Origin of the sequence: Corynebacterium sp. MSK032 (assembly GCF_030232065.1) — a bacterium.
GTDB classification, from domain to species: Bacteria; Actinomycetota; Actinomycetes; order Mycobacteriales; family Mycobacteriaceae; genus Corynebacterium; species Corynebacterium jeikeium_D.
In genome coordinates, this window is sequence record NZ_JASPJR010000017.1 from 1 (window position 1) to 57671 (window position 57671).

Sequence of the window (57671 nt, forward strand, 5' to 3'; positions counted from 1 at the left end):
ACGCAATCCATCACCCGCAAGCACAAAAGGACCCAAAACAAACAAAGGCCCCCGGCACCCACCAGCAACACACACGCGCAAACGACAACCAAACAAGCACTTTCCCAAAAAAGTATTAGTTAGTACATCGGCACACTATTGAGTTCTCACACAACACACACCCACGAAGACAACCACCCCAACCAGGGCAACCACCACGTGAGCAGCGAGAGAAAACATTAACAAACAATTAACCAGAAAGTCAAACCAACGACTCCCAGCGGCTAACCGCACGAAAACATTTCCCCCACATCAACCAACCAAACACATAAACTGCCTGGCCACGCTGACCTCCAGATACATTACACACATGCCCCTATTTAAGCGAATCCGCTGGTAGAACCTGGAAAACGAATCACTTTAGTTAACTCTGTACGCCAGATTTGAGCCTTCCTACGGCTCGGGCGCTACTTTTCAGCAACTCAGCAATCGACCAATTACTTAGTCAGAGCCGCCTTGTCACCTGCGAGTCGTCGCCAAGCAGTGGCAGACGCGACCCCCATCAGCGCACCCGCACCCAGAAACACGCTGCCTGCACCCATCGCGGTAGCACCCAAACCAGCAACCGGCGGCAGGATGACCTGCGCCAAGCGGTTACCCATCAGTCGGATGGATAGCGCCTGAGCGCGCACCTCGGCATCCACCAGGGAGCTCACCCACGTCATTGACATGGGCATGACAAAACCCCACGCCAAGCCACAGATACCAACTGCGACAACCATCAGCCACGCACTCTGTAGCCACGGCATTGCCAAAAGCGGCAGGACACCGGCACAAACTGCAATGATAAGGACTCGATTGCGATTAGCTCGGTTCAAAACAGTCGGCATGAGGGCTCGGGAAATAATCGCGAGGCCACTACGCGCACCAAGGATTGCCGTCACCTCGGCAACACTAAAGCCCAGTTCGCGTCCCAGCACCGGCACATATGCCGTCAACAGGTCAATGGCTACGATGACCGCAATTGATACAGCCATGGCGCTGGACATGCCGTCGATACGCAGGATGCTTAGGACCGATGCGCCGCTGGCTTCGGCCTGCGCCGGCCGCCTCTTGTCCATCCGGCTGCGGTCGCTAACAGTCGACGCCGGGGATTGCTCAGTTGAGCTAGCAGCTTGCACTTCGGCGGCTGCATTCGCTTCGTGCCGTCGATAAGCAGTTGCGACCGGCCAGCCGATGACCAGGGCGACCGCGCCGATTCCCGTCATCGCCCAGAGCGCAGAAGTGGTGGCGGTCATGGCGCTGCCGTCGTGGTTGGGAGTGAGCAGACCTGCACCGACAATGCCGAGGAACTGCCCGACGGAAATTCCGAGCGTGAAATAAGCAAAGAGGCTATCGAGCCCGGCGACGCCGCCACGCAGGTGCGAAACCATGCCTTGAGCGGCGATGAGCGTGGTCATGTGGGCAAAACCCAGGGCCACGTAGCCGAGCAGAAGAATAGGTAGGTTCGGCGAGAGCGCCATTACTGCTGCCGCGATGACGGTGGCGACGAGACCGGAGTACATGACTTCGGTGGCGCGATGACTGTCGACAAGCTTGCCGGCGGGAAGCGCAATAATAAGAGGTACAAGTGAAAATGCGGCAGTGAACCAGCCGACGGTGGCGGCGGAACCGCCAAAATCGAGGACTCGCCAAGAAAGCAGCACGCGACCGCCGTTGAAAACCGCTTGTCCCAACACAGTAATGAGAACCAATAGGCCGAACCAGCGTCTCATACCTGTTTGTAACTCCCCTTCTCCTGTGTGGTCGTACTCTTCGCGGGGCGATTTCTTTGCACGTCAATACCTAAATTGATCGGTGCCTTCTCGTCGACTCGCACTCCTGCCAACCCGCGAAGGGCGGTCAAAGTGATGCGGCTTATTAAGAATAGTCCCTGAAGTTAAACATGTTTAGCGCATAGAATGAATTATTCGGGCATCCTTGTCGATGTAACCGGTTTGCTTATTTAGTTAATAAAGAATCAGGAATTAGGAGCCATGCTTGAACGCACATTGGTGTTCGTCGATACGTCATATTTATTGGCGAGCTTTTACAACTCGTGGGAAACCGGAGCCCGCGGGCAATTAGAAATCGACCTTAGAGAAGTAGTTAGTGTCCTTGACCGAATGATTAACCAGCAGCTGAACCAGCCAGTTCAGCGGCAACTTTGGTACGACGGCATCCCGGAGTCGGGGCCGCATCGTTACCAGCGCTCACTGCGCACGATTGATGGTGTGCAGCTGCGCGCAGGTCAGCTCATTGAATGGGGTGACCGACGGACTCAGAAGGCCGTCGATACGCGACTCGTCGCAGACATGGTCGTCGCCGGCCTGCGCAACCAAGTTTCCGATATCGTGCTGGTCTCGGGCGATGCGGACATGCTGCCCGGCGTCGCTGAGGCTTCGGCTGCCGGTGTGCGTGTGCATCTCTACGGCTTCGGCTGGGACTCCATGTCCGGTGCACTTCGCCATGCCTGCGATTCGACGACAATCCTCGATCCCCGCGAGGACTTCGCCGACGCCATGCAGCTCAACGTCCTTGAAGGCCCAATCCCACCGGTCGTCCGCACGAATAAGCCGCTGGGCGATGCCGAACCAATCGAGGATCTCGGCGCCACCTGCGTGCCGGATACGCGCATCACTCCTCCGGGCGAGGGCTCGCTTGACGACGGCACGGAGAACACTCCCTCCGCTGCCGACGGTGACGCTGCTTCGCCGGAGGCCGGCACTCCGGAGGTTCCGCAGGACCAGCGCGTTGTGCCATCCCCCACGGCTGACAGCGACTCCGACTGTCGCAGCGAAGACAATGCCGCAGCCACGCCGACGGCCAAGGCCGACTCGCCGAAGTTCAACGAGGTCGAGCACGCGGCCAAGATGGGTGCCCGGGAAATCCCGGCGCAGGCTGAGCACCGCGCTGAGGTAGAGCGCACCGGCGGTTCGGAAGCTACACGGGTGGATTCCGCTGCTTCGGGCGTTTCGGCTGCCTCACCAACGCAGCCAACGCAGCCAGCACAGCCTTCTCCAGCGACCATGCCCGGCGCGACAGTCAACACTGGCAGTGGGGCTGGTAACGACACTGTGAACAACACCGGAGCCGAGCATGCAGGCGCGTCTGCCTCCGATTCCGCGTCGTCGACTGCAACCGGCAGTGGGGAGTCGGCGACGGAGTCGTCGACAAGCGAAGACGGTGCCAACACGAGTACGCCGAAACCAAGCCCGCGGCCGAATCCTTCGATGATGGCGCCAAGGAGGAAGCTGCGTAGTCGATACGTGCCCCTGCCGAACGAGGTGTGGGCATCCGCGGGTTTTCAGACGCCGTTCGATGTGGGACAGCAGTACGCGAACTGGTGGTACGAGAATATTGCAAACGAGCAGGCGCGCGATAGTGCCCACTTGCTCTCTGGTGGTGGGCTGCCACCGGACATTGATCGTCCGCTGCTGCAGTTTGCGTGCGAAACCCTGCACGAATACACGCTGACGGAGACGCAGCGCGTCAATCTGCGCGATGGTTTCCACGCCGGTATCCGCGGAGTGCTGCTCGCGCGGAAGAACGGCGAATTGGAGTAATAGCGCGCCTCACGGATTCGGCAGTTTCGGTGGCTTCAGCACTGCTGGCGCTACTGTCGCTGCTGGCGCTGCTGGTGCGAGAAAGTGTCGGGGTTTATGTCAGTTTAGGGTGGTTTTTCCCGCTCAAACTGACATAAACCCCGACACTTTCTTGTTGACGATTGTTGGCAACTGGTGAACGCTACTTCGCTTCGTCTGCGTCCGTTGTGGTGTCCTCAACGGCCTCAACGGACTCGGCGGACTCGGCGGCCTCCAGCTCGCCGGCGTTATCCTTCGCGGCAGAACCGGATTCGAGAGCAGCGTTTTCATTATTCATCTGGGCACGAATTTCGGCCAGACGCATGTCAGCAGCGGCATCGCGAGTCGAAGTCTCGATCTCAGCCATACGACCTGCCTGTGAGGATTCCGCGAGCTCCTGAGCGCCCAACGCATTGGCGTAGCGGCCTTCAATCTTCTCACGGACCGAATCCAAAGTCGGCACATTCGGATCCTCGGAAATACCCTGCATGCTCTGGAGAGTCTTCGACGCGGTCTCTTGCATCTTGGCCTGATCGGCCTGCGACTCCAGCTTGCGGATATCCTGCTTAATCTGCTCGTAGCGAGCCTGCGACTGCTGCGCCTGACGCTGTGCCTCCTCAGCAGCAGATACGGCCTGCTGGTGGAGCTGCGTAGTATTTTCCAGCTCCTTTTCAACATTCACCAGCTGGGTGGCAAACACCTCAGCAGTGCTTTCCATCTTCTGTGCAGTGGCCTCATCGCCCTTGGCACGAGCTTGATCCGCATTGGCGAGTGCCTGCCGGGTGTTCTCGGTAATCTTGTCACGCTCAGAGGTCAACCGCCCCAGCTGCATTTCCAGTTGATTGCGGTTGCCGATGATAGCCGCAGCCTGACGCTGAATCTCCTGATGGCGCTGACGCTCGGCCTCAGCTGCCTGTGCAATCTGAACCTTAGGATCCGCATTGTCCTCGATCTTCTTATCGAACGAAGACATCATGTACTTCCAGCCCTTGGCAAATGGATTAGCCATGCAAATCCAACCTTCCTCAACATATGCGGAATAACTAATCGGAACCGAGAAGATTCCATCTCTTAAAAAATTGTACGTGAGCTAGCTCGCTCTCTCTCGGCAAACGGAAAGAGCTGGTTACCGACAAGCAAGACTCCCCCAGAGTTGTAAACTCTCTAAACATGGTTCATTGCCCTCAACGCACGTACCGCGGACTGGCCGCGAGTCTCGCCGCGGTAATTACTCTGTCAGCAACTGCGCCGCTGGCTAACGCGACAGTCACCGCAACTGCTGACTCCACCGATACCGGTGCATTTTCGCAGGTAGTCGTAGCAGCTCCATCGTCAACGGAGCCGGCTAAGCCCTCCGACGCAAAAACCAAGAAGACCACCGAAAAGCCAACTGAAAAGGCTCCCGAGAAGAGCACAGGGCGAACCGCAGAGAAGTCGGCGGAACAGTCGGCTGAGAAGTCGACCGAGAAAACCTCTTCACCGACATCGGAAACGTCCTCGACGGAGCCGTCGGAAAGCACTGTGAAAAGTGAGCCGAAGGAGTTTCCCCCACTTGTGCCAGGGGCGAAGACCCAGTGGGGCCTTGGCGTGCAAACTCGTCTCGACGAAGTGACTGAGAAGTTCGACGCTAAGGGCGGCATGCTCGGCATGGGCATTCTGGATCGCCAGACCGGTGAGTTCATCTGCAACTCACACTGTGATGATGTTTTTCGCCTTGCCAGCCTGATGAAGGTATTCGTCGCCGATGTTGTGGCCTATTCCAACTACACGCAGCCGAAGAAGGGCGAGATCGTCGCTGGCCAGGGTGATATGCCGGTTGAGGGCAATCCCGACGCCATGCTGCGCGACGACATGATTCGATACTCCAACAACGAAGCAACTGACGAGCTGTGGGATTCCTACGGCGGTGTACGAATCGTTGACAATGTCCGGCAGCGCTACGGTCTCTCGGATAAGACCGTCGGCTCGCCTATGTGGGGAGCCACCACCAGTACGCCAGCCGACATGGTCGCCTACTTTGACCGCATGCTGAGCGAAGAAGGCGGGCTGAGCGACACGGAGACCAAATACATGCGTCAGCTGATGTACTCACTGCCGCGCTACTCCTACGGCGATGCAGACCAGAACTTCGGTCTGCGTGCAGCGCTACCGAAGGAAACGATTGCCAACAAGTCCGGTTGGTACGAAGAGCAGCACACCACTGCCGGATTCCTTGGCGACGATGACCGTTACGCTATCGCGGTTCTGGGCAAAAACCTGACCGCCAACGAACTCACCGAAGCTGTCAAGCACGTGTTCCCAGACGGGCAGGTTCTGCCAACAGGTGAGAAGGAGACAAAGCACGCCCGCACCAGCGCACCACTGTCGATTGAGGAGGACTCAAACAAAGTCGCTCCAGCCCTGTGGGCGCTAGTAGCAGCACTCGCTGGCTTTGGTATTGGCTGGCTCATTCGTGGCCAGCGCGCGGACTAGATACAAAAAGCCCCCGCGCGCTTGAGGGCTAGTTCAGGCGCGGGGGCTTACGCGGAAGTGCTCCAAGTCGGAAAACGCACAGTATGCGGGCTGAACCGCAGAGTTTACTCGGTAGCGCTATCCTGTGCGGCCTGCTCGGCAATTTGCGCACGGACATCATCCATGTTCAGCTCCGAAGCCTGGCCAACCAGATCGCTCAGGGCGGCCTCCGGCAGCACACCAGAGTGCTGGAACAGCAGGATTCCCTCGCGGAAAACAAACAGCGTCGGAATCGACTGAATGCCCAGGGCCGCCGAAACCTCCTGGTTGGCATCGGTGTCCAGCTTTGCGAACACTACCTCTGAGTGCTTCTCGGAAGCCTTCTCATAAATCGGGGCGAACTGGCGGCACGGACCGCACCAGGATGCCCAGGCATCAACGAGCACAATGTCGTTGTTCTGAATAGTCTCAGCGAAAGTCTCGTTCGTAATATCAACAGTTGCCATGGGTCTAACTCCTCTTACTCTTTAACGTTGTGTTCTAACTTCACGTTCTTTACGTAGGTTTTTACCCGTTAGTCTCCCACAACGCACGCGGGGGTCAATTCATTCCCGCCGGGTTCGCGGGGACGTCGTAAAGCGGCGCGTGCTAGTGGTTGATGCGGACGGTATTGGCCTGTTTACCCAGGCCATCGATGGTGATGATCATTTCCTGACCATCCTGAAGGTAGGTCTGCGGGCTTATGCCGTGGCCAACACCCGCCGGCGTTCCCGTGGAGATGACATCGCCCGGGTTCAGCTGCACGAACTGTGAGATGTAGGCGATTAACTTCGCCGGGGAGAAAACAAGGTCCGCAATCGGGGCATCCTGGCGCAACTCTCCGTCGACGTATGTGCGCACCCGTGCGGAGTCCGCATCGAAAGCATCGGCTGTGAGCATCCACGGCCCGAAAGCACTGGCGCGCTGCAACGTCTTCCCCTGTAGCCACTGCGCGGTGGCGTATTGGAAATCGCGCTGGGTGAAGTCATTCATAATCGCGTACCCAGCGATAGCGTCCTGCGCCTGCTCCTCCGACACCTGCAAGCAGGTCTCGCCAACGATAACCGCGAGCTCGCCTTCATAATCGAGCTTTTCCGCGCAGGCCTCCGGCACTCGGATGTCATCCTTGGCGCCAGCGACGGCGTCGGCAAACTTCGCGAATAACGTCGGCACCTCTGGGCGCTCGTGCCCCATCTCATCGATGTGCGCGGCATAGTTCAGGCCGACGCAGACAATCTTGCCCGGCCGCGTGATCAGCGGCGCGAACGCCCACGTGCTCTCCGCCATGACGTTGTCAGGGTTGTTCCCCGCCTCCGCTAAGAGTTCTTCCGCTTCACGACGCCACGTTGGCCGCGCTAACACATCTCCGAGACAGTGGTCATCAAAAAGGACCGCTACGCCGTCGCCGAGAACAGCGGCGCGGGTTGCACCCTGGTATCGCAACGTTGCTAGACGCATGGCTTTCTCATTTCTTCATGGCTATTCTCTGTGTCACTTCTGCCGCCTAATCGGCTCTCGGTTCCACGCTACCGCCTTGTTGAGCTGAATTAGGAAGCAGGTTCGCTCTTCAGCTGATGCGGAGCCTCGCCTTCAGGCTGGGAGGGAGGATTCTGGCTGCGCTGAAGAGCACGCTGTCCCGGCGTAGTCATGCGCACTACCCACGCAGGACGGACGAAGAGCCACCCGGCACCGATGGCAAGCAGCAACCTGTGCAGACCGAGACACAGCATTGCCGCGATGATGGCCACCAGTGGAGTCATGATGACCAAGTGTGGGTCCTTCGGCAGGATGAGGTCGCAAATAATCATGACCACAACCAACATTGGAATGTGCATGAGGAAGATAGGCAGCGTTCGACCGCCAATCTTTTCAAAGGGCACAACTAGGCGAGTGTTCTGCAGCATCGCCATGACATTGATTGCAGCCAGTGCGCCAGTGGTGGACAGGTACACGCGGGTGAAGCCGACGTTGCCTTCGTTAAAGCTCGAGTAGGTCGCCTGCACCCAGATTGCCACCGACAGGAACGCCGTCAGCGTCACTAACAGTGAGAGGCCGCTGCGACGCTGTGCCATCCGGAAGATCCAGGGCGCACCGTACATGCCCAGCACATAGAAGAACAGCATCTTGCTGACAAAGTCCCACGACCAGCTGGATGAGGCAAAAGGCGCCCATGCACTAATGAGGCCTGAAACGATGAGCTGAATCACCGGATGTACCCAGCGGAATGCTCGTGTGAGAATTGCAAATAGCGCCAGCGCCCACAGGAACCACAGGTAAGAAGTTGGCTCGATGCCCGCGTGAAGCGTGTTGTAAATTCGCGGCCCCCACGCGCTGTGGTCCGTAATCGGCGGCGGAGACACAATGCCATCGGCATCCACGTGCGTATATGGCATGAGGAAAAGCACGAAGTCACGCAGTGGAACCCAAATCACGTAGAGATAGACCATCACCCAGATTCGGCGATTGGCCAACTTATGCCACGACTCCTTGAGTGCCTTGCCGGCGAACAGACCAGATAGCAGGAAAAACAGCGGCATACGGATTGGTCCGAGGAAGAAGTTAATCCCCGCCCACTGCGCCGTGTAGTAACCGTGCGCTTGCAGCTCTGTGATGGCATGGCCAAGCACAACTAATAGAATGCACAGCCCCTTGGCCGCATCTACCCAGCCGACGCGCTGTTTCGGCGCACTCTTATGCCTTTTAGCTTTGGTCTCCGCTGCCACGGGAGCGGCAGTTGGTGACATAGTGCTTCCCCGCTTCCCGACGACTCCGCGTAACCCTCAAAACCTTCAAAACAGTCAACGCACGAAAACTCGCCCCATTGACTGTCACTCACCTTACCTAGCCACCCGGATTGCACTAATTCTGGGTGGCTAGGCCAGGCACCTAGAGAGAACCGCTGGGCTCCTCCGCCAGGTTGGCGAACCTGGAGTAATGCAGCTGGTGGGCCACAGCAATGCTTCCGGTCGGTCCACCACGGTGCTTTGCGACGATAATATCCGCCTCACCAGCACGTTCATGGTCAGCCTCCTGCGAGTCCGGCCGGTAAATCAGCATGACAATATCGGCATCCTGCTCCAGCGAACCCGACTCACGCAGGTCCGAGACCTGTGGCTTCTTATCTGTGCGAGCTTCCGGACCACGATTCAGCTGCGAAATTGCAATCAGCGGTACCTCGAGCTCCTTCGCCAACAACTTGAGCTGACGGGAGAACTCCGAGACCTCTTGCTGCCTGGACTCGACTTTTTTACCCGAGCTCATCAGCTGCAGGTAGTCGACCACGATCATCTTCAGATCGTGCTTCTGCTTCAGCTGACGTGCCTTCGCGCGAATTTCCATCATGGTCAGGTTCGGCGAGTCATCAATAAACAGCGGAGCATCACGAATCTTGTCGCCGACCTCGACCAGCTTTGTCCAGTCCCGCTCATCCAGGTCACCGGAGCGCAAAGATGCCATGTTGATCTTCGCCTCTGCGGACATGATGCGCATCATGATTTCGTTGCGCGACATTTCCAACGAGAAAATTGCGCTGGTCATGCCGTTGCGAATCGATGCCGAACGCATGAAGTCCATTGCAAGCGTGGACTTACCCACACCCGGACGAGCCGCAATAATCACCATCTGACCTGGGTGAAGACCGTTCGTCAGCTTGTCCAGGTTGGTAATCCCCGTCGGTACACCCTGCGCCAGACCGCCGTTTTGGGTAATAAGATCCAGTTCCTCCAGCGTGTCATCCAAGACATCGGCGATGGGAACGTAGTCATTCTTCGTGTTCTCACGTCCAACGCTGAAGATGAGCTGCTGCGCCTCATCCACCAGCTGCTCCGGCTCCGTGTCCTCCGCGCCCGCATAGCCAATCTGGGCGATTTTCGTGCCGGCCTCTACCAGGCGACGGATTGTCGCCTTCTCCGCAACAATGCGGGCATAGAACTGCGCATTCGCCGCCGTTGGCACCAGGGAGGCCAAGGTGTGCAGGTACAGCGGACCACCGATACGCTCCAGGTCTCCAGTTCGATCCAGACGACCTGCCAGCAAAATGGGGTCAATTTCCGAGGACTCACCGTAGAGGTGCAAAATCGCCGAGTAAATCGTCTGGTGCGCTGGCCGGTAGAAATCCTCCGGCGTCAGCTGCTCGTACACATCCGCGACGACCTCTGAGTTCAGCAGCATCGCGCCGAGCACACTCTGCTCCGCCTCGATATTGTGCGGCGGCGTGCGCTCAAAAGTCGCGCCCGCGACCGCACTCGCACGAGCGCCACGACCACGGTCGCGCTCCCAGTCCCGCGCCCCAGATCCGCTTGCCGACGATCCGTTGCCCGAGCTCTGAGAGAAGGAATACTCCTCCGGTGGCGCATCCTCTACCGGCGGTTCCGGGGGCAGCGGAACGTCATCGAAGGAATCATCGTGGGAATTCACCGAGTAGGACGACGCCTCGTCCCCTGCTCCTGAATGACCACCATCACCTACAGGCTGACTCATCGTGAGCAGCTCCTCCCCTTCTGGACCACTTAGGTGCCTTTTCAACCCTGTTGCTGACTGACCGTCACACTCAATATGCCTGTTCCGCCCGCCAGCATTGGACACCTGACTACCTACCGCAGTTATACCTGCTCGAGCGGATTGACGGACCTGTAAAAGTACCCTTTAAGGCCCCAGAAAACAATCCTCGACAGGGGTTATCCCCGAAGTTATCCACAGCACCTGTGGATAAGCCTGGGGAGAACATGTGCACAATCAAGAAAAGTCCAGGTGAACGGTCCGTAACCCTAAACCGCCGCTTGAATGTTAACGGGGGTAGCGGAGTTTCAACCCGAAAATATTCTATCTACGCAGGTCAGTGCGTATTTGCCTTAATCCTGCACAAATGTAATCCTCTGTTACCCCTTTAGCATCGATGCTGCTCATGCGGAGATTATTAACGATGAATTAATAAAAATCTCGTGCACTCCAGAAGAGTTATCCACGGCAGCCAGGCAAGTTACCCACAGGTTTATCCACAGAAATCATTGTTAGCCTGTGGACAAGTCGTAGACGCTCTTTCCAGCACCTGCGTAAAAGGCTTTAAACCAGCCTTAAACCACGAAAAGCCCTGACCTTTCACTACGAAAGATCAGAGCTTCACGTGTGCTGTTGTCATTGGGCCTCAGAGCCCGCGCAGTCTTTAAACGCGGTGCTCGTCAGCCGCCGTCAAAGTAAAAACTCTAAACCGCGAACTTACGCGGCGACGACCTGTACGGAAACATGCGCGGTAATCTGCGGGTGCAGCGCGATGTCAACGGTGTGCTTACCAAGGGACTTGATCTGGCTCGGAGCAAGCACGACTGCGCGCTTGTCGATAGCCTGACCGGAAGCCTTACGAACTGCATCGGCGATGTCACCCTTGGTGACAGAACCGAACAGCTTGCCATTTTCCGAAGCCTTCACAGCAACGGAGACGTTGTCGAGCGAATCAATCTTCTGCTTGACTTCACGTGCATGGTCGAGGTCGCGGATAGCGCGAGCCTCCTGGGCACGACGAATGCCCTCGATCTGCTTTTCTGCGCCGCGGGTGGCAACAATTGCCAGTCCGCGAGGAAGCAGGTAGTTACGTCCGTAGCCGGCCTTGACCTCAACGATGTCGCCTGCGACACCGAGCTTGTCAACGTCGGCGGTGAGGATCAGCTTCATGATCCCTGCCTTTCGCTGGATATGTCTTTAAAAGATTATGAGAATTGTGGATGCTAAATCTGCTGCAAACTAGTCACGTAGTGCCGTGGCTGGAAGGAGCTTAGAACGGAGGCTCATCGCCGCCGAAGCCGCCACCGGCCGGAGGAGCTGAGTTCCACGGATCTTCCGCAGGAGCTCCGCCACCAAAACCGCGATCGCCCTGTCCACCCTGGTTGCCCTGGTTTCCACCAAAGCCACCGCCGAAACCACCACCGGCATTTCCGCCCTGGCTGCGGTTGCCGCCGCCAAAGTTTCCACCGCCGTTGCGTGGAGTGCGCGTGACCTGAGCTCGAGCGAACTTCAGGGACGGGCCCACCTCATCGACCTCAACCTCAAAGACGGTACGACGCTCGCCCTCGCGGGTCTCGTAACTGCGCTGGCGCAGACGACCCTGGACGATGACGCGCATGCCCTTGGAGAGACTTTCGACAGCGTTCTCCGCCGCCTCACGCCACAGGCTGCAGGTGAGGAACATGCCCTCGCCGTCAACCCACTGGCCATCTCGGTACACCCGCGGAGTCGACGCAACGCGGAAGTTCGCGACGGCGGTGCCGTTCTGGGTGTACTTAAGCTCCGGGTCAGCAACCAGGTTGCCAACCACTGTGATTTGTACGTCTCCCTGAGCCATGCTTCTTCTCCTCGGTTGTATTCTGTCGAGCTGATGATGGGGCTTTCGCCCGCTATCCTACGGCTTTCGCTTTACCGGTGTGCCCCATTCGAGCACTCTGGCTACGCAAATATGACGCAGATTAACGATCAACCCGCAGCACCTTGGTGCGCAGGATGCTGTCGTTCAGATTCAGACGACGGTCGAGTTCCAGCACGGTTGCGGACTCGCAGGTGAGGTCGACGACAACGTAGATGCCGTCTTCCTTCTTCTCGATCGGGTAGGCGAGGTGGCGCTTACCCCAGATGTCCACCTTCTCCACCTTGCCGTTCTCCTTGCGGACAACGTCGAGGTACTTCTCCAGGGACGGGCCTACGGTGCGCTCATCCTGAGACGGATCGATAATAATCATTACTTCGTAGTGACGCACGGACCTCATCACCTCCTATGGTCTAGTTCTTGTATTTCGGCTACACAGCGTGGTGCGCTGGCACTGTCTTTCATGCCAACCGCTATGCAGCAGGAGGATCGTTGCGTCAAGCAACCCTGCCAGGGTACCGCAGGCAGAGGTATATGTCCTAATCGCAGGCGCCGTCGGCAAGCAGTACTGGCAAGCGGTGTCAGGGCGCCGAATAAAAAGAGACGCACACAGAGCTACTGCGTGCGTCTCTTTGAATTGTGAAGTTGTCGCGTGCTTGGTGGGCAGTTAACGCTCTAGCAACTGACTACCTGGCCTGCGTCCTACATTGATGTCGAGGAAGCATGTGCCAACGCAATAATCACCGGAATGACTGTCGCGAATAGGAAAGCTGCCAGGCACAGAGCCCAAATGATTGCCGGTTTCCACTTCTGCATGAAGCCCCAAAAGGCCGTGCCGAACATCAGGAAGCCAATCGCGACGCAGACGATGGTGAAAATCACCCACGTGTCCACTTACTGTCCACCTCCAGGGTTACCGGGGTCTCCGCCGCCTTCATTGCCACCGCCGAAACCACCGCCTCCCGGAATCGGGATGGGCAGTAGGTCAGCGATTCCGCCGCCACCGCCTCCGCCATCGCCACCCGGAACCGGAAGCGGTGCAGGCTGCTCCTCGGAGGACTCAGAGGTCGACTCCTCGGCCGACTCCTCTTCTGTGGTCTCCGGGGCATAGCCCTGGTCATAGCCAGAGTCAGAGGTCGACGGCGCCTGGTACTGCGGCGCACCTGCGACACCACCGATTGGCTCCGGCTTGGTGAAGTACTCAAAGTCCTCGTTAGACAGTGCGTTATCCATGGTGTACTTCCACAGATCACCCGGGGTTTGCGAGCCGTACATGATGCCACCATAGGAGTTGTAGAGCGCCGAACCATCGACGTTGCCAACCCACACTGCAGTCGACAGCTGCGGTGTCGAACCGATCATCCACGCATCCTTGTTCTGGCCGGTGTCACCCAACTGCGTAGTACCGGTCTTGGCGGCCGACGGGCGACCACCACTCAAGGGCTTGTTGCTGTAACCGGCAATAGGCTCCATGGCCGATATCATATTGGTGGCCACTGCCTTGGAAACTCGACGGTCGCCCTTGTCAGCGTTGGACTCGTAAACAATCTCGCCCTTGGAGTTTTCGACCTTCTCTACGAAGTGAGTCTGCTGATAGACGCCATCGTTAGTCAGGGTAGCCAGACCAACGGCCATATCCAGCGGACGTGAGAGGTACTGACCCAGGGCGATACCGTCCTGCGAGTGACCGTTGTCGTCCATCAGAGTCTTTTCAATACCCGGGATGGACTCAGCCACGCCCAGACGATGAGCCATTTTGGCGGTGTCATCCGGACCATTCTTCAGGTCGCGCTGCAGGCGAATAAACGGGGTGTTCAGCGACTGCTTCAGGGACTCATAAAGCGGAAGCACGCCACCGCCGGCACCGCCGTCGTTGTGCAGAGTGACGTTACCGGACTGCACAGGTGCCGAAGAGTACTGCGCGGTCAGTGGAATACCTTGATCGAGAGCTGCTGCCAGCGCAAAAATCTTGAAAGTAGAGCCGGTCTGCAGACCGCTGTTTGCGTAGTCCCAACCAGTCGGATCGTCGCCACCGTAGTAGGCGCGGACAGCACCGGTCTTCGGCTCCACCGAAACGATGGCGGCACGCAAACCCGTTGACTGATCGACGTAGTTTTCCATCGCATCCAGGGCAGCCTGCTGCACCGTCGGGTCAATGGTCGTCGTAATGCGTAGACCGCCAGTGTTGACCTCCTGCTCGGAGATACCTTCGCGCTCCAACTCAGCCAGAACCTGATTCTTAATCATGGCAGCCGGGCCGGGCTCCGGAGCCTGCTTCGGCGCCAACGCCGGATCGATGGTCTCCGGGTACTGCATTCCCGCGCGGTCCTGCGGCGAGACGATGTTCATCTCCACCAGGCCATCGAGGACGTAGTTCCAACGCTGCTCAGCCTCCGGGCGGTTAGTCCACGGATCCAGTGCAGATGGACGCTGAATCGAGGCTGCCAGCACAGCACCCTCTTCGGCATTCAGCTCACCGACTTCCTTACCGAAGTAGGCCTTCGACGCTGCCGCGATACCGTATGCGTTACGACCAAAGTAAATCGTGTTGAGGTAGGCCTCAAGGATTTCGTCCTTAGTCCACTCCCGCGCCATCTTCGCCGACATGACCAGCTCCTTGGCCTTACGGGTCAGCGTGCGCTCGTTGCCCACCACAGCATTCTTGACGTACTGCTGCGTAATGGTCGAGCCGCCACCGGCACTGGAATTACCAGTCACGACTCCCAGAGCCGCACGGGCATAACCAGTCAAGGAAAAACCCGGGTTGGTATAGAAATCACGATCCTCAGCTGCCAGCACTGCATTGCGTACAGCATCCGGCACCTTGTCGATAGTGATGTTGCTTCGGTTACCGCCCTCCGGGACGATGCGCGTGATTTCCTTTTCACCAGAACGGTCATAAATCACCGCAATCTGGCTATTGGCCAACTCCTCTGGCTCCGGCACGTCCGTTGTCGCATAAGCAACACCGAACACAACTACCGGCAACAGCACGACCAGCGCCACGGCTAGACCGAGCCACGCTAAAATTCGCCGCTTATTATCAGTCGGCTGTTCTTCTTGCGCCATCGAGCTTTCCTCTTCATGGTCATCTGGTTCAAGGTCATCTGGGGCGTACTGCCCCTTCTCCGGGTCCGGCTCGCTTGCCGACGTCATCTCTGAACCGGTAGCCAGACCCTCGTCATTGCCACCGACCGAAACAGCATCAATGCTGTCGCTGGAATCGTCGTCAAGCGATGCGTCATCGGAGCGTGCGTGCGTATTGAAGGAATCAGCATCCGGCTGATCCCACCACTCGCCTGATGAATTAGAACCCTGGCCCTCGTGAGGGCTGTTAGGACCGCCTGGGCTATCGGGTCGATCATTGCTCACGGGTGCTCTCCCTAGTTTTCTGACTCTTCTCGAGCTGCCTGAAGTGTCCGGGTCAGGAAACTCCACTTGCAGTCGGGGCACACCTCAACTTCTTTGACGGTGCACGAACCATATTCATTAACTATTGCGGATAATTCGTTTTCAGTACAAGCAGAGCCGGAACGACGGCCCAAGTTTTCTCCGAACACCCAGAATACGAGTCGGAGGTCGAATTTGCGACATACTGGGCACTCTTCCTGGGACTTTCTGCCGTGAAAACGCGCGGCAGCGACCAGCCGAGCATCGGCATCACAGAGTGATTTCCGTGAAATCTCCCCTACACGCCACTGCTCCAATAACTGCTTCTTGAACAAGGAGTGATCAATCTCGCCCTGCCATGTCATCACGAAGACAGATTAGCAGGCTCGTGCGGGCTGGTTTCACCCCCGCTTTATCGGTAAACACATGCCCCCTCACGGTTCGGGCATCGGCAAACAACGCATAAAGGTATAACGTCACGCTCGTTACCTCAATGCGCGCACCCACTCACGGCCGCACCGCTGGCGCAAGGCCCTGGTGCGGGGTTCTGATGCTAGGTCTTGATGCGAGTTCCCGGTGTGAGTTCCCGGCGCGAGGTCAAAGCCTCCGAGCACATAGTTTCAAGGAGAATTACTAAATGAGTTCAATTCGCGTCGCTATCGTCGGCGTCGGCAACTGCGCCTCTTCCCTGGTGCAGGGTGTCGAGTTCTACCGCGATGCAAAGCCCGATGAGACCATTCCTGGCCTCATGCACGTCGTCTTCGGCGACTACCACGTCTCCGATGTCGAGTTCGTCGCAGCTTTCGACGTTGACGACAAGAAGGTCGGCAAGGACCTCTCCGAGGCCATTGTTTCCTCCGAAAACTGCACCATCAAGATTGCCGATGTCCCGACTCTCGGCGTTGAGGTTCAGCGCGGCCCGACCCTGGATGGCGTTGGCAAGTACTACGCGGACACCATCGACGAATCCCCGGCTGAACCGGTCGACGTTGTTCAGGCGCTGAAGGATGCCAAGGTCGATGTACTGGTCTCCTACCTGCCGGTCGGTTCAGAACAGGCTGACAAGTTCTACGCACAGTGCGCCATTGACGCTGGTGTAGCTTTCGTCAATGCCCTGCCGGTCTTCATCGCTTCCGACCCTGAGTGGGCCAAGAAGTTCGAAGACGCAGGGGTTCCGATTGTCGGCGACGACATCAAGAGCCAGGTCGGCGCAACCATCACCCACCGCGTCATGGCCAAGCTATTTGAGGACCGCGGTGTTCGCCTCGAGCGCACCCTGCAGCTCAACGTCGGCGGCAACATGGACTTCAAGAACATGCTCGAGCGCGACCGCCTCGAGTCCAAGAAGATCTCCAAGACCCAGGCCGTCACCTCCAATCTCACCGGTCCGCTGGCCGGCAAGATCGACGACCGCAACGTCCACATCGGCCCGTCGGACTGGGTGGACTGGCTGGATGACCGCAAGTGGGCCTACGTCCGACTCGAGGGCAAGGCCTTCGGCGAGGTGCCGCTGAACCTTGAGTACAAGCTCGAGGTCTGGGACTCCCCGAACTCCGCTGGCATCATCATCGATGCTGTTCGCGCTGCCAAGATCGCCAAGGATCGCGGCATCGGCGGCCCGGTCTACGCCGCTTCTTCCTACCTGATGAAGTCCCCGCCGAAGCAGCTTGCCGACGATGTTGCGCGAGCACAGCTCGAAGCATTCATCAAGGGCGAAGACTAAAAGGTACAAGCACTCAAAAGTACAAGCGAGCAGCTCCGAGAGCATGTGCCTTGAAAAGTGCCAGCCGGTTACCCATGCGGTAGCCGCTGGCGCTTTTGTGCTTCTCTCTCCCCTATCCTCCCCGCGTCTCTTCCACGCCTTCTCGCCCTACTCGCTGCTGCGCCCATCTCGTCCCCGCCATGGATGCGTGCGCTGCAGTCGTCGTAAAGCAGACAGCAATACACCCGCGAGGATGAATCTGCGAGACATATCACAAGCCAAAAGCATTCGCGAAAGTAGCCGTATGGCTACCTCCAACCCAACGTTCTAAGTACAGAAGAAGTGACACTTTAGGGGGTTTCTGCCAGCACCGAAAAACCTTATACGCAGATAGGTTTAATGTTTTGTACTGGGGTTTTAGATGTTTGGTGGAAAATTCCTGGTGATTTCATCGCCGAAATCACCAGTTGTAGAAAAATAAATAGCACCCCAAATAAATTTCGTATTGGCAACTAGCACTGTTCGCATATAACATCGTCGCTATGACATTATCTTCGGGCTCGATTGGCAATCCTGATGCCGTTACTCCTCTGTCGCTCGCTAAGCGCATTCGCCCTCTCCTGACTCGCGCTGAGCTGCTCTACAGCCGCCGCTCCTCGGAGTCCCAGCTCAGCCGCGCGCAGCTGTCCATCATGATGACCCTGGAGGCACTGGGCGCCTGCCGTATCAGCCAGTTGGCTGAGGCCGAGGCCATCCGCATGCCCACCGCCTCCAACGCCGTGCACCACTTGGAGGTCGCCGGCATGGTGGAGCGCGTCCGCGACAGCAAAGACCGCCGTGGCGTCCGCGTTGAACTGACCGACCGTGGCCGTGAAGAGCTGCACCGTGTTTCTGAAGAGCGCAATCAGCAGATGGCGGAGATGTTCAGCACGCTGACCCAGGAAGAGCTGGAATTTGGTGCTGGTCTTGAGACGATTCTGTCCAAGATTCTCGAAAACTACCCGGAGCACCCAAAGACAAACCCAAACGTCTAGTCTCTTTTCCAGCTAGCCCTGCCCTCTTTAAGCCCACAGGCAGGATACATAGCTTTTACACTTCCTCGGTGCCGTTTTAAATATGCCCGCCTATCCACGTAGGCTATTACCCAGAAGCACCACTTGGATATTTCTGAGTAATCACAGGAGGATTAGCGATGGCTTCCCGCCCGCTTCGTATCATGATTGCGTGGCGTCCAGGCGAGTACGGCACCGAAACGCTTGCTTACGCCGCTTGGTTAGCTCGCACCACGAAGGTGCAGATTCGCGTTGTCAGCGCACTGTCGCGTGGCTGGCCGCTGACCTCACTGGCTCGGTTGAGCACCAATGACTCCTGGGTTTCCCACGAAACCGAGTCTCTTGAAAAAATCATCAAGGATGAGCTAAAGCTCGCTGGCCTGCGCAAGGGCATGCTTGACGACGATGCCGTACGGATCATCGAATCCTCCAGCGAATCCACAACTATCTGCAACGAAGCCGAAGAATTCGAAGCCGATGTGGTTTTGCTTGGCACCCGCCGAAGCAATACCAAGGACTGGACCGCCAAGAACCGCAGTCGCTTTACTGCGGGATCAACCTCGGATGCGCTGCTGCATTACTCGCCAATCCCGCTGGGATTGGCGATCCCCGGCGCGAAGCTTTCTAAGCACGGTGTGACCCGTGTCAGCATTTGCTACATTGACACCCCACAGTCGCACCACGCATTGAATAAGGCTGCTGACCTGGCATATCGCTGGGAAGTTCCCCTGCGTTTGGTCTCGTTTACGCCGCGTGGTGCGACCATGTACCCGACGGAGAACGGCTACGGCCCCTCCTCTGACCTGATGATTGAGTGGCGCGAGCAGGCTATGGGGCTGCTCGACCGCGGTATGGACCGCGCGCATACCCGTTACCCAGACCTTTCCATTGATGCGGAAGTAGCCTCCGGCAACGGTTGGGAAGAGGCCATTCAGTCCATCAAGTGGAAAAAGGGAGACTTGCTCGTTTTGGGTTCGTCTACTCTTGGCCCATTCGGGCGAATTTTCATCGGCTCGTCGACTAACCACATCGTTCGCCACAGCCCAGTGCCAATGCTGATTACTCCGGCCTAGTATGGCAGGCACATCAGACGGCATTTAGAGGCGAGGGGAGCAGAAGGTGGATAATTCATCGGAACGCAGTACACCAGAGCGCAATGAGGATGAAATCTTCGACGAGCTTGAGCGCAAGATGTATTCCGGCAAGCGCGCCTACATCTACACCGCGGGTGTGATTCTTACGACGCTGCTCGCGGGCCTCATTATTGGCATCGCCGGCGCCATTGTCGGTGGCCCCACCTGTGATGCGGGTAAGTCCAGCTTCCTCTGCTCCCGCACTTGGGAGATCCTTTTCCCCGTTGTCCCGGGCGTAATCTCCCTGGTCGGCTGCCTTTTGGGCTTTTGGCAGACCTACGTGGAGTGGAAAAACTTCCGCAACTGGCGCGCGTGGCTCGCTATGTGCTGGGTGCTCATGCCCTTCACTTTGATGTGGATGCTCTCCACATTCGGCGTCCTGATTCTGGGCGTTAAGTAGGGGTAAGAGGCGGCCAGCCTCGGAGCCACCCCTTGAGGCTTTTGCGAGAAAGTCTCAAGCGAGAAAGTGTCTGGGTTTATGTCAAATTTGAGCCGATTTTAGGCTTCAAACTGACATAAACCCAGACACTTTCTTGTAGGCATTAGCCTCCCGGCTACTTCTTCACAACCAGGTTGACCATCTTGCCCGGAACGACAATGACCTTCACGATATTGCCACCGGCGTTTTCCACAGCTGCGACAACCTTTTCGTCGGCACGCGCGGCGGCCTCGATGTCCTCGCGGGAAGCATCGGTAGCCACGTCAATGCGAGCGCGAACCTTGCCGTTAATCTGAACTGGCAGCTCAACGGTGTCGTCGACCAGCCACTTCTCGTCAACTGCCGGCCAGGGGCCGTGTGCCAGGGACTCGGTGTGGCCGAGACGGCTCCACAGTTCCTCCGCAATATGCGGCGCCACAGGGCCAAGCATGAGGGCCAGCGGCTCCACGGCGGCGCGCGGTGCACCGGCCGAACCGTAGGTCTTAGTCAGGTAGTTGACGTACTCAATGAGCTTTGCGACGGCCGTGTTGTCACGCAGCTCTGCGTAATCGGAGGTAACCCCTTCCACGGTGCGGTTGAGGGCCTTGAGGTCGTCGTCGGAAAGCGCTGCGTCCGTGACGGCGAGCTCACCGGAGTCCTCATTGACCACCAGGCGCCAAGCGCGCTGGAGGAAGCGCTGCGAGCCGACTAGATCCTTCGTCGCCCACGGGCGGGAGGTGTCCAGCGGACCCATGGCCATCTCGTAGACGCGCAGGGTGTCAGCGCCGTAGTTGTCGCAGACCTCGTCGGGGGAGACGGCGTTCTTCAGGGACTTGCCCATCTTGCCGTACTCCTGGAAAACTTCCAGGTCAGAGCCGTCTTCGGCGCCGCCCGGGATGAGGAACTTACCATCGCGCTCAACAACCTGATCCGCCGGCTGGTAGACACCACGGGCATCGGTGTAGGCGTAGGCCTGGATGTAGCCCTGGTTGAACAGACGGCGGTACGGCTCCTTGGAGGTCACGTAGCCGAGGTCGAAGAGGACCTTGTGCCAGAAGCGGGAGTAGAGCAGGTGCAGCACCGCGTGCTCGACGCCGCCGACGTAGAGGTCGACGCCGCCTGGATCGTCCTTACCGTGCGTCTCCGGGCGGGGGCCGGTCCAGTAGCGCTCGTTTTCCAGGTCGACGAACTTTTCAGCGTTGTTCGGGTCGATGTAGCGCAGCTGGTACCAGGAGGAACCTGCCCAGTTCGGCATGACGTTGGTGTCACGGCGGTACTTCTTCTTGCCGTCGCCGAGGTCGAGCTCGACGTTGACCCAGTCAGTGGCCTTGTCCAGTGGAGCCTTTGGCTCGGTGTCGGCATCGTCCGGGTCGAATGTGACCGGCTTGTAGTCCTCGACCTCCGGCAGCTCGACCGGAAGCATGGACTCGGGCAGTGCGTGGGCGTGACCGTCCTCGTCGTAGACGATGGGGAAGGGCTCGCCCCAGTAGCGCTGGCGGGCGAACAGCCAGTCGCGCAGCTTGTACTGGATCTTCTCGTGGCCAGCACCTTCCTTCTCCAACCACTCAATGACGGTGGCGATGGCGATGTCCTTGTCCAGGCCATTGATGTCCAGGCCGGAGTCATTGGCGGAGTTCACGCACGTACCGTTACCGACGTACGCCTCCTTTGCAATGTCACCACCTGCAACAACCTCGCGGATTGGCAGACCGAAGGCAGTGGCGAACTCGTAGTCGCGCTCATCGTGGGCCGGGACAGCCATGATGGCACCGGTGCCGTAGCCAATCAGGACGTAGTCGGAAATGAATACCGGCACCTGTTCGCCGCTGACCGGGTTGGTGGCGTAAGCGCCCAGGAAGACGCCGGTCTTCTCCTTGTTCTCCTGGCGCTCCAAGTCGGACTTGGAGGCAATTGCGGCGCGGTAAGCGGCGACGGCCTCGGCTGGGGTTTCCTCGCCGAAGGTCCAGCGCTCATCCACACCCTCGTAGGAACCACTACCGGCTTCAACCAGCTGATCCACCAGCTCGTGCTCAGGAGCGAGCACCATGTAGGAGGCTCCGAAGAGAGTGTCCGGGCGAGTGGTGAAGACCCTGATCTTGGTGGAGACCTTCGGGCCGACCTCAGCTGCGAAGTCAACCTCGGCACCGCGGGAGCGACCGATCCAGTTGCGCTGCATGGACTTGACCTTGTCCGGCCAGTCCAGCAGCTCCAGGTCGTCGACCAGGCGATCAGCGTATGCGGTGATGCGCATCATCCACTGGCCCAGCCGCTTGCGGAACACCGGGAAGTTACCGCGCTCCGAACGGCCCTCGGCGGTCACTTCCTCGTTGGACAGCACAGTGCCGAGGCCCGGACACCAGTTGACCATCGAATTCGACTGGTAGACCAGACGGAACTCATCCACGGCTTCGCGCTGCTCGGTCTCGCTGAGCTCAGCGTAGACGCGACCGTCCTTGGTAGCCATCTCGCCCGACTCCAACAGTGGAATCAGCTCATCGATGCGACGGGCCTTCTTCTGATCCTCATCGAACCAGGCGTTGTAAATCTGCAGGAAAATCCACTGCGTCCACTTGTAGTAGTCCTGGTCAGTGGTCGCGAAAACACGGCGGCGGTCATGGCCAAGTCCCAGGCGGCCCAGCTGTCGCTCCATGTTGGCGATATTCGTTTCCGTCGTCACGCGCGGGTGCGTACCGGTCTGGATTGCGAACTGCTCCGCCGGCAGGCCGAAGGCGTCATAGCCCAGGGTGTGCAGCACGTTTGCGCCCTGCATGCGGTGGAAGCGCGCGAAGACGTCGGTGGCGATGTATCCCAGCGGGTGGCCTACGTGCAGACCGACACCGGACGGGTACGGGAACATGTCCTGGACGAAAAGCTTGTCCTTCGGCGGAGTCGAGCCGTCGGCAGCTGCCAAATCGCCCACCGGGTTGGGGGCGTAGAAGGTGCCGTTATCTTTCCAATACGCCTGCCACTTTCCCTCTAGCTGAGTCGCCAGCTCGGGGGAGTAGCGGTAGTCGGTGGCTTCTGCCGAGGACGAGGACTTTTCGCTGTTGGTCATGGTCTCACAGTCTAATAGGTGCGTTTGGCACGTGCTCAACCACCTATATAAATTGGAAGCATGATTGTCATCCCTGTAATTACCCTGGTTCTGGCTGTTTGCATAGCCGTTGTCGCTGGTTTGGCATGGTCGGCGAAACTGCCGGGTAATAACTGGATCGGAATTCGTGCGCCTGAGGCTCGAAAGTCCCAGGAAAACTGGGATATTACGCACCGCGTTGCCGGCCCGCCGTGGGCTGTGTCCGCTGTCGCTTTCCTCGGTGCCACCATGCTCGGCTTCCTCGCCATCCGCCCGGAGGCCTCTGGTTGGATGTGGCTGTGGTACGCCGTCGCTCTGCTCGCCGGTATCGCCATGCTCGGCATTGGTGCGGCTATCGGCTCGCACACCATCGCGCTTTACGACGCCAAGGTCTCCGCCGAGTCCGGCTCCGGTTGTGGGTGCGGCGACGGTGACAGCGGCTGTGGCTGTGGCTCCGCCGCCACTGATGCCACCGACACTGCGGCTGATGATGCCTGCTGCTCCGACAACCCGGCAGCAGACTGCGGTGTCTCCGGTGGCTGCAGCTCCTGTGGTCTGGAAGGACTGTGCACGGACAAGGGCTCATCCGCGAATGCCACTTTCAAGCCTGTGGACAAGGATGCGCTGCGCAAGGCAGCTGAGCAGAAGAAGTAAAAAATTATTGCAGAGAAAAGCTTCTGCAAAACAGTAAGACAACCTCTGGTTGCCCACTAAGCTATTTGTCCATGTGGCAACGAATTGTGAATTGGCGTCCAGATCCCCTCATCGTCGGTATCGTTGCTGCAGCGATACTGGCGATTATTTTTCCTGCAAGCGGCACTACCGCTGAGGTTTTCAGCTGGGCCACAAAGATCGCCATTGGCTTCTTGTTCTTCCTCTATGGCGCGCGCCTGAGCCCGCAGGATGCGTTGGCCGGTGTTAAGCATTGGCGGCTGCACATAACCATTCTGGCTTTCACATTCGTGCTGTTCCCAATCCTCGGCCTGCTGATGAAACCCCTGGATTGGATTCTTTCTCCTGGCCTCTACCTGGGCATTTTGTACATGACGCTGGCACCGTCGACGGTGCAGTCGAGTGTGAACTTCACGTCCATCGCCAAGGGCAATGTCGCCGGCGCAATCGTCAGTGCCTCGGCATCTAACCTGCTGGGCATTGTGGTCACACCGGTGCTGGTGATGCTACTGATGGCCACCGGCGGCGGCATTCATGTGGATTCGTCGGTGTTCTTGGATATTTCGCTGCAGTTGCTGCTGCCATTCGCAATCGGCCAGCTCACTCGCCGTTGGACCCTGAAGTTTGCCGCCGCGAAGACGACTAAGAACGTTGACCGCCTATCTATCGCAATGGTCGTTTACGCGGCGTTCTCCGAGGGCATGGTGCAGGGCATCTGGTCGAAGGTGCCGGCAGGGGACATTGTCATCCTGTGTGTGCTTTCGGTCGTGCTGGTGGAATTCGTTTTGCGGTTGTCCGGATTCATCGCAAATAAGATGGGCTTCGACCGCAAGGACCGCATTGCGATTCAGTTCTGCGGTTCGAAGAAGTCGCTGGCCACCGGTCTGCCCATGGCTGCCGTTATCTTTGGTGCCGATGCCAGCCTCTACATTTTGCCGCTGATGATTTTCCACCAGATTCAGCTGATGATCTGTGCGGTCTACGCCGCTCGCTGGGGCAAGGAAGCAGAAGCTGAGCCGGAGCCACAACCCGCTTAACGCGGTCTAGCGCATGGACCCGAGGGGCGAATCCGGCTTGGCACATATACTGGGGCGCACAACATATGGTTCGGTTTTAAACGAGCAAACGAAAGTGTGAGATTCAATATGGCTAACGAGAATCCGGCTCCGTTCTCCCCGGAACAGCGCGCCGCAGAAGAGACCGCGATCAATGAGTTCTGGTCGTGGTGGAACTCTTTTGGCGCCGATGCGCTCGACTCTATGTTTAGTGTCCAGCTCGGTATCGATGGTGCTCCGAACGCCGCCGATGTGGACATTATTGATGTCCAGAAGGAGGTCGGCGGCCGCATCGCCGCTATTAATGACCGGCTCATCTGGGGGTTTGAGGCTGGCGCTCCGTATTCTCGCCACCTTCTGACTGTTAGCGCTGCCGGCGATCCGGAGCTGCGTCCGGTCGCTCGCCGTTGGCTGGAGGCCGCGCCTGACGACGGCGCGGTGTGGTCTTTCACCGACCTCCGTCAGGCGGATCCGGCGATGAAGCTGTCGCTGGGGGATGTCGCGGCCACGTTAGTTGCACAGGGTGCGCTCGAGGCCGATGCTCCGGCCGAGGTCGATCCGGCAGACGCACGCGTGGCTGTTAGCAGTGGTCATGGGGCAGTGGACGTTCGTCTATTCCACCCGCTGTTCCCGGCAATTGCTCAGTTGGAGGACGGTGAGCGCTTGGTAGCTCAGCTCGGTTTCACGCTGCTGCAGCTGGCTCTGGGGGAGGAGGACTTCGGCCTATGGCTACGCGGTTTTGCCTTCGCCGGCGAGGAGCCGGAAGGTGCGATCCCGCTACCGGAGCTGGGCGGTGTCGTCGAGAAGCTCGCGGAAGAGTGCCCCGAGTGGCTCACCATTGATGCCGAAGCCAACGGCCAGCCGCTCGTCGTCGCCACCCGCGCTCCGATTACGCAGCTGGTGAGCCCGACTATGACGCAGCATGTGCTGATTCAGCTCATGCTCGGCAATATTGATGACAAGGGCTTGCCGACGGACGAATCGAAGGAATCCCTCTCCGAGTTCAATACCGCTGCCGCTGAAGCCATCGCTGAGGACAAGGGTATTTTTGTCGCAACTGAGCAATCCGATGGCATGGCTCTGATGCACTTCTTTATTGACCCGGCATCTGATGCGGAGGCGGGTCTGCGAGCTGTTGCGGAGACGTGGGCCGAGGGAGAGCATATCGTCGATACCGGTTACGATCCAGCTTGGCAGCGCGTCGGTCACCTGCGCGTGTAGATTGGTTTTTTGTTATGAACGCTCGTCATCGTCTTACTCCACGGCCTTCCCGCGCGATTCGCATGGGTCTTACCGGTGTCATCGCTGTCACCAGCCTTCCGCTGGCAGCTGGAAACGTCGCTGCGGCTCCGCAGCCAAAACTGACTCCACAGGGCACTATTGATGCTCCGGGGCGAACCCAGATCAGCTTTACCCACACCCCAAGTGGCACGCACTACGGTACGGCGAACGAGAATGAAGCTCGTCCGGGGCTTTCGATTGTCAAGCTCTACATTGCGGACTACGTCTTCAAACATGGCACAGAAGCGGACAAGGCGAAGGCCACAGAGATGATTCGCTACTCCGATGACAATATCGCCAGTGAGCTCTATGGCCGTTACCCGGATTCCATCAACGCCACTGCGCGTGAATACGGCCTCAGCAACACCCACGATGCAGGTCACTGGGGAAATTCAACTACGTCCAGCGCGGACACTGTGAAGTTCCTGGAGGCCAAGAAGCGTGAGAACACTTCTGACCCGGTTCTGGTTGCTATGAGCACCGCGTCACCTGTGGCAGCGGATGACTACCGTCAGGATTACGGCACCGCCACGCTGCCGGGTGTTATTGGCACAAAGTGGGGTTGGTCCGATGACCGCCAGAGCGTTCACGCCTCGGCATCCATTGGACCTGACTTCAGCGTCGCTGCTAACACCTACGGCACGAAGGAAACTCACACCAGCGATGTTCAGAATGCCTTCGACGGCACGCTGGGCACTCCATCGCTGCCTGGCCTGCCCGACAGCCCGAGCCTGCCGGGCATCCCAAGCGTCCCGAACCTGCCCGAGAGCCCGAATCTCGGCGAACTACTGAATCTGCCGGAAACTCCGCAGCTGCCCCAGATTCCGGGACTACCGGACTTCACTGGTCAGGTACCGTCGCAGTTCTAGCCACTGCCGCTAGTCGCTGGTCTGCTGGCACCGTCCCACACACAGCGCACCTCACGCGACAAGGTTCACGAGGACCATATACAGCGCCGTGCCTACAAAAATCGAAATCACGGTGTTGCGCCGCCACCAGTGCAGGCCAACGGTGACGGCCAGCGCTACGGGCACGGCCCAGGCAGCGCCGGGGTCGCCACTCTCACCGCTGAGTCCTAGCCGCCCGAAGACGGTGTAGGCAACCAACGCCACCATGACTCCAACCGGCATGGTCGTGCCGAGGAACTCGAACAGGGGAGACCCCTTCAGAGTGCGCACGAATGCAAACGGCAGCGCACGCAGCGCAAGAGTCACCGTACCCATCGCAAAGAGCGCGGCAAGCACATAGCCGGAATCGGGCATCGCGGTCATGCTCGCTCTCCCTCCGTCGTACGCTGATTGCTTGCCGACGTCATGCGCATCACCCGATCCACCCGCGGTGACCACACGCGCAACAGCAGCAGGCCGAAGTACATCAGCAGTCCGATAACCAGCATCTGGTTCGGGTTAATCAGCCAGCCCACCAGCGTGCAGACGATAGCGGACAGGGGCAGTGACCAGTCCTTAGAAGTCTCAAACGCGTCCATGGCCAGCACCGTAAAGAGCGCCACCAGTGCGAACTCGGCACCGCGGATACCCTCGGGCAGTGCTGCGCCGGTTAGCGCCCCGACAATGCCGGAGCCCACCCACAATAACTGGCAGAGAATCTGAATCGTCAGCAGTCGGTGGCCCGACATCTTTTCGTCCGCATTTGCCGCAGAGACGATGGCATACGACTCGTCGGTAAGCGCGTATGTGGAGTATGCGCGACCGAGACGAGACTGTATCCGGTCGCGTGGGAACGTCAGCCCATAGAAGACGTGGCGGAAGTTGACCATAAAGGACGTCACGGCACAGCCGAGCAGACCCGTATGCGCCATAACCAGGCCGACAGCGAGGAATTCCATCGACCCCGCGTAGACCACGAAGGAGAAGATGGGGGCCCACCACCAGCTAAAGCCAGTCTGTGCGATGAGCAGGCCGAATGCGAGCCCCAGCGGAATGAGTCCCATGCCCACGGGCAGTGTCTGCCGGATGCCGGCAGCTATGTCGCTGCGGTCGCTGTTTCCTGTGGCGCTACTTCCTTCAGCCCTGTTTCCTTCGGTATTGATGTGCTCACTCATCTAGTTGTCACGTACATCTACGGGGTAGGTGCCATACAGTGGCAGCGGCCATGGCTGACGGCGCATGCAATCACCCCAGATGTCCGCGGCAGCAGGAGCGAGTACATCAGAGGGCAGGGCAGGGGCGACGTACCAGTCACCGCGGTCGAGCTCGTCTTCCAGCTGTCCCGGGTCCCAGCCTGCGTAACCGGCGAAGATGCGTGCGCCATCTATGCGGTCGCGTACGTCCTCCGGCTCCGCACCGAGGTTGACCAGCGCAAACCTGTGGGCGATGCGTTCCATCAGCGGGGTACCGGTAATACTGTCGGTCTCCTCTGGGAGGGTGGCGCCGTTTCGCACCACACCAATGCAGATTGGCTGTGTCTGGTTGACCGGACCCCCGACGTAGAGCACCGGCGGCTTGGCCATCAGCGGCGCCCAAGGCTCGAGCACATTGTGCACCGGCGTCTGCGAACGCTGCGTGAGATCGACACCAAGGGTGCCGTGTTCATCGTGCTCAATGAGGAAAATCACCGAGCGGGAAAACTCCGGCGAGAGCATGCCGGGTGCTGCGAGCAGCAGCATACCGGCAGCCGGGTCGTTGCGCTCAAGGCTGGTAAAAAGCCGGTCGCCGTAGAGATTTTCCGGATTAATCGATGCCATTAGCTCTCACTTTCGCTTTCAGCCTGCTCACCGGACTGCTCGTACCACCATTTCTTCAGCGCCAAGATAGCATCTTCACGCTCCAGCGGACCGGACTCCAATCGCAGCTCTTTCAGGTAATTCCAGGCCTGTCCGACTTCTTTGCCGGGCTTCAGGTCCAGAATTTCCATGATTTCGTTGCCATCCAGGTCGGGGCGGACGCGTGCGAGGTCCTCCTGCTCGGCGAGCTCCTTGATTCGCGCTTCCAGGCTGTCGCAGGCTCGTGCGAGGCGTGCTGCTTTACGACGGTTTCTCGTCGTACAGTCGGCCCGCACGATTTTGTTGAGTCGTTCCAACAAATCTCCGGCGTCGTTGACATAACGTCGCACCGCCGAGTCCGTCCACTTGCCTTCGCCATAGCCGTGGAAGCGCATGTGCAAGTAGACCAGCTGGGAGATTTCATGGCTAATTTTCTTCGGAAACTTCAACTTGCGCAGGCGGCGACGCACCAGCTTCGCACCGACGACCTCGTGCTGGTAGAAGGTGACATTGCCCTGCTCGTTGTAGGCGCGGGTAGCGGGCTTACCACAGTCGTGCAGCAGTGCCGCCCAGCGCAGCACGAGGTCCGGTTCACCGGGTTCTTCCTGATCAATAGCCTGCCGCATGACCTGCAGGGAGTGTTGATAGACATCCTTGTGCTGGCGGTGTTCATCCTGCGTCATGCGCATATCGGAAATCTCCGGCAGCACGCGGTCGGCCAACCCCGATTCCACCATCAGGTCGATACCACGGCTGGGATCTGCCCCCAGGATGAGCTTGTTCAGCTCAGTGGAGATGCGCTCAACCGTGATGCGGTCAATTTCGCTGGACATTTCCTTCAACGCCTTGAGTACGCGCGGCGCCACGTCGAACCCGAGCTGGGATGCGAAGCGGCAGGCACGCAGCATGCGCAGGGGATCATCGCCAAAGCTGACCTCCGGCGCCCCCGGGGTGTCCAAGACACCCGCGACAAGATCCTCGAAACCTCCGAGCGGGTCGAGGAAGGTGCGAGTGCCGTCGCCATGCAGTTCAACGGCGATGGCGTTACAGCGGAAGTCACGGCGGATTAGATCGCCTTCCAGCGTGTCGCCGAAAGTGACCTCCGGATTGCGACTGACCTGGTCGTACGTATCCGCACGGAACGTGGTGATCTCCACCTGACGGCCATGCCGCTCTGCGGACAGCGTGCCAAATTCAATGCCGGTATCCCAGACAATGTCCGCCCAGTCATCAAGAATCGCGCGCGTCACCTCCGGGCGTGCGTCGGTGGTGAAATCGAGATCCACGCCCAGTCGCCCTAAGAGAGCATCGCGCACAGAACCGCCCACAAGGTACAGACGGTGGCCAGCTGCACTAAACGCAGCTGCCAGCGAATCGAGAATCTCCGACTCCTTGGCAATCTCCTGATCCGCCACTGCCAGCATTGCCGTCCTGCGCACCTGTGGGTCCGCATCAGCAGCCGCCGGAGTAGCGCCGTGAGGTGTAGTCGCCCCGGGCTGGTCACCATTTGTCGTTGAAGGAGTCGATTGTGTCACGACCGACACAATACCCGCTTATACCTATAAACCCGGTAGTCTAAGTGGAATGAACAACGTGGTACGCAATGACAACTCGGCGGCGAAGAGCCGTCGACGTCGTCGGCGACCGCGCAGAAGGGGTGGCGCTTCCGCGTCCACCAACACCAATAGCGCTACTACCAGCGGAAATTCCGCAAAACGCAGTGGCTCCAGTGCCAATGGCCCCAAATCGGCCAAGCCAAACTCCGGTGGCGCCAAGAAATCTTCCAAATCACCGAAGTCGGCACGACCCTCGAAGCAGTCGAACAACCGCGGTGGCCGTAAGAACGGCCAGGATAGGAACAATCGCCGTCGTCACGCACAGACGAAGCGCACGAACAATCGCCGTGCGCACTCGTCGCGCGCGCAAAATGCAGCGCCGATGCAGACCTCGATTGAGACTTCGGCGGGCGGACTGGTCGTCTCGGGTCTGGCCGAGGCGGTCGGCGAGGGCGGCAAGGTCGACCTGTCGCGGATTTATGTCGCGCTGATTGGTCGGCACGACCGCCGCGGGCGCCTGCTGTGGTCAATGCCCAAGGGCCATGTCGAGCCCGGCGAAGCTTTCGATTCCACCGCCGAACGTGAGGTGTGGGAAGAAACGGGCATTCGCGGCGAGGTCATCGAGGAGCTCGGTGTGATTGACTACTGGTTTGTCTCCGATGGCACGCGGATTCACAAGACCGTGCACCATCACCTTCTGCGCTACGTCGATGGCGATTTGAACGACGAAGATCCCGAGGTCACTCAGGTCATGTGGGTCCCGGTAGACACCCTGGTGGAGCGGTTGGCCTACGCTGACGAACGCAAACTGGCCCGGCGCGCGCACAATCTGCTGCCCGATCTCGCCCGCGCGGAAAAGCGAGCAGGCCGGCAGACGCCGAGGTGATTGCGCATGTTCAGGTTGCAGTTGCCAAGGAATGTTGTTCGTAAAGTCACGGCCGCCACCGCAGCGCTCATACTGTGCTTGCCGACGGCCGTTGCGCCCCCAGCTTTTGCGCAAGATGAGCAGTTGTGGGGCAGTGGTACCAATCGAGTCGGTGAACAGGGACCCCTTCGGCTTTCGATAACCAGCTTCGCTCCGCATGTCGCGGCTCTACATTCGACACTGACCATCAAGGTGCAGGTGCACAACACCTCCAACGCGGATATCAGCAATGTTGCGCTGCGCCCACAGCGGGCCGGCGCACTAGCTTCCTCTGCAGATGCGCAGACGATTCTCGCTGAGCCTGAATCGGTGTTTGATGTGGCTGGTACCTTCAGTGCCCCCATCGAGCTGAAAGCGGGCGAGACGCGTGAGGTTACGCTAAGTGTTCCTATCTCCGCACCGGCCCCAGAAGGACTCGACATCACGGAAGCCGGCACGTTTCCGCTGCTCATCAACGCTAACGGGCAACCGGAAGATGACATCGACCGCCTGCTGGCGGAAACACGCGCACTGCTACCGGTGACGGATTCGCAAGCTGCAGGTGATGAGCCGGAACCGCCTGCCGGTGATGAGAACGACAACGATGAGACCGACAATTCCGATGCGCCCACCCGCCGCGACCCAGTGCCGTTTTCGCTGATTTGGCCCATCAGCCAGCCAGTGCCACTGGTCGGCGGTGAGACCGGTGACGCACCCTCGTCGCCGAATCTCATCCTCACCGACAATTCTTTGGCCGAGTCTCTCGAACGCGGTGGCCGCCTCGACGGTTTGCTCACCTCGTTGGAAAAGGGCTTTGCCGGCCCGGATGGGCAGAGGTTGCGGGAATCGACCTGCATCGCCATCGACCCGGAGACCCTCGACGCAATCTCCAGGATGACCCGCGAATACTGGATTGGCACCAGCCGCCCAAGTCCTGTGGAGTCCTCTCCGCGACTGCGGGATTCCTGGGGAAACGCGGATGACACCAATCTCACGCATATGCCCGCCAGTGACAATGCTGCCGACTGGCTTAACCGGCTGCACGATCTCACACAGGACACGTGCACACTGTCACTGCCGTGGGGCGGCACCGATGCCAGCGCCGTAGCTCGCGTGGCGGATCAAGAGCTTTCCATGGAGGCACTCGCCGCTGGTCGGCAGACCATCGCCAAGCATTTGGACGTTCAGACACTGCCGGGTATCTATTTGCCCGCCGAGGGATACGTAACGTCGGAAAGCGCCCCGCTGTACTCGGCGGCGACAGCTCTGAACGGAACCACTCCGGAGCGCGCATTCGAAGACCGCGTAGATACCGGCGAGACGATGCCTCCCTCGCCCACTCCACGCGAAGCCGCGCACGACACCACCGTATTAGTCGCGGACAACACCGCCTTCACCGCCGATGGTCAGACACTGCGCCCCGGCCATAGTGGCGTGCTTGCCGACGGTAGCCGCGCCTTCGCCCTCCCTGGGGCACTGACAACCTCTCTGGCTGCAACAGGGCGGTCTCCCCAGACTGTGGCGTATTCGAATCTGCTCGGACGCTACGATTTCCGAATCGACTCCGAAGCTGCACGGATGCAGACAGCGATTGGCACTCTGTTCCAATCATTGACTGATTCGGATGACCCTCGCGCGGCTGTGGTGGCAGCACCGCCGTCCGGTTGGGATCCACGCGCTAGCGACGCTGAAGATTTCATGGCTGCGGTCAGGAAAGCCGTGGACGATAACCTGGCTGAGCTGACTCCGCTGATGGACTCCATCACCGCTTCAGCTCACGACCTGGATGCGGGCTCGGTTACTCCAATTGACGAGCTTGCCGATCCCGCGCCAGTGAGTGAGACGCTCGTGGAGAAGGCTCAACTGGCCTCCCGCGAAATCACGGACCTGACCACAATCATGTCCAACGATCCCAATGTCGCACTGACGCGGTATGAATTCACCCGTCCCCTGCGGCACGACTTGCTGCGCTCGTTTACAACTCTCGGCCGGCGAAATCAGCTGCAGTCAACTGACGTGCAGCGGCGGAGCGAAGAACTCAGCGACCAGGCACTGATTATGAATCGACGCCTGCGCAATTCGGTGACGTTGGTAGCTCCCGGCGGTGTCTACACCCGCGCAACGCAGCTGTCGCCGATTGCGGTGCTGGCTCGCAATGGCCTGCCGCTGCCGGTTCCCGCGTTCGTGCGCGTCGGCGCTGGAGATTCGGTGTTGGAGGAGAAGTATGAGGCCGCCATCCCCGCCAAGGGGTCGGTGACTGTTCAGTTCACTCCGAAGTCGGGTGATGATGCAGAATCTACTCCGGCAACCAATGCTCCAGAGGGAGACCGGCCACGGGATAGTGGAGACAACTCCCACAATCTGTTGCTGTGGCTCGAATCACCTGGCGGCACGCCCATTTCCCGATCAGTGAGTATTTCCGTGCAATCGGGCGCTTCGGTTGGGGTTTTGGCTATCGTGACCCTCGTCATCGTCACTGTTGGTGGGTTTTTTGCCGCAAAACGGTCACAGTACTTTCGGAAATAGACCCCCTTTTAAGCAACAATAGGACATGTGACTGACTCAGACGCGCATAAATCTGGACTTCGAGGCCGCATTCGTCGCCCCGCGCCACCGGCTCCGGTTCCGGCGGCGCGGCCAACGGCTGAATCTCAGCCGGCCGAAGCGGCCCCGGACCTAACTCGCGTATCCGGCCATAAGGCAAATGCCGATACCGCCACTGACGCGATGACGGAATCGGCATCACCATCGCCAGCAAAGGCGGCAACTGCGACAGCAACCGCTTCCAGCGATTCCTCCGCAGGCTCGACGGCGGACGCAAATCAGGGACAGTCGAACTCGGACATCGTCGCCTCCACGGGCTCGATGGCAATCGCTACCCTGATTTCGCGCATTACGGGTTTTTTGCGAAACCTGCTCATCGGCGCGACGCTGGGTCCGGCTGTGGCTTCAGCCTTCAACGTCGCCAACACACTGCCGAACCTGATTACGGAAATCGTCCTCGGCGCAGTGCTGACTTCTCTGGTGGTGCCAGTGTTGGTGCGCGCGGAGAAGGAGGATCCAGATCACGGTGCCGCCTTCATTAGACGTCTCTTGACTGTCTCTATGACGCTGTTGGCAGTGGTGACGGTGCTGGCGGTGATAGGTGCGCCACTGTTGACCAGATTGAGCCTTAACGAGGCCGGTAAGGTCAACGTTCCGCTGGCAACGTCATTTGCGTTCTTACTATTGCCGCAGATTATCTTCTACGGCATATTTGCGCTGCTCATGGCGGTGCTAAACACCAAGGGAATCTTTAAACCCGGTGCGTGGGCACCTGTCGCCAACAACGTCGTGGCCATTGCCACGCTCTTGCTATATCTGTTCCTGCCCGGCCAATTGAGTCCGGATTCGGACGGTTCACTCTCCGATCCGCACATCCTGCTTTTGGGTCTTGGTACCACCCTGGGTGTCGTCATTCAGGCAGCCATCATGATTCCCTACCTCAAGCGCGCGGGCATTGATTTGCGTCCGCTGTGGGGTATCGACGACCGCATCAAACAGTTCACCGGCATGGGTGTCGCGATTATCACCTACGTGGCAATTTCCCAGGCTGGTTACTTCATCACCACCAATATTGCCTCGACTGCCTCCAAGGCAGCGCCGACGATTTACCAGCAGGCTTGGCTGCTGTTGCAGGTGCCCTACGGCATCATCGGCGTTACCTTGCTGACCGCCATCATGCCGCGACTGTCCCGCAATGCAGCCGACGGCAACGATGGGGCAGTGGTCCGAGATCTGTCCATCGGTACCCGCCTGACCATGATTGCGCTGGTGCCGATCGTTGCCTTCTTCACCGCATTCGGCCGCCCCATCGCCGTCGGTCTTTTCGCGTATCTGGAGTTCCCCCGCGAAACCGCAGAGATTCTCGGCTGGACGCTGTCCTTCTCGGCGTTCTCGCTTATTCCATACGCCATTGTGCTTTTGCACTTGCGTGTTTTCTACGCCCGTGAAGAGGCCTGGACCCCGACTTTCATCATCCTCGGCATTACCACCGTCAAGGTGATTCTGTCGTTCTTCGCTCCTCGTCTGGCTTCTGACGATGAGACCGTCGTCGTGTTGCTCGGTGCCGCCAACGGTTTCGGTTTCGTCGCCGGCGCAATAATTGGCTTCTTGCTCTTGCGCCGCACTCTCGGACACTTGGACAGTAAGGCGACCGTCCACACCGTGCTGTGGGCACTGGGGGCGTCGCTTGTCGGTGTCGCCGTTGCTTGGGGCGCATTCGCATTGACCGACCTTGTGCTGTTCGATTTCTTCGGTTCCTTCGGTGTGCTACTGCAGACCATCGTCACCGGCGTGGTCTTCCTCATCGGTACCGGCCTGGTGCTCGCTCAGGCTCCATTGGAAGAGGTCCGCGTTCTGGGTGGCTTCCTCGGCCGCATTCCGGGTCTACGTCGCTTTGCTCCGCAGCCTCATGCAGCCGACAATGCCGTCGCCGACCGTGAGGATATGGAGCGCGAACGTGGCTTCGCCGCTGATGCTTTCTCGATTGCCCCGTCGAACCTGATTGGCGAGGCCACGGGTCTGGCAAACGAGGGCTTCACCGCTTCGCCGCTGTTGCCGCCGATGCCGACGCAGGGTTCTCGCCCGACCCGCTATGTACCCGGCGAGATGGTCTCAGGTGGTCGTTTCCGTCTGCGTTCTGAAGTCGCGACCTACCCAGGTCTGCGCCTGTGGCGCGCCATGGATATGGGAGATCCCGACAACTCAGATGTCGCACTTGTCTTCGTCGACACGATTGCACTGCCGTACTACGACACTTCGCCATCGGTTGCCGCCCAGAAGATTGCCACGACGACCAATGAGCTGCGTGACCTGGCTGGCACCGGGATGTCCCGCATTCATAGTGTGGCGAAGACACGCACCGAGGTGCTCATCGTCGCCGACTGGACCAGCAGTATCGGTATTGAGCGGTTCGATCAGGCCGCCCACCCGGATGCCCTGGCACTCGCAATAGCATCACTTGCCGAGACAATCGCCGACGCCCACGAATCTGGGCGCTGCCTTGGCCTGACAAACAAGCCTGGACAATTGCGCATCAGCAGCGACGGCCACATCTACGACGCTTTCCCCGTCGTTTTGCCCGATAGCTCGCAACGTTCGGACTACAGCGCGTTGCTTTCTGTCATCGACGAGCTGTTCTACAGCGTGACGAACATCCCCTCCGATATTTCTGCTGCTATCGACCGCGCGAAGCAGGTTCGCCCGGAGAACTTCAACCAAAAGGAGTCGCCAGCTCGCACACTCGCGGAGGATTTGCGCACTGCAGCGCTCGGCCCCGACTCTTCGGAGTTTCTCGCAATCGACCCCGACACCGGTGCGCGCGAATCCGTCGATGCCGACGGTGTAGCCCAATCAAACGCTCGCCACACCAAGAATCGCACCCGCGCATTCAGCACCGGCGCAGTCGTTGTCGGTGTAGTCATTGTCGGTGCACTTGTCGCCGCGGGCATCTTTGGTCTGGTTAACCGTTCCTCGGACGCACCGATTAACTCCGAGTCCGTACGACGCGGCCCGGCTCCGATCACGACGCTTTCGCTTGCCGACGCTAACGAGTGGCAGGCCGACAGCGACAACCCGGCAGCCGGTCCAGACAATCCAGACATGGCTGAGCTGACCATCGATAGTGACGAGGAAAGCTTCTGGGTAACTTCGACTTACCTCAGCCAGTTCGGCAATCGTCCAGAGGACTTCAAACCTGGCGTTGGTATTCGGGTCACTCTGGATGAACCGGCAACCATTCGAGAGCTTAAGGTCGCGGCGACCCCGGGCGCACACATTGAAGTTCGCGGCCTACGAGATGCCGACTCGACGAACTTGGATGACACAACGGTTCTCGGAAGCGCTACTGCCACCTCAGGTACGACGACCATCGAAATCGATAGCCGCGACACTGAGTGGAAGAACCTTGTTGTCTGGATCTCCGGCTTGCCGACGGCTGCGGAAGCGGTAGCCGACAGCGACTCAGACACTGACGCTGATACAGATGCTGATACAGATGCTGAGTCGCAGAATTCCGATGCGGACAACCCACTTGTCGGCGACCGCAATCTGGCTGAGCAATCTCCGGATTCGTTGCTGCCAGTTGCTATTGGCGACATTCAGGTGCGTGGTACGGAATAACGCTCTGAGCTTGCCTTAGGTGGCAACAGTTCAAGTTGTCCCAAGTTATCCACAGCTACTGGGACGTTTTGAAATTCATCCACAGCCCGCGGTCTCCACGGCAGTTTTGCCAAGCGGAGAGCGCGGGTTTCGTGTTTGCATAGGAGCCATGAACTTTGGGGGAAGAAATCGAATTGGGGACAGTCACCGTAAGGCCCGCATGGGTCGGCGACTGGGGGATTGTGGCGTCGTCGGTATGCAAAAGCATGCATCTGCGGACGAGGTCGATCGTGAATTATTGAAGGCGCACCTGGCGGGGGATCGTCGCGCGTTCGCGGTGTTGGCACGGCGTTATTATCCGCAGTTGGTAGCGATGGCGCGGCGCTATCGTCGGGATGATTTCGATCCCTTGGATGGGGTACAGGAGGGGCTGGCGCGGGCAATTGCGGGGGCGGCGAATTTTCGCGGGCGTTCGACGGTGGCGACGTGGCTGACGTGCATCGTGAAGAATGCGTGTATTGACCACAACCGCGGTCGTTTCGGGGAGATCCCTCTCTGCGATAAGGAGGAGGATTTTGAGACGTTTATGAGTTCACAGCCGATTCCCTGCCCGGATGTTCCGCTACGTGTGACTATGGCCGCCGCATTGGAGCAGCTGCCAACGGATCAACGGGATGCCCTGCTGTACTTGGACATCTTTGGATATTCGCTGCAGGAGACCTCTCGCAGTATTGGGCAGCCGAGCGGGACGTTGAAGTCTCGGCGGGCGCGGGCGCGTCGTACGCTTCGGCGACAATTGGAAGAAGTGCAGGTGGCCTAACAACTGCGGAGCAGGGGAGAGGCTGGGGGAATAGAGATGGCTAACCTCACGTTGGTTGAGGTGGCTGGTTCCGGTAATTTCTTTCCCGGAGCTGAAAAATTTGCTTACTACTGAGCATCACTGTGCGCCATGTGATGTGAGAGATAAAAATTATAGGAGTCTTCATGAGCGATATCGTTCACGACCTGATCATCGTCGGTTCCGGTCCCGCCGGTTACACGGCTGCCACCTACGCAGCCCGTGCCGACCTGAAGCCTGTGGTGTTCGAGGGCATCGAGTTTGGCGGCCTGCTTATGACGACTACCGATGTGGAGAACTACCCAGGTTTCTCCGAGGGCATCATGGGCCCAGAGCTGATGGATCAGATGCGCGCACAGGCAGAGCGCTTCGGCGCTGACCTGCGCATGGAGATTGTCGATCGCATGGATCTCACCGGCGATATCAAGTCTGTCTGGGTTGGCGAAGAAGAGCACAAGGCTCACGCTGTCATCCTGGCAACCGGTGCCGCTCCGCGTTATGTCGGTGCTCCGGGTGAGCAGGCGCTGCTTGGTCATGGTGTCAGCGCCTGTGCCACCTGTGATGGTTTCTTCTTCCGCGACCACGATATCGCCGTCATCGGCGGCGGTGACTCCGCAATGGAAGAGGCAACCTTCCTTACCAAGTTCGCCCGCTCGGTGACGATTGTCCATCGCCGCGATGAGTTCCGTGCGTCGAAGATCATGGTCGAGCGCGCGCAGAACAATGACAAGATTCGCTTTGCGACGAACAAGGTTGTGTCCCAGGTTCTTGGTGAGGACAAGGGTTCGGTTACCGGTCTCGAGCTGGAAGACACCGTCACTGGTGAGAAGTCCGTCCTGGATGTGACTGCCATGTTCGTAGCAATTGGCCACGAGCCACGTTCGCAGATGGTTCGCAATCAGCTGGATTGCGATGAGAATGGCTACATTCAGGTAGCCGCTCCGAGCACCCAGACCTCTCTCAAGGGCGTCTTTGCGGCGGGCGATGTTGTTGACTCGCATTACCAGCAGGCAATTACCGCCGCTGGTTCTGGCTGCAAGGCTGCGCTGGATGCTGAGCACTACTTGGAAACTGTTACTCGGTAGATGACAGCAGGGCAGTCGCACTAGCTGGATAAACACCTAATAGTTGGGGTATCGCAATTGTTGGATAAGCCCTACGATTGCAGATATCCAACTATGGGGAATATCCGATAGTCGGTAAGCCCAATTGTTGTTAGCTGTAGCTCAATCAGGGTGCAGCGGGACGTGTTATAGCCCGGTACGCCCCGTACTCATCGAGCACTTGCAGCGTTCTCAAGAACACCATTAATTAACAATTTAGTACTTCACTCGCACCACCGGAAGCCCTAATTTTTGACGCCTTGAGCGCCAAATCCGTACGCGAGGCTGAAGAAGCTAGGTTGAAAAATTAGAATCAAGACCACAAAACAAAACCACTAAGAACTCAAACGAGCTCATTCTAAGGAGAAGAATTTCATGGCTCCGGTAACCGTCACCGCCAACACCTTTAAGTCCGATGTCCTCGAATCCGATAAGCCGGTGCTTGTTGATTTCTGGGCAGAGTGGTGTGGCCCGTGTAAGAAGATTGCTCCCGTTTTGGACGAGGTTGCGACCGAGCTCGATGGCAAGGCCGTCATCGCCAAGGTCAACGTCGATGAGGAGCGTGCACTGGCTGGCATGTTCCAGATTATGTCCATCCCAAGCCTGCTCCTATTCAAGGACGGCAAGAAGGTCGAAGAGATTCGCGGAGTCCGCCCGAAGGGCGAAATCACGTCGCTCATCGAAAAGCACCTTTAAAAGAACTTGGGGTTGCTCCTTATCCGATACGAGGTTACGACTGCCCACCCGTCACTTCGCTACTGCCACCTTCGTTGGACACACCCCATTATGATGTGACTGAAGTTGTGGTTGTGATTTAGAGTTAGTCCTGGGGTTCTGCCGTCGGGCTAGCCGACGCGCCCTCGTAACAATCAATTCGCGCCTGCGACCTGGTAATCTTGCTGGAAATGGCGGTTTACGTCTTCCTTAATACCGTGAAGGAACCAGGTTGCCGCCAACTTGAGAGGTATTGCTGACCATATCCTCTGAGAGTGCGCGGGATTTCTTAACTGAAGTTTCGTTTAGCTCACTGGCCAGTAATACTGATTAAGTGTTGTGAGGACCCACAACGGCCTAAACATAATTGTGGAGTTCGGAAGGGAGTTTTCGTGCCAGAGTTTCTGAAGGTGGGCGATAGGTCACCTCGTGTAGCCGAGGTACGTTCTACCCTGGCTCGTCTTGGGCTTCTGCCCAATTGGGAGGGCTCAGCCGCGGAGGAGAACTCGCCTCAGTGGTCTGGTGACGATGACCTCTTTGATGAGGACATGCGCAACGCTCTTCTGGCGTTCCAACAGTCCCGCGGTGTCTATGCCGACGGGATTATCCGCGACAGCACCCTGCGCCTACTGCGAGAAGCCTCGTACACTCTGGGCACCCGCGTACTGTCCTACGATCCACTGTCACAAATGACCGGTGAGGACGTAGGCGTTCTCCAAGCTACCTTGCAGGAACTCGGCTTCCACGATGCCCGAGTAGACGGCCACTTTGGCCCGAAGACCGATGCCTCTGTACGTGAATACCAGCTCAATTACGGGCTGGAGCCCGACGGTATCTGTGGTCCCGTTACTCTCCGGGCGCTCAGCTACTTGGGCAGGAGGGTTACTGGTGGCTCTGTAAACGCCTTCCACGAGAAGGAAATACTGCGCACGATGGGGCCGAAGCTCTCTGGAAAGCGCATTGTCATTGATCCAGGTCTTGGGGCAGGGGAGCCCGGCATTGTGGTCGACGGCCCTTACGGTCAGATTTCTGAAGAAGAGATTCTTTGGGATTTGGCCTCTCGCATTGAGGGTCGCCTTGTCGCGGCAGGTGCAGAGACTATTCTGTCTCGTCCTCGTACCGACAATCCGTCCATCGAGGATCGCGCTGAGATGGCCAACGCATTTGGCGCTGACGTCTTCATCTCCCTGCAGGCTGACCACTATCACAACAACCGCGCCAGCGGTATTGCGACCTTTTACTTTGGCTCGATGAAGGGCTCCAACTCCATTCTTGGCGAACAGCTCTCTGGCCTTATTCAGCGGGAGATTGTTGCCCGTACGAGCCTGGTGGACTGCCGCTCGCACGCCCGTACCTGGGATCTCCTCCGTCTGACCAGGATGCCCACGGTGGAAGTCGCCGTTGGTTACCTGACCAACGAGGATGACGTCGCAATTCTTTCTTCCCCAGATCAGCGGGACGTAATTGCCGAATCTATCGTTGTCGCTGTAAAGCGTCTGTACCTGGGCGATGAAGAGCAGCAGCCAATGACCGGCGCTTACAGCTTTGCGCAGCTGATTGAAGAGGAAAAAGCCTAAACACGGCTGACCAATGAAACCCAGCGCTAAAGACTGAACAGCTTTGAGCGCATAAAGGGTTCTTTCGCACTTAGATCCAACGCATGGCCGATTTCTTCGTCCCAGTCCAATTCCGCATCCAACTCGATACGGAGTTTCGGATGAATCGGATGTGGAGTCACCACCCGAAACCCGGAGTCAAGAAGGATTCGCGTACGAATCAAATCACCGGCGTTATGGTTAATCGCCGCCAACGAATCTGAAATACACGGCTTTGGATTCAGCTTTTCTTCGAGTTGCGCCTCGAAATCAGCAATTAGATTCTCCGTACCGTCGTCAGGCGTTGGCGACGACGGCGTGGATGCCGACATAGAATCCGCCGTGCCACTACAACCAAACGCTTCTACCGCTGAAATCCCGCGCAGCGCGAGCTTGTGCAGAGCGGTCACAATGAGCACGCGGAGCATGTCATCGTCAACCTCTAAAGCGTTGTAATGCAGACTCGTCAGCGCAATCGCATCCGGCGATATTGGTCCGGAAGGCATGGAAAATGTCGTCGGGCAGAAGCGTGGCGGAGCAAAGAGCAGCGTGCCGACGGTCTCAGGTTTCCCATCGATAAGTGATGCCGGTGGCTTTCGTCGTAGTGAATATCCGCACGGTCCCCAGGAAAGGTAGACGGTATTGAGCCATGCTTCCTTCTCCAAGCGCACCTGGGCGGCTAAATCAGGGCTTAAATCGCCATTTAAGAGGCTTTCACTAGCTCCGCCTGGCCGAGTAGGGGGTTGGCCGTCCGAATGCTTTAAATCACCGTTGAGCGCTTCATCCTCTTCTGGCGTGCTGGGGTCCAAATTAGGTTCGCGCGGCTCAGTCGAGAACTGGGGTAGGGCAGTTGCTGTACGGATATGCTCCATGCCCTGTTCCCAAAACAGGCTTAACATCGTCTCTGGATAGATTCCTTCGATGTCGGCCAGCGAAATTTTCTCGATGAATACTTCAGTCACAGTAACCGGGTTTACTCTTCGTCGAGATGCATCAGTGACATGATGCGATCAAAGTCCTCGAGGTTGCCGAATTCGATAACGATTTTGCCCTTACGCTTGCCCATCTGGGCAGTCACCTTCGTATCAAAAGAATTGGACAGGCGGTCAGCCCAATTGTGAAGGACCTCCGGCTGCGGAGTGGGCTCGCGGTGCTGCTTTTTCGGTCGCTCGCCGGCATTGAGTAATGTCACTGCTTCTTCGGTCGCACGGACGGATAGTCCTTCAGCAACAATTCGCTCGGCGAGGCGCTGCTGTTCTTCCTTACCTGCCTTAACTCCAAGCAAGGCACGTGCGTGACCAGCCGACAGAACACCGACCGCTACTCGTCGCTGTACCTCCACCGGCAACTGCAAGAGTCGAATCATGTTGGTAATAACGGGCCGCGAGCGACCGATTCGATCCGCCAGCTCTGCCTGAGTTACACCAAACTCTTCGAGTAGCTGCTGGTACGCAGCGGCCTCTTCGAGTGGGTTCAGCTGAACGCGATGGATGTTCTCTAGTAGGGCATCGCGAAGCATGTCCTGGTTTGGAGTATCGCGAACGATGGCGGGAATCGTGTCGACCCCAGCTCGCTGAGAAGCACGCCAGCGCCGTTCACCCATGATGATTTCAAACTCGGGTTGCGGCGCGTTCGGATCTTCCTTGCGCGCTGCCTCGAGTGCGGCCGCACGACTATCCTCAGAGATTGGTCGTACGATAATCGGCTGCAATAAACCGAACTCACGAATAGAGTGAGCGAGCTCATTCAGGGGCTCCTCATCGAAGACCTCTCGTGGCTGCTTCGGGTTCGGCGTAATCAGCTTCAAGTTGATCTCGCGATAGGTCGCGCCAAACTCGTTTGCGGCCGAAGTGTCAACATCGGTCGGCTCGGCGCCGCTATGGTCCGCTACTCCCAATGTCGTCGAGGGCGATGTTTCACGTGAAACATCGCTAGACTTACCAATAGTCTTATTGTCACTGTGACGTTTCTGCGCCTCATTGGTATGAGGCTTGCTCTGGCCGGATTTTGCAGATTTTCCGGCGTTTTTCCCTTCAGTCAACGAGGTGCCGGATCCCGTCGCGGCTGCCCCCAGTACGTCGGCAACTCCGCTACTTCCAGGCTGCTTCGTCCCCTGGGTACGGCGGGGACCGAAGATAATATCCGCGGCACTCTCACCTACCGAGGGGTTAGCCGCCGGAGCAGTTGGGATCAGCGCGGCGATACCGCGACCGAGCCCTCCCTTGCGGTTCTCCTTTTTTTGATTCGACATCGGTTACTACTCCTAGTGGCTTTAATTTGTCTCAGTGGAATTGGACGGGGTAGGGGAGGAAGCTGGTTTTTGCCCAATCGCACTTCCACCCGGAACTGCTGAATAGTCGCCACGCGTTGCCAATTCCTTCGCGGCGTCAAGATAAGCAACTGCGCCCCGAGACCCTGGATCGTAGGAAATTACGGTCTGCGAATATCCCGGAGCCTCCGATACCTTCACGGATCGAGGGATGAGATTACGTAGCACAACCTCACCGAAGTAGTTACGAACCTCATTGGCAACTTCTTCCGAAAGCTTGGTGCGGCCATCGAACATAGTGAGCAGCACAGCAGAAATATGTAGCTCCGGATTGAGATGCTGACGAATCATCTGCACGTTATTCATCAGCTGAGTCACACCCTCCAAGGCGTAAAACTCACACTGAATCGGGATCAAAACCTCGTTGGCGGCAGTCATCGAATTCAGAGTCAACAGACCGAGCGAAGGAGGGCAGTCAATAATGAGAAAGTCAAAGCCGTTGTCAATCAGGTACTGATCTGACACTGCATCGAGAAGTCGGCGCTCACGGTTCAGGAGCGAGACCAGCTCAATCTCGGAGCCCGCCAAGTCCAACGTCGCTGGCACACAAAAGAGATTCTCAGATTCAGGGGAACGCTGGATGACATCGTCAATCTGTAGTTCGCCAATTAGAAGCTCATACGTCGACGGGGTCCCGGAAACATGCTCAATCCCCAGGGCCGTAGAAGCATTTCCCTGCGGGTCATTATCGATGACTAGCACCTTGAGACCATGTCGCGCGAGCGCCGACGCGATGTTGACTGCCGAAGTGGTCTTGCCCACGCCACCCTTCTGGTTGGCGATAGTAATACGGCGCGGGCGTTCGGGGCGTGGAAGCGATAAACGGTTCGGGGCCTTAACTTGCGCTGCCCGTTGAGCTGCCGCAGCGATGGGTGTGTCTTGCCAGGACTTCCGGCTCATTAACTATTCCCCTTACAAGCACAGCAATCACCAATCATGGCCACTGGAGTGCGAATAAAAACTTAGTAACTATCTGCAAAAGCGTAATCATCAAGCCCCAACAAGCGTTAGACGCCGACGATTGTGGAAATGTTTCACGTGAAACATCCACCTTGGCCGGTAGGACTTTGCCATACCGCGATACTTATCCCACTCTAGCCCGACGGCACTACGCGCCTCAATGTCGAAACCAAAACACAAGCGAACCGGCAGTGGAGTAGGGGAGGGGGACTTACAACCTACTTCTTCTGAATAATCACGGCGTACGTCGAAGTTCTCAACACGGAACCGCCAACCTCTACAACGCGGGGATTAGTTCCCTTCGCCTTGGCAATAAGCTTTGCGTCCCGATCAATCTCCTCTTGCGCAGTTCCACCCTTCAGTGCAACCATCGCGCCTCCGGATTTAACTAAAGGAAGCGACCAGCCCGCCAATTTCCCAAGAGGGGCAACAGCGCGAGAAGTGACGACATCTACTTGGCCAACCTCAGCGCGAACCACTTTCTCCTCAGCGCGGCCGCGAACCACGGTCACATTGTCCAGCTCGAGATCTTCCACAACTTCGTTCAAAAAAGTCGTACGGCGCAGCAATGGTTCTACAAGAACCACCTTCAAATCTGGTCGTGCAAGAGCAAGCGGAATCCCGGGCAAGCCTGCCCCCGAACCAATGTCCGCAACTACAAGCCCTTTGCCTATCGCTTCTCCAACTACCGCAGAATTGATAATGTGCCGATCCCACAGCTTTGGAGTTTCACGTGGCCCAATCAAACCTCGGACTGTAGCCTCCTCAGCCAACCAGGAATGGTAGCGGTATGCTCGATCGGCATTCTCTCCAAACACGGTATCTATCACCGAACGCAAATCAGCATCGACCAAACCGGCGGAGGCTTCTTGCTTATCGACGTCCTTCTCGGGGTTACTCAACAGTTCCACTAACCTTTCTTGCACAATGGGGCAGCTGTGCCGTCACCCGTCGAGCTTTTCACTACCCCTAGTGTACGACAGTGCAACAGCGATGTTTCACGTGAAACATTGATCAAAGTTGGATGCCAAACTCCAGGCCCCGGAGAAAATTACATGCCTGTAATAACAGTGACGTTGTTTGCTCGATAGAGCACCAAGGCAAGCAAAAACGCCCCGCATCAACTGCGGGGCGTTTCGATTAATTAACTTATGTAGACGAAGGGCGATTCCACTTCAGCTATTTCTTTTTCCGCTTCCGGTTCTTCCGATTTGCGGGTTTCTGTCCTGGCGCTGGCTTCGAGGCTGGGCCCTGCTGTCCCTTCCCCGAATTACCATCCGGAAGATGGCTAGAAGCCTTGTTCGCTGCAGAGGCCTGACCGGACTGCGCCTGCTGCGCATTCTGCGCTGCCTGACGCTTGCCACCCTTCTTCGGATTGATTGGCTTCTGGCCAACCTTCGGAGCGAGTTTCTCCTGTGCCTCGCGCTTGGCAGCCTTCTTAGCTGCGACAGCTTCCTTCTCTTCCTCATCCAGCTTGCCGAAGATGTAGCGCTGCTGGAAGTAGGTCCAGACGTTGTTAGTCACCATGTAGACAAGAAGGCCGATGTGCCAGAAAGCACCGGTAACAAGAATCATGATTGGGAAGAACCAAAGCATCATCTTGTTCATCATGTCCATCTGCTGACCCATAACGCCTTCCTGGCGCTTCACCAGACCGGCTTCCTGGCGGGCACGCGTGCGGTCAACAGACATGCGAGCGTTGAAGTGCGTTGCAAGTGCCGCGATAACAATCAGCGGAATGGCAACGATCATGATGTCCATGCGGGTGAAGTCCGCAGGCGTACCAGGCACAGTAAAGGCTGCGTATTGATCCTCACCCATACCAACCGAACTGGACAGTGGAGCATTGAGCACACGAGCCAGCAGGAAGGACCGCACCTCATCTACGCCGAAGATGTAGTTAGGCGTATTCCAGTTCTGTTCCACCGACATGCCGAGCGCATTGCCCGACGTACCCGTTCGGTTGAACGAACGCAGCACGTGGAAAAGACCAATGAACACAGGCATCTGAACCAGAATCGGCAGACAGCCGCCGAGCGGGTTGACACCCATTTCCTTCTGTAGCTGGCGCATAGCAAGGGCCTGCGCCTGCTGATCGTTCTTGTACTTCTCCTTGATCGCCTGCATCTCAGGAGCGAGTTGCTGCATCTTGATGGCAGAACGCTGCTGGTTCAGCATCGGCTTAAACAGGAGGATACGGATGGTGACCACAAGCAAAATAATGGCCAGCACCCAGGAGATACCCGAGGAGGGATCGAATAGGAAACCTGAGGCCTTATGCCAGAACCACAGGATGGCCGAAATCGGCACATACACGAAATTGAGCACGGTCTAAGATCACTCCGTTCTTTAGGGGACAGCGCACTCGCGCCTTCGTCTACAAAGCCCCGTCAAAGGCTAAGCATTACTAGAGGTTACCTGTGCATTCGCCTCAACCACGAACCCAGGCCGGGGAATGTGGCAGGAACTGGATCCCAGCCACCCGGATGCCAGGGTGCGCAACGGAAGATGCGCAAGAGAGTCAGCCACAGGCCACGAATAGCTCCGAAACGGCGCACAGCCTCAAGACCATATGCGGAGCACGTCGGTTCAAAACGACATGTGCTCGTGGGCTTCAGATTAGAGATACGACGGCGGTAGAAGAGAATCGCCCTCTCAGCCACACGTGCGCCGGGGGTCTGAGCGAGGGGGCCGTCGTCAAGCGAATTAGCGCCGACGTTCGTATGTGGCGAGTGCCGATTGCACATCGTGGGACAGCTCCTGGCTGGTGGCTGTGGCAGATGCAGGCAGCGCGCGAACGACAATGTCCATGGTGGACGGAAGATTCTGCGCGGCCGCGGCCATAACATGGCGGAGCTTGCGGGATACAGCGTGACGAGTCACGGCGTTGCCCACAGCTTTAGATACGACAAGACCGACACGCGGACCACCAAACCTGGCAATCTGCGTATCGGTCTTATCTTCACCGCCAGAAGCGGCGGTGTCACGAATATGCAAGACCAAGGTCTTGCGTCCGATTCGGCGTCCACGTCGTACGGTGACCGTGAAGTCACGCGAAGAACGCAGCTTATTGCTCTGAGGGAGCACCGAAATCGGTGTCCTCTTGCTTAAGCGGACAGGCGGGCACGGCCCTTGCTGCGGCGTGCTGCCACAACGGCGCGACCGGAACGGGTACGCATACGGGTACGGAAGCCGTGCACGCGTGCACGACGGCGGTTATTCGGCTGGAACGTCCGCTTCGACACGGTTGACACTCCTTGAAACTCAAACGACCACGAGTCCACGCTGAACACACCGCAGTAAACTCCTCGCTTCGAGTGCGAGGCAGCGATGCGTCTGACGCATTCCCGTGATGCACGGAAAAATTACTTACCGACAGATTGAAAGCTACATGCGTTCTGTCGGGTCCAAGCACAAGCTCGGACTCATATCTCAATGGATATGAAACACCCAGATAGGTTACGTCGAATCGAGCGAGAAATTCAAATCAACACGCCGGATTTACCTGGAGAATCATTTTCCAAGTTTTCCGACGGTACCGATGTTGACCTGTGGAAATACTAACCTATGCACTGCAATCCACAGGGCGTTTATCCCATCAGCTGTGGATAACTTCCACACCATGAATCACAGCGAGCAGGGGAAATAACGTGTTTACCTAGGTAAACGCAGACTAGGGGGCTATTTTTCATTGTGGGCAAACTGTGGATAAACTGTTAGTCAATTAGCGACAAGGTTTATCCACAGGTGTGGACAAACATGTGGAAGTCCTGCTCGGGGCGTATAGCACCTTGTGTAGAAACACCCCACAGGGCGAATTACAAGAAATAGCCCCCAAATGGGCAGATATGGCGCTCTCGCCATGCCAAAAACACTCCACAAAAACAGGTCGCCTCGATAAATTTGATGAACGTAAACATGTAAAAGGACATTCACACAGTGAGCGAACAACCAGAATTGCCAGGTGGACTCTGGGAGCAGGTCGTTTCTATCCTGACTTCACCAGAAGGTGCGCCGGAGTTGGGCATTGCACCACTACGCCCGCCACACAAGGCACTGCTGCGGTCAGTGACGCACACTGGTGACTTTCCAGGTTTTTTCCTGCTCAGCACTCAATCGCCAGTGGTGCAGGCACTGGTAAAAGAAGAGCTCAAGGGCATTATCGAGGCCGTCTTAGCCTCGCTGACCGGCGAGGAGTTGGAAACGGTCATCACCGTTGCCGATCCTGCTGACGACGCTGAAGATAGCCAGGCAGCAGAGACCGCTCAACCATCTGCACAGCACTCGGGGCAGATGCCATCTGCAGCTTCGCGTCCGCAGCAGGCTCAGCGTCAACAGCCAAACCAGCAGCACCAGCAGCAATCTGGCCGCAACTACCCGTTCCCCAGTGCAGATACGAACGACTTCAATCTCCACGAGCAGCACCAGGGATCGACGCAGACGCCACAGGTGTCGCAGACGCACCAGCCGAATGTCCATAATCAGCAGAGTGCCCAGTCACAACGCCGATCGATGGACGCCGTAGATTCGATGGCCCAGGGGCTTTCGCACTCATCTGCCGAGAATCCGATGACTATTGCTGATCAGCGCCAGGTCACAAGTCCTTTCCGTTCCGAGAGCCACGGCACTCCAACCGAGATGAGCATGCCTTTCGAGGAGCCCACCCTCAACCCGAACTACACCTTCGAGACCTTCGTTATTGGTCCGCAGAACAAATTCGCCGCCGCAGCCGCCGTCGCTGTTGCAGAGTCTCCGGGGCGCACCTACAACCCGCTGTTTATCTCCGGCGGTTCGGGTCTTGGCAAGACGCACCTGCTCCACGGCATTGGTCACTACGCCAAGCATTTGTACCCTAACCTGCGGGTTCGTTACGTTTCCTCGGAAGAGTTCACCAACGACTTCATTAATTCCGTGCGTGACGACGCCCAGGAATCCTTCAAGCGTCGCTACCGCGATTTGGACATGCTCATCATCGATGACATCCAGTTCTTGGAGGGCAAGGAAGGTACACAGGAAGAGTTCTTCCATACGTTCAATGCCCTGCACCAGTCCAATCACCAAATTGTGCTGTCGTCGGACCGCCCACCACGCGAGCTTAAGACCCTGGAGGATCGCCTTCGTACCCGCTTCCAGTGGGGGCTCAATCCGGATCTGCAATACCCGGACTTGGAGACGCGAATCGCAATTCTGTCGAAGAAGGCACAGCTGTCTGATTTGGTCGTTCCGCATGATGTACTCCAGTACATCGCGGAGAACACCTCGTCTTCTATTCGTGAGCTCGAGGGGCGTCTCCTGCAGATTAGTGCTCACGCATCCATGATTCATGAGCCTGTGACCTTGAAGTTTGCGCAGGAGATCCTCGGTGCCGACGAAATCGAGGTGCAGATTACCCCGGAGATCATCATCTCCACCACGGCTGAGTACTTCGACTTAACGGTTGCGGATTTGGTGGGCCCGGGTAAGACTCGCCCGGTCGCTCATGCACGCCAGATCGCGATGTACCTGACGAGATCCTTCACCGAACTTTCGTTGCCGTCGATTGGCCGGGAGTTCGGAAATCGTGACCATTCGACGGTTTTGCACGCTGAACGCAAGATTGTTAAGGAAATTCAGGAGAAAAAGCCCTCAAAGGACCAGGTCAACGACCTGACTACACGCATTCGTGACCGAGCTCGCGGCACGGCTTAAAAACCTTGGGCTCGGCGTGCGGAATTCTTGTTATTAACTGCGGTTTTTCCGTGCACAGAGCTGTGGACAACTCGTAAATTTTGTGGATGAAAGATGAAGCCCGAACACTATCCACAGACACCCCAAGTTATCCACAGTTAGACGCACTGGTTATCCACAGCTCGAAACCAGTGAAGACCAGCGGGAATCATGTAATTTCACAATGTGCACACCCCCTATTACTACTCCCGACTTTAAAAATCTCTAGAAACTTCTAGGTAAAAGGGGGCCTGCGCACAACCTCGGGCAAACAACCTCTGGCGCACAACTTCATAAATGCCAAGAACGAGTAAGAACTACGATCAAGCACTAGACGGACTACAAGAATCCCAGTGAGGTCTTTGGCAGTCTGCAGTAGAGTTGTACGATGGAATCTTTGTAACTCCAGTCATGTGCGCTGACATAGCGTGCTGACAACACAAAAGACGGCTAATAACAGACATCCAATACCGGTGGAGGAACGATGGAGCAGACCGAAGTCCGTATTCGCGCGGCTAAGGACGATCTCGCGGGTGCGGTGAGCTGGGTTGCTCGTAACCTGCCTGCACGCCCGACTCAGCCGATTCTGCGTGGCATGATTTTTCTCGCGGATGACAATGGTCTGCAGCTCGCTGGCTATGACTACGAGGTCTCGACTCAGATTCGTATTAGCGCAGAGGTCGATGAGCCCGGTCGCTTCGCCGTCAATGGAAAGTTGGTTTCTGACATTGTCTCTAAGCTGCCGAATAAGCAGGTAGAGATGCACTTTGATGGCACGAAGGTCATCGTTCGCTGTGGTTCTTCCCGCTTCGAACTGCCAAGTCTGACCTTGGAGGATTACCCGCAGCTACCAGAAGCTCCGGCTGCTACCGGCACTGTCGATGCCGCTCTGTTGGCTGAGGCTATTGGTCAGGTCGCTATCGCTGCCGGCAAGGATGAGTCGCTGCCGATGCTGACCGGCATCCGGATGGAAACCGAAGGTAACGAGGTCACTCTCGCTGCCACCGACCGTTTCCGCCTGGCGGTTCGCAGTTTCGAGTGGGAGCAGATCCCGGAGGGGGAGACCAAGCTGCTCATCCCGGCAAAGACCTTCGCGGAGACTGCCCGCACTCTCGATACCACTTCCAGCGAGCCAGTGACCTTGGCATTCGGCGACGGATCTGATGATCGTGAGGTCGGCTCCGAAGGTCTGCTGGCTATCCTCGCCGATCCTCGTCGCACTACCACGCGACTGCTGGACGCCGAGTTCCCGAAGTTCCGTCCGCTGCTGCCGAAGCAGCATTCCTCCATGGCTGTTGCTCGTGTTGACCAGCTGCAGGATGCCATCCGTCGTGTGTCTCTGATGGCGGATCACGGTGCGCAGATTCGCATGGACTTCTCCGATGGCCAGGTTGTCCTTTCCGCTCATGGCGACGAGGTCGGTCACGCAGAAGAGACTGTGGCCTGCAACTTCTATGGGGAACCACTTCTGATCGCCTTCAACCCGCAGTACCTGCTCGAGGGGCTCAGCGCTGTTCGCTCCCACCGCGTTCTGCTGGGCTTTACGCAGCCGTCGCGTCCCGCGATTCTCATTCCAGAGCCGGAAGCTATCCCGGAGCTCGGTGAGGACGGCTTCTACCCAACGCCGGAGACCGACTTCACTTACCTGCTGATGCCTGTGCGCCTGCCGGGCTAGTTTGCGGCTATGCACATTCGGTATTTGTCCTTGCGGGACTTCCGCTCCTGGCCGGAGTTGGAAGTCGAGTTCACGCCTGGAATTACCGTATTTACCGGGCAAAATGGCTACGGCAAGACCAATATTGTCGAGGCCGTTGGATATCTCTCCACGCTCGGCTCGCATCGAGTGTCTACGGATGCTCCGCTGGTTCGTTCGGGGACCCCGTCGGCACGCATTTCGGCGACGGCGGTCAATGATGGCCGCGAGCTGACGGCGCATCTGCTCATCAATCCGCATCGCGCGAATCAGGCGCAGATCAATCGCACGCGGCTGAAGTCTCCGCGGGAGCTGCTGGGGATCGTTAAGTCGGTCTTTTTCTCGCCCGAGGATCTCACGCTGGTCAAGGGCGAGCCCGCTTCCCGTCGCCGATACATCGATGATTTGCTCGCTTTACGACGGCCACTGTCCGCCGGTATCCGCATTCAATATGACAAGATTTTGCGTCAGAAGAATGCGCTGCTGAAGTCGGCGGGCTCGACGCTGCGCCGTGGCTATTCTTCCTCGGAGGGGCAGGCCGCACTGAGCACGCTGGATACCTGGGATGCGCAATTGGCGCAGGTGGGAGCGGCTTTAATGGCTGCGCGCATGGATTTGATCGCCGAGCTTTCCGAGCATGTCAGCGAGGCCTATGCCACGCTTGCCCCGCACTCGCGCCCAGCCACGATTGCCTATGCGCCGAAGGTCGACAGTCTGGATGGCGGGCCATTGCCCAGCGAACCGGAGCTGCTCGAGGCACTGCTGCTGACGAAGATGGCGGAGCGCCGCACCGCGGAGATTGAGCGCGGTTCCTGTCTCGTTGGTCCGCATCGCGATGATCTCAACCTCATTCTCGGCAATGACCCCGCCAAGGGCTTCGCTAGCCACGGCGAGACCTGGTCTTTTGCACTCGCGCTGCGTCTCGGCGCGTACTTTTTGCTCCGTGCCGATGGGCCCGACCCGATCTTGGTGCTTGACGACGTGTTTGCGGAGCTCGACCGGCATCGTCGGGAAGCTCTCATGGAAATCGCGCAGCAGGCTGAGCAGGTGTTGATCACCTCGGCGGTGGGAGAGGAGTTGCCTCAGGCACTGGTCGAGGATTCTTCGGTGACCCATCACACGGTAACGGTGGCGCAGACTGAGCAGGGGCGAATCTCACTGCTGGATGAAAACCCAGTCGCGGAAGAGTGACGGGTATGGTCGAGAACATGGAGCCGGATAACTCACCGGAAGAGGAAAACGACCTGATCAGTGACGCTTTCTTCCGCATGCGCGATGCCGCTAAGGAGGGCGGTCACAAGTTACCGAATCTCCAGCGGCCACCGAAGAAGAAGGGCTCGTGGTCTGGCCTCGATAGCCGTGTGCCTGTGAAGGCCGCGGAGGGGATCGTTGCGGACGTCGATAAGCAGCGGGCAGCGCAAGCAGTGGTGCGAGATCGTGCCGGTACGGTGATTTCGCCGAGCTTATTGAAGGAGGCGGGGATTCGGCTGTACCGGAAATATGACCGTCGACCTGCGCCGATTGGTGCGGTGCTGAATAAGGCAGTAGTCGATCGCGGCTGGCAGATCCACATTGCCCACGGTGTGATCATGACGGAGTGGGATTCGATGGTCGGCAAGGTTGTCGCGGAACACTCCCAGGTCAAGGAGTTCAAGGACGGCACTTTGGTGGTCGAGTGCCAATCGACAGCCTGGGCAACACAGCTGCGGCTGGCACAGCGACAGGTTTTGAAGTCGATTGCGGAACGCGTCGGCGATGGGGTGGTTGAGGAAATTAAGGTGCTGGGGCCAAAAGCGCCGAATTGGCGCAAGGGCAAATTGCACATCGAGGGCCGAGGACCGCGTGATACTTACGGGTAAAGGTCGGTAAACGGTCTACGATTAGCCGTCGGTATGCGTAAAACTGCGAAATTTGGTCCTTTGAGCGCATCGGCTATATCCACAGTAGGGGACTACGTTGGGGTAAGATGGGCAGGAGAATACCGGCAGGCGGTTCTTGAGACGTTATCGACTTCCAAACTAGCCAGACCTATCTAGTAGTCCTATGTAGTTCTGGCTGGCGCTGATAGCGCTTGACCGCCGGCCTATTTTTCGCGCGCTGACGAATGTTGCGCGGGGAGAGAACCAAGAATAGGAGACGCGCCGAACCGTGGCTGCTACCGAACATCAATATGACGCCTCATCGATTACCATCCTCGAGGGCCTCGAGGCCGTGCGTAAGCGGCCGGGTATGTACATTGGCTCGACTGGTGAGCGTGGTTTGCACCACCTGGTGTGGGAGGTTGTAGACAACTCCGTCGACGAGGCGATGGCGGGTTACGCCACCGATGTTGAGGTCACTCTGCTGGAAGACGGCGGCGTTCAGGTCCGCGATAACGGCCGTGGTATTCCTGTCGAAATGCACCCGTCGGGTATGCCGACGGTGCAGGTGGTTATGACTCAGCTGCACGCCGGCGGCAAGTTTGACTCCGAGTCCTACGCTGTCTCCGGTGGTCTGCACGGTGTGGGTATTTCGGTGGTTAACGCGCTGTCGACGCGCATGGAAACCGAGGTCATCCGCGATGGCTACACCTGGTACCAGAACTTCGACCAGGCTGTTCCGGAAGAAATTATCCGAGGTAAGAAGACTCGCGGTTCGGGTACCACGCAGCGTTTCTGGCCGGACCCGGAGATTTTTGAGACCACCGATTTCAAGTTCGACACCATTTCTCGCCGCCTGCGCGAGATGGCGTTTTTGAACAAGGGCCTGACCATCACGTTGGTGGACAAGCGTGTCTCCGAGGAGGAGCTCGAGGCTGAGGCTCTGGCGGAGCAGGCGGAGACCGAATCCGCTGAGATCGCCAAGGATGCGGTTGAGGAGCAGAAGGAGAAGGCAGAGAAGACCACCAAGCCGAAGGAGCGCCGCAAGGTCTTCCACTACCCGAATGGTCTGCGGGACTATGTCGAGACTCTGAACAAGTCGAAGAACATCATCCACCCGACCATCATTTCCTTCGATGCTGCAGGTGACGGCCACGAGGTCGAGATTGCAATGCAGTGGAACTCGGGTTACTCCGAGTCGGTGCACACCTTCGCCAACACCATTAACACCATTGAGGGTGGCACGCACGAAGAGGGCTTCCGTTCTGCGTTGACATCGCTGATGAACCGCTATGCGCGTGAGCACCGCCTGTTGAAAGAGAAGGAAAACAACCTCTCCGGCGAGGACTGCCGTGAAGGTCTCGCTGCCGTGATTTCGGTGAAGGTCGCCGATCCGCAGTTCGAGGGCCAGACGAAGACGAAGCTCGGTAACACCGAGGTGCGTTCCTTCGTCCAGCGCATGACTAATGAACACATCGGTCACTGGCTGGAGGCCAATCCGGCTGAGGCCAAGGCCATTGTTAACAAGGCCATTGCTTCGGCACATGCCCGTCAGGCGGCTCGTAAGGCCCGTGACCTGGTACGTCGTAAGTCCGCGACCGATCTTGGCGGTCTTCCGGGTAAGTTGGCGGACTGCCGCTCGAAGGACCCGAAGCAGTCCGAGCTGTTCATCGTGGAGGGTGACTCCGCAGGTGGTTCTGCAAAGGCAGGCCGAAACTCGCTGTTCCAGGCCATTTTGCCGCTGCGCGGTAAGATCTTGAACGTCGAGAAGGCGCGCCTGGATAAGACGCTGAAGAATAACGAGGTCCAGGCCATTATTACGGCGCTGGGCACCGGTATTCACGACGAGTTCGACATCGAGAAGCTGCGCTACCACAAGATCGTGCTGATGGCCGACGCCGATGTCGATGGTCAGCACATTGCCACGCTGCTACTGACGCTGCTGTTCCGCCTGATGCGTCCGCTGATTGATGAAGGGCACGTCTACCTCGCCCAGCCACCGCTGTACAAGCTCAAGTGGGCCAAGGGTGAGCCGGGCTACGCCTACTCCGATGCTGAGCGCGACCAGCTGCTGGAAGAGGGGCTGGCTGCCAACCGCAAGATCAACAAGGACGATGGTGTTCAGCGTTACAAGGGTCTCGGTGAGATGAACGCCGCTGAGCTGTGGGATACCACCATGGATCCGGATCACCGCGTGCTGCGTAAGGTCGCCCTCGAGGACGCGCAGAAGGCGGACGAACTGTTCACCATTCTGATGGGCGATGACGTCGCTTCACGACGTTCGTTCATTACCCGTAATGCGAAGGACGTTCGCTTCCTCGACGTCTAAGCCGGTACCTGGTTTTAGTTTTCGCCTTGTCGGTTCCCCTGACAAAACCTCAGTTCAGCCATTAATGTTTATGAAATGGAAGATACTCGGGGAAGCATGGTCAACGGGGAACCGCCAGTCGAGCCACGTATTGTGCAGGAGACATTGCCAGATGGCTCCGTGACCCCGATGGCGCTTCGGTTTCCCGAAGGTTCGCCTCGGGGCATTGTCGTTATTTGGCCGGGCTTTGGCATGGGTGCTCGCTACTACCGGCCGATTGCCCAAGAGTTACAGCGTCGAGGTTTTTGCGTCCTGACCTCGGAGTTGCGCGGCCAGGGTAACCAGACTGCGGTGGCCACCCGCCGTCACAATTGGGGCTACCAGGATCTCGCATCGGTGGATTACCCGCTGGCCGTGGCGCGTGCCCGCAAGGAGTTTGACCACCTCGCGGCAGGGGAGAAGCTACCCGTCTACTTGCTGTGTCATTCCATGGGCGGCCAGATTGCTTCTCTGTATTTGGCCCGACCGGAAGCGGATGTGGCCGGCGTGGTGATGGTCGGATCCGGCACCCCGCACTATAGGTGTTTTACTGGCAAGGAGTACAAGCGGCTTCGCTACGGCGCACCGTTTATGCAGGTGATGTCCCAGATCCTGGGCTATTGGCCAGCGGGCAGGCTTGATTTGGCCGGCTATGGCCGCCAGGCTCGTAACCATGTGGTGGAGTGGGCGCGGTTCTCGCGCACGGGCTTTCTGCGACCGCGCGGTGCGGATATCGACTATGCCGCTGAGTTGCCTAAGGTGACCACCCCGGCGCTGCTGCTGAACTGTGGTGGTGACCGTGACTGCCCGGAGGCCTCCGCACAGGCGCTGGCACGGATGCTGCCGAATTCGGCAAAGTACGAGTTCATTGAGCAGCGGCTGGGCCACAATCGCTGGGCGCGTGAGCCGCAGGCTGTGGTTGACCGTTTCGAGCGATTTATCGAGGAGAATTAAGCGGCAGTTCGCCGGCTGGTAATCTGCGCT

Annotated in this window: 48 protein-coding genes; 23 read left to right on the forward strand and 25 right to left on the reverse strand. The window is 58.1% G+C overall.

Annotated features, from left to right (window positions below; genetic code table 11):
• Nucleotides 1–476: 476 nt before the first annotated feature.
• Nucleotides 477–1754, reverse strand: a complete 1278-nt coding sequence (locus QP995_RS09630) for an MFS transporter (RefSeq protein ID WP_048732259.1) — start codon at nt 1752–1754, stop codon at nt 477–479.
• Between the two features lie 261 nt (nt 1755–2015).
• On the opposite strand from QP995_RS09630, the gene QP995_RS09635 reads away from it, so the two are divergent.
• Nucleotides 2016–3584 carry an NYN domain-containing protein gene (locus tag QP995_RS09635; protein WP_070866427.1) on the forward strand — a complete coding sequence of 523 codons (1569 nt, stop codon included), beginning with the start codon at nt 2016–2018 and terminating at the stop codon, nt 3582–3584.
• Nucleotides 3585–3765: 181 nt separating this feature from the next.
• Here QP995_RS09635 and QP995_RS09640 read toward each other — a convergent pair whose 3' ends face one another.
• The gene (locus QP995_RS09640) at nt 3766–4611 is read right to left on the reverse strand and encodes a PspA/IM30 family protein (RefSeq protein WP_070429053.1); all 846 of its coding nucleotides are present in this window, start codon (nt 4609–4611) and stop codon (nt 3766–3768) included.
• Between the two features lie 161 nt (nt 4612–4772).
• Between QP995_RS09640 and QP995_RS09645 the strand changes: the two genes are divergently transcribed.
• On the forward strand, nt 4773–6074 hold the full coding sequence (locus tag QP995_RS09645) for a serine hydrolase (protein WP_070549571.1): 1302 nt from the start codon (nt 4773–4775) through the stop codon (nt 6072–6074).
• Nucleotides 6075–6178: 104 nt separating this feature from the next.
• Here QP995_RS09645 and trxA (QP995_RS09650) read toward each other — a convergent pair whose 3' ends face one another.
• From trxA (QP995_RS09650) to QP995_RS09695, 10 genes are all read right to left on the reverse strand, one after another.
• Entirely contained in the window at nt 6179–6559 is a 381-nt protein-coding gene (gene trxA, locus QP995_RS09650; protein ID WP_016421700.1) for a thioredoxin, read from the reverse strand.
• 142 nt (nt 6560–6701) lie between these two features.
• Nucleotides 6702–7550, reverse strand: a complete 849-nt coding sequence (locus QP995_RS09655; protein ID WP_151011292.1) for a fumarylacetoacetate hydrolase family protein — start codon at nt 7548–7550, stop codon at nt 6702–6704.
• An 89-nt stretch (nt 7551–7639) separates the two neighbouring features.
• Nucleotides 7640–8836, reverse strand: coding sequence for an acyltransferase family protein (locus tag QP995_RS09660; protein WP_151011295.1), 1197 nt, complete (start codon nt 8834–8836; stop codon nt 7640–7642).
• Nucleotides 8837–8978: 142 nt separating this feature from the next.
• Nucleotides 8979–10571: a replicative DNA helicase gene (gene dnaB, locus QP995_RS09665; protein WP_049170075.1), complete on the reverse strand. Its 1593-nt coding sequence runs from the start codon at nt 10569–10571 to the stop codon at nt 8979–8981.
• A 735-nt stretch (nt 10572–11306) separates the two neighbouring features.
• The gene (rplI, locus tag QP995_RS09670) at nt 11307–11759 is read right to left on the reverse strand and encodes a 50S ribosomal protein L9 (RefSeq protein WP_005511982.1); all 453 of its coding nucleotides are present in this window, start codon (nt 11757–11759) and stop codon (nt 11307–11309) included.
• A 100-nt stretch (nt 11760–11859) separates the two neighbouring features.
• Entirely contained in the window at nt 11860–12426 is a 567-nt protein-coding gene (locus QP995_RS09675) for a single-stranded DNA-binding protein (RefSeq protein ID WP_049170077.1), read from the reverse strand.
• A 121-nt stretch (nt 12427–12547) separates the two neighbouring features.
• Nucleotides 12548–12835, reverse strand: coding sequence for a 30S ribosomal protein S6 (gene rpsF / locus QP995_RS09680; protein WP_005511978.1), 288 nt, complete (start codon nt 12833–12835; stop codon nt 12548–12550).
• A 311-nt stretch (nt 12836–13146) separates the two neighbouring features.
• Nucleotides 13147–13338 carry a hypothetical protein gene (locus tag QP995_RS09685; protein WP_016421704.1) on the reverse strand — a complete coding sequence of 64 codons (192 nt, stop codon included), beginning with the start codon at nt 13336–13338 and terminating at the stop codon, nt 13147–13149.
• On the reverse strand, nt 13339–15816 hold the full coding sequence (locus QP995_RS09690) for a transglycosylase domain-containing protein (protein WP_070549572.1): 2478 nt from the start codon (nt 15814–15816) through the stop codon (nt 13339–13341).
• A gap of 11 nt (nt 15817–15827) precedes the next feature.
• The gene (locus tag QP995_RS09695; RefSeq protein ID WP_224784051.1) at nt 15828–16199 is read right to left on the reverse strand and encodes a DUF5318 family protein; all 372 of its coding nucleotides are present in this window, start codon (nt 16197–16199) and stop codon (nt 15828–15830) included.
• Nucleotides 16200–16471: 272 nt separating this feature from the next.
• On the opposite strand from QP995_RS09695, the gene QP995_RS09700 reads away from it, so the two are divergent.
• From QP995_RS09700 to QP995_RS09715, 4 genes are all read left to right on the forward strand, one after another.
• Nucleotides 16472–17557, forward strand: coding sequence for an inositol-3-phosphate synthase (locus QP995_RS09700; protein WP_016421706.1), 1086 nt, complete (start codon nt 16472–16474; stop codon nt 17555–17557).
• A gap of 521 nt (nt 17558–18078) precedes the next feature.
• Nucleotides 18079–18570, forward strand: a complete 492-nt coding sequence (locus tag QP995_RS09705; RefSeq protein ID WP_284853156.1) for a MarR family winged helix-turn-helix transcriptional regulator — start codon at nt 18079–18081, stop codon at nt 18568–18570.
• A 158-nt stretch (nt 18571–18728) separates the two neighbouring features.
• Nucleotides 18729–19661 carry a universal stress protein gene (locus tag QP995_RS09710; RefSeq protein ID WP_069358890.1) on the forward strand — a complete coding sequence of 311 codons (933 nt, stop codon included), beginning with the start codon at nt 18729–18731 and terminating at the stop codon, nt 19659–19661.
• 46 nt (nt 19662–19707) lie between these two features.
• Nucleotides 19708–20121, forward strand: coding sequence for a hypothetical protein (locus tag QP995_RS09715; RefSeq protein WP_049170083.1), 414 nt, complete (start codon nt 19708–19710; stop codon nt 20119–20121).
• Nucleotides 20122–20275: 154 nt separating this feature from the next.
• Here QP995_RS09715 and leuS read toward each other — a convergent pair whose 3' ends face one another.
• Complete coding sequence (leuS, locus tag QP995_RS09720) at nt 20276–23194, reverse strand: leucine--tRNA ligase (protein ID WP_284853157.1); 2919 nt, start codon at nt 23192–23194, stop codon at nt 20276–20278.
• Between the two features lie 60 nt (nt 23195–23254).
• Between leuS and QP995_RS09725 the strand changes: the two genes are divergently transcribed.
• The 4 genes from QP995_RS09725 (at nt 23255) to QP995_RS09740 (ending at nt 27089) form a co-directional block, all read left to right on the forward strand.
• Nucleotides 23255–23866 carry an SdpI family protein gene (locus QP995_RS09725; protein WP_070429062.1) on the forward strand — a complete coding sequence of 204 codons (612 nt, stop codon included), beginning with the start codon at nt 23255–23257 and terminating at the stop codon, nt 23864–23866.
• Nucleotides 23867–23937: 71 nt separating this feature from the next.
• A complete protein-coding gene (locus QP995_RS09730) occupies nt 23938–24921 on the forward strand; it encodes a bile acid:sodium symporter family protein (protein WP_016421713.1) in 984 nt (327 codons plus the stop codon).
• 108 nt (nt 24922–25029) lie between these two features.
• Nucleotides 25030–26160: a DUF695 domain-containing protein gene (locus QP995_RS09735; protein WP_284853158.1), complete on the forward strand. Its 1131-nt coding sequence runs from the start codon at nt 25030–25032 to the stop codon at nt 26158–26160.
• 14 nt (nt 26161–26174) lie between these two features.
• A complete protein-coding gene (locus QP995_RS09740; RefSeq protein ID WP_284853159.1) occupies nt 26175–27089 on the forward strand; it encodes a hypothetical protein in 915 nt (304 codons plus the stop codon).
• A 51-nt stretch (nt 27090–27140) separates the two neighbouring features.
• Here the strand turns inward: QP995_RS09740 and QP995_RS09745 are convergent, their stop codons facing one another.
• From QP995_RS09745 to QP995_RS09760, 4 genes are all read right to left on the reverse strand, one after another.
• Nucleotides 27141–27491: a branched-chain amino acid transporter permease gene (locus QP995_RS09745; protein ID WP_049170093.1), complete on the reverse strand. Its 351-nt coding sequence runs from the start codon at nt 27489–27491 to the stop codon at nt 27141–27143.
• Nucleotides 27488–28171, reverse strand: coding sequence for an AzlC family ABC transporter permease (locus QP995_RS09750; RefSeq protein ID WP_070652714.1), 684 nt, complete (start codon nt 28169–28171; stop codon nt 27488–27490). Before QP995_RS09750 ends, QP995_RS09745 begins: the two co-directional genes overlap by 4 nt.
• Nucleotides 28172–28282: 111 nt before the next feature.
• Nucleotides 28283–28924 (reverse strand): YqgE/AlgH family protein, encoded by a 642-nt coding sequence (locus tag QP995_RS09755; protein ID WP_048733149.1) that lies wholly within the window; start codon nt 28922–28924, stop codon nt 28283–28285.
• Entirely contained in the window at nt 28924–30366 is a 1443-nt protein-coding gene (locus QP995_RS09760) for a CCA tRNA nucleotidyltransferase (protein ID WP_284853163.1), read from the reverse strand. Before QP995_RS09760 ends, QP995_RS09755 begins: the two co-directional genes overlap by 1 nt.
• A 160-nt stretch (nt 30367–30526) precedes the next feature.
• On the opposite strand from QP995_RS09760, the gene QP995_RS09765 reads away from it, so the two are divergent.
• The 7 genes from QP995_RS09765 to QP995_RS09795 all read left to right on the forward strand — a co-directional run bounded on the left by QP995_RS09765 (nt 30527) and on the right by QP995_RS09795 (nt 41775).
• Nucleotides 30527–31384, forward strand: coding sequence for an NUDIX hydrolase (locus QP995_RS09765; protein WP_191620910.1), 858 nt, complete (start codon nt 30527–30529; stop codon nt 31382–31384).
• A gap of 6 nt (nt 31385–31390) precedes the next feature.
• A complete protein-coding gene (locus tag QP995_RS09770) occupies nt 31391–33928 on the forward strand; it encodes a hypothetical protein (RefSeq protein WP_284853160.1) in 2538 nt (845 codons plus the stop codon).
• Between the two features lie 27 nt (nt 33929–33955).
• Complete coding sequence (locus tag QP995_RS09775; protein WP_284853161.1) at nt 33956–37564, forward strand: murein biosynthesis integral membrane protein MurJ; 3609 nt, start codon at nt 33956–33958, stop codon at nt 37562–37564.
• Between the two features lie 235 nt (nt 37565–37799).
• On the forward strand, nt 37800–38363 hold the full coding sequence (locus tag QP995_RS09780) for a sigma-70 family RNA polymerase sigma factor (protein ID WP_224783764.1): 564 nt from the start codon (nt 37800–37802) through the stop codon (nt 38361–38363).
• A 164-nt stretch (nt 38364–38527) separates the two neighbouring features.
• Nucleotides 38528–39466, forward strand: coding sequence for a thioredoxin-disulfide reductase (trxB, locus tag QP995_RS09785; protein WP_049170102.1), 939 nt, complete (start codon nt 38528–38530; stop codon nt 39464–39466).
• Between the two features lie 393 nt (nt 39467–39859).
• A complete protein-coding gene (gene trxA, locus QP995_RS09790) occupies nt 39860–40180 on the forward strand; it encodes a thioredoxin (RefSeq protein ID WP_016421730.1) in 321 nt (106 codons plus the stop codon).
• 410 nt (nt 40181–40590) lie between these two features.
• Nucleotides 40591–41775, forward strand: coding sequence for an N-acetylmuramoyl-L-alanine amidase (locus QP995_RS09795; protein WP_048733139.1), 1185 nt, complete (start codon nt 40591–40593; stop codon nt 41773–41775).
• A gap of 26 nt (nt 41776–41801) precedes the next feature.
• Here the strand turns inward: QP995_RS09795 and QP995_RS09800 are convergent, their stop codons facing one another.
• The 8 genes from QP995_RS09800 to rpmH all read right to left on the reverse strand — a co-directional run bounded on the left by QP995_RS09800 (nt 41802) and on the right by rpmH (nt 48327).
• Complete coding sequence (locus QP995_RS09800; RefSeq protein WP_049193106.1) at nt 41802–42755, reverse strand: hypothetical protein; 954 nt, start codon at nt 42753–42755, stop codon at nt 41802–41804.
• 11 nt (nt 42756–42766) lie between these two features.
• Nucleotides 42767–44044, reverse strand: a complete 1278-nt coding sequence (locus QP995_RS09805) for a ParB/RepB/Spo0J family partition protein (protein ID WP_284837527.1) — start codon at nt 44042–44044, stop codon at nt 42767–42769.
• 21 nt (nt 44045–44065) lie between these two features.
• Complete coding sequence (locus QP995_RS09810; protein WP_016421734.1) at nt 44066–45022, reverse strand: ParA family protein; 957 nt, start codon at nt 45020–45022, stop codon at nt 44066–44068.
• A 278-nt stretch (nt 45023–45300) separates the two neighbouring features.
• Nucleotides 45301–45936, reverse strand: coding sequence for a 16S rRNA (guanine(527)-N(7))-methyltransferase RsmG (gene rsmG, locus QP995_RS09815; RefSeq protein ID WP_083280649.1), 636 nt, complete (start codon nt 45934–45936; stop codon nt 45301–45303).
• 325 nt (nt 45937–46261) lie between these two features.
• A complete protein-coding gene (gene yidC, locus QP995_RS09820; protein WP_076772414.1) occupies nt 46262–47410 on the reverse strand; it encodes a membrane protein insertase YidC in 1149 nt (382 codons plus the stop codon).
• Nucleotides 47411–47496: 86 nt separating this feature from the next.
• Nucleotides 47497–47829: a membrane protein insertion efficiency factor YidD gene (gene yidD, locus QP995_RS09825; RefSeq protein WP_076772413.1), complete on the reverse strand. Its 333-nt coding sequence runs from the start codon at nt 47827–47829 to the stop codon at nt 47497–47499.
• Entirely contained in the window at nt 47789–48169 is a 381-nt protein-coding gene (gene rnpA / locus QP995_RS09830; protein ID WP_048731381.1) for a ribonuclease P protein component, read from the reverse strand. Before rnpA ends, yidD begins: the two co-directional genes overlap by 41 nt.
• A 20-nt stretch (nt 48170–48189) precedes the next feature.
• The gene (gene rpmH, locus QP995_RS09835) at nt 48190–48327 is read right to left on the reverse strand and encodes a 50S ribosomal protein L34 (RefSeq protein WP_005511646.1); all 138 of its coding nucleotides are present in this window, start codon (nt 48325–48327) and stop codon (nt 48190–48192) included.
• 694 nt (nt 48328–49021) lie between these two features.
• Between rpmH and dnaA the strand changes: the two genes are divergently transcribed.
• The 6 genes from dnaA (at nt 49022) to QP995_RS09865 (ending at nt 57641) form a co-directional block, all read left to right on the forward strand.
• On the forward strand, nt 49022–50770 hold the full coding sequence (gene dnaA / locus QP995_RS09840) for a chromosomal replication initiator protein DnaA (protein WP_187399912.1): 1749 nt from the start codon (nt 49022–49024) through the stop codon (nt 50768–50770).
• Nucleotides 50771–51272: 502 nt separating this feature from the next.
• Entirely contained in the window at nt 51273–52463 is a 1191-nt protein-coding gene (gene dnaN, locus QP995_RS09845; RefSeq protein ID WP_048731377.1) for a DNA polymerase III subunit beta, read from the forward strand.
• 9 nt (nt 52464–52472) lie between these two features.
• Nucleotides 52473–53672 carry a DNA replication/repair protein RecF gene (recF, locus tag QP995_RS09850; RefSeq protein ID WP_048731375.1) on the forward strand — a complete coding sequence of 400 codons (1200 nt, stop codon included), beginning with the start codon at nt 52473–52475 and terminating at the stop codon, nt 53670–53672.
• 5 nt (nt 53673–53677) lie between these two features.
• Nucleotides 53678–54340 (forward strand): DciA family protein, encoded by a 663-nt coding sequence (locus QP995_RS09855; protein ID WP_005511606.1) that lies wholly within the window; start codon nt 53678–53680, stop codon nt 54338–54340.
• A gap of 289 nt (nt 54341–54629) precedes the next feature.
• Nucleotides 54630–56669, forward strand: coding sequence for a DNA topoisomerase (ATP-hydrolyzing) subunit B (gene gyrB, locus QP995_RS09860; protein WP_016421743.1), 2040 nt, complete (start codon nt 54630–54632; stop codon nt 56667–56669).
• A 96-nt stretch (nt 56670–56765) separates the two neighbouring features.
• Nucleotides 56766–57641 carry an alpha/beta fold hydrolase gene (locus tag QP995_RS09865; protein ID WP_016421744.1) on the forward strand — a complete coding sequence of 292 codons (876 nt, stop codon included), beginning with the start codon at nt 56766–56768 and terminating at the stop codon, nt 57639–57641.
• Nucleotides 57642–57671: the final 30 nt, after the last annotated feature.

What these genes read in the sequence shown, in the direction of transcription:
- trxA (WP_016421730.1), top strand. Translation starts at nt 39,860, where the DNA reads ATGGCTCCGGTAACCGTCACCGCCAACACCTTTAAGTCCGATGTCCTC.
- QP995_RS09645 (WP_070549571.1), top strand. Translation starts at nt 4,773, where the DNA reads ATGGTTCATTGCCCTCAACGCACGTACCGCGGACTGGCCGCGAGTCTC.
- QP995_RS09865 (WP_016421744.1), top strand. Translation starts at nt 56,766, where the DNA reads ATGGTCAACGGGGAACCGCCAGTCGAGCCACGTATTGTGCAGGAGACA.
- rplI (WP_005511982.1), bottom strand. Translation starts at nt 11,759, where the DNA reads ATGAAGCTGATCCTCACCGCCGACGTTGACAAGCTCGGTGTCGCAGGC.
- QP995_RS09805 (WP_284837527.1), bottom strand. Translation starts at nt 44,044, where the DNA reads ATGTCGAATCAAAAAAAGGAGAACCGCAAGGGAGGGCTCGGTCGCGGT.
- QP995_RS09660 (WP_151011295.1), bottom strand. Translation starts at nt 8,836, where the DNA reads ATGTCACCAACTGCCGCTCCCGTGGCAGCGGAGACCAAAGCTAAAAGG.
- QP995_RS09760 (WP_284853163.1), bottom strand. Translation starts at nt 30,366, where the DNA reads ATGCTGGCAGTGGCGGATCAGGAGATTGCCAAGGAGTCGGAGATTCTC.
- leuS (WP_284853157.1), bottom strand. Translation starts at nt 23,194, where the DNA reads ATGACCAACAGCGAAAAGTCCTCGTCCTCGGCAGAAGCCACCGACTAC.
- QP995_RS09780 (WP_224783764.1), top strand. Translation starts at nt 37,800, where the DNA reads ATGCAAAAGCATGCATCTGCGGACGAGGTCGATCGTGAATTATTGAAG.
- QP995_RS09655 (WP_151011292.1), bottom strand. Translation starts at nt 7,550, where the DNA reads ATGCGTCTAGCAACGTTGCGATACCAGGGTGCAACCCGCGCCGCTGTT.
- trxA (WP_016421700.1), bottom strand. Translation starts at nt 6,559, where the DNA reads ATGGCAACTGTTGATATTACGAACGAGACTTTCGCTGAGACTATTCAG.
- QP995_RS09765 (WP_191620910.1), top strand. Translation starts at nt 30,527, where the DNA reads ATGAACAACGTGGTACGCAATGACAACTCGGCGGCGAAGAGCCGTCGA.
- QP995_RS09675 (WP_049170077.1), bottom strand. Translation starts at nt 12,426, where the DNA reads ATGGCTCAGGGAGACGTACAAATCACAGTGGTTGGCAACCTGGTTGCT.
- QP995_RS09630 (WP_048732259.1), bottom strand. Translation starts at nt 1,754, where the DNA reads ATGAGACGCTGGTTCGGCCTATTGGTTCTCATTACTGTGTTGGGACAA.
- QP995_RS09695 (WP_224784051.1), bottom strand. Translation starts at nt 16,199, where the DNA reads ATGACATGGCAGGGCGAGATTGATCACTCCTTGTTCAAGAAGCAGTTA.
- QP995_RS09810 (WP_016421734.1), bottom strand. Translation starts at nt 45,022, where the DNA reads ATGAGCCGGAAGTCCTGGCAAGACACACCCATCGCTGCGGCAGCTCAA.
- dnaN (WP_048731377.1), top strand. Translation starts at nt 51,273, where the DNA reads ATGGAGCAGACCGAAGTCCGTATTCGCGCGGCTAAGGACGATCTCGCG.
- QP995_RS09855 (WP_005511606.1), top strand. Translation starts at nt 53,678, where the DNA reads ATGGTCGAGAACATGGAGCCGGATAACTCACCGGAAGAGGAAAACGAC.
- QP995_RS09640 (WP_070429053.1), bottom strand. Translation starts at nt 4,611, where the DNA reads ATGGCTAATCCATTTGCCAAGGGCTGGAAGTACATGATGTCTTCGTTC.
- recF (WP_048731375.1), top strand. Translation starts at nt 52,473, where the DNA reads ATGCACATTCGGTATTTGTCCTTGCGGGACTTCCGCTCCTGGCCGGAG.
- QP995_RS09730 (WP_016421713.1), top strand. Translation starts at nt 23,938, where the DNA reads ATGTGGCAACGAATTGTGAATTGGCGTCCAGATCCCCTCATCGTCGGT.
- QP995_RS09700 (WP_016421706.1), top strand. Translation starts at nt 16,472, where the DNA reads ATGAGTTCAATTCGCGTCGCTATCGTCGGCGTCGGCAACTGCGCCTCT.
- QP995_RS09725 (WP_070429062.1), top strand. Translation starts at nt 23,255, where the DNA reads ATGATTGTCATCCCTGTAATTACCCTGGTTCTGGCTGTTTGCATAGCC.
- QP995_RS09705 (WP_284853156.1), top strand. Translation starts at nt 18,079, where the DNA reads ATGACATTATCTTCGGGCTCGATTGGCAATCCTGATGCCGTTACTCCT.
- QP995_RS09755 (WP_048733149.1), bottom strand. Translation starts at nt 28,924, where the DNA reads ATGGCATCGATTAATCCGGAAAATCTCTACGGCGACCGGCTTTTTACC.
- yidD (WP_076772413.1), bottom strand. Translation starts at nt 47,829, where the DNA reads ATGTGCAATCGGCACTCGCCACATACGAACGTCGGCGCTAATTCGCTT.
- QP995_RS09770 (WP_284853160.1), top strand. Translation starts at nt 31,391, where the DNA reads ATGTTCAGGTTGCAGTTGCCAAGGAATGTTGTTCGTAAAGTCACGGCC.
- QP995_RS09735 (WP_284853158.1), top strand. Translation starts at nt 25,030, where the DNA reads ATGGCTAACGAGAATCCGGCTCCGTTCTCCCCGGAACAGCGCGCCGCA.
- QP995_RS09750 (WP_070652714.1), bottom strand. Translation starts at nt 28,171, where the DNA reads ATGGGACTCATTCCGCTGGGGCTCGCATTCGGCCTGCTCATCGCACAG.
- QP995_RS09745 (WP_049170093.1), bottom strand. Translation starts at nt 27,491, where the DNA reads ATGACCGCGATGCCCGATTCCGGCTATGTGCTTGCCGCGCTCTTTGCG.
- QP995_RS09710 (WP_069358890.1), top strand. Translation starts at nt 18,729, where the DNA reads ATGGCTTCCCGCCCGCTTCGTATCATGATTGCGTGGCGTCCAGGCGAG.
- QP995_RS09635 (WP_070866427.1), top strand. Translation starts at nt 2,016, where the DNA reads ATGCTTGAACGCACATTGGTGTTCGTCGATACGTCATATTTATTGGCG.
- QP995_RS09740 (WP_284853159.1), top strand. Translation starts at nt 26,175, where the DNA reads ATGAACGCTCGTCATCGTCTTACTCCACGGCCTTCCCGCGCGATTCGC.
- trxB (WP_049170102.1), top strand. Translation starts at nt 38,528, where the DNA reads ATGAGCGATATCGTTCACGACCTGATCATCGTCGGTTCCGGTCCCGCC.
- dnaB (WP_049170075.1), bottom strand. Translation starts at nt 10,571, where the DNA reads ATGAGTCAGCCTGTAGGTGATGGTGGTCATTCAGGAGCAGGGGACGAG.